Annotated in this window: 39 protein-coding genes and 2 pseudogenes (2 of these 41 cut by a window edge); 20 read left to right on the forward strand and 21 right to left on the reverse strand. The window is 57.7% G+C overall.

The window, feature by feature from the left end:
- From ACIOMR_RS03700 to ACIOMR_RS03715, 4 genes and pseudogenes are all read left to right on the forward strand, one after another.
- Positions 1-390, forward strand: partial view of a microcin C ABC transporter permease YejB gene (locus tag ACIOMR_RS03700; RefSeq protein WP_401192281.1) — the end only. The gene continues 675 nt to the left of window position 1, outside the view; the window shows 390 of its 1,065 coding nt (coding positions 676-1,065); its start codon lies beyond the left edge, outside the window; its stop codon occupies positions 388-390.
- Positions 390-1,412: an ABC transporter permease gene (locus ACIOMR_RS03705; RefSeq protein ID WP_173883025.1), complete on the forward strand. Its 1,023-nt coding sequence runs from the start codon at positions 390-392 to the stop codon at positions 1,410-1,412. The genes ACIOMR_RS03700 and ACIOMR_RS03705 overlap by 1 nt, the downstream gene beginning before the upstream one ends.
- Before the next feature lie 15 nt (positions 1,413-1,427).
- On the forward strand, positions 1,428-3,008 hold the full coding sequence (locus ACIOMR_RS03710; RefSeq protein ID WP_401192284.1) for an ABC transporter ATP-binding protein: 1,581 nt from the start codon (positions 1,428-1,430) through the stop codon (positions 3,006-3,008).
- A gap of 626 nt (positions 3,009-3,634) precedes the next feature.
- Positions 3,635-4,783 (forward strand): annotated as a pseudogene (locus ACIOMR_RS03715) (IS3 family transposase).
- A gap of 15 nt (positions 4,784-4,798) precedes the next feature.
- On the opposite strand, the gene ACIOMR_RS03720 reads toward ACIOMR_RS03715, so the two are convergent.
- From ACIOMR_RS03720 to ACIOMR_RS03735, 4 genes are all read right to left on the reverse strand, one after another.
- The gene (locus tag ACIOMR_RS03720) at positions 4,799-5,017 is read right to left on the reverse strand and encodes a hypothetical protein (protein WP_087693821.1); all 219 of its coding nucleotides are present in this window, start codon (positions 5,015-5,017) and stop codon (positions 4,799-4,801) included.
- Between the two features lie 109 nt (positions 5,018-5,126).
- Positions 5,127-7,544: an ATP-binding protein gene (locus tag ACIOMR_RS03725; RefSeq protein WP_401192287.1), complete on the reverse strand. Its 2,418-nt coding sequence runs from the start codon at positions 7,542-7,544 to the stop codon at positions 5,127-5,129.
- A gap of 2 nt (positions 7,545-7,546) precedes the next feature.
- Complete coding sequence (locus tag ACIOMR_RS03730; protein WP_177044997.1) at positions 7,547-8,206, reverse strand: response regulator transcription factor; 660 nt, start codon at positions 8,204-8,206, stop codon at positions 7,547-7,549.
- Between the two features lie 159 nt (positions 8,207-8,365).
- Positions 8,366-9,670, reverse strand: coding sequence for an EAL domain-containing protein (locus tag ACIOMR_RS03735; protein ID WP_401192290.1), 1,305 nt, complete (start codon positions 9,668-9,670; stop codon positions 8,366-8,368).
- Positions 9,671-10,140: 470 nt separating this feature from the next.
- On the opposite strand from ACIOMR_RS03735, the gene ACIOMR_RS03740 reads away from it, so the two are divergent.
- Both ACIOMR_RS03740 and ACIOMR_RS03745 read left to right on the forward strand, forming a co-directional pair.
- On the forward strand, positions 10,141-15,126 hold the full coding sequence (locus ACIOMR_RS03740; RefSeq protein ID WP_401192293.1) for a YadA-like family protein: 4,986 nt from the start codon (positions 10,141-10,143) through the stop codon (positions 15,124-15,126).
- A 211-nt stretch (positions 15,127-15,337) separates the two neighbouring features.
- Entirely contained in the window at positions 15,338-20,482 is a 5,145-nt protein-coding gene (locus ACIOMR_RS03745; RefSeq protein ID WP_401192296.1) for a YadA-like family protein, read from the forward strand.
- A 95-nt stretch (positions 20,483-20,577) separates the two neighbouring features.
- On the opposite strand, the gene ACIOMR_RS03750 is transcribed toward ACIOMR_RS03745, so the two are convergent.
- The 3 genes from ACIOMR_RS03750 to ACIOMR_RS03760 all read right to left on the reverse strand — a co-directional run bounded on the left by ACIOMR_RS03750 (position 20,578) and on the right by ACIOMR_RS03760 (position 23,015).
- Positions 20,578-21,057, reverse strand: coding sequence for a hypothetical protein (locus ACIOMR_RS03750; protein ID WP_023659022.1), 480 nt, complete (start codon positions 21,055-21,057; stop codon positions 20,578-20,580).
- Between the two features lie 290 nt (positions 21,058-21,347).
- On the reverse strand, positions 21,348-22,232 hold the full coding sequence (locus ACIOMR_RS03755; RefSeq protein WP_401192300.1) for an SDR family oxidoreductase: 885 nt from the start codon (positions 22,230-22,232) through the stop codon (positions 21,348-21,350).
- A gap of 30 nt (positions 22,233-22,262) precedes the next feature.
- Positions 22,263-23,015 (reverse strand): SDR family NAD(P)-dependent oxidoreductase, encoded by a 753-nt coding sequence (locus tag ACIOMR_RS03760; RefSeq protein ID WP_401192303.1) that lies wholly within the window; start codon positions 23,013-23,015, stop codon positions 22,263-22,265.
- A gap of 102 nt (positions 23,016-23,117) precedes the next feature.
- Here ACIOMR_RS03760 and ACIOMR_RS03765 point away from each other — a divergent pair, with 102 nt between their 5' ends.
- Complete coding sequence (locus tag ACIOMR_RS03765; RefSeq protein WP_158213533.1) at positions 23,118-23,699, forward strand: TetR/AcrR family transcriptional regulator; 582 nt, start codon at positions 23,118-23,120, stop codon at positions 23,697-23,699.
- A 98-nt stretch (positions 23,700-23,797) separates the two neighbouring features.
- On the opposite strand, the gene ACIOMR_RS03770 is transcribed toward ACIOMR_RS03765, so the two are convergent.
- The 6 genes from ACIOMR_RS03770 to ACIOMR_RS03795 form a co-directional block, all read right to left on the reverse strand.
- The gene (locus ACIOMR_RS03770) at positions 23,798-25,159 is read right to left on the reverse strand and encodes a DUF1329 domain-containing protein (protein WP_087692969.1); all 1,362 of its coding nucleotides are present in this window, start codon (positions 25,157-25,159) and stop codon (positions 23,798-23,800) included.
- Positions 25,160-25,173: 14 nt separating this feature from the next.
- Positions 25,174-27,036 (reverse strand): DUF1302 domain-containing protein, encoded by a 1,863-nt coding sequence (locus ACIOMR_RS03775; RefSeq protein ID WP_087692970.1) that lies wholly within the window; start codon positions 27,034-27,036, stop codon positions 25,174-25,176.
- A 190-nt stretch (positions 27,037-27,226) separates the two neighbouring features.
- Positions 27,227-29,128 carry an acyl-CoA synthetase gene (locus tag ACIOMR_RS03780; RefSeq protein ID WP_087692971.1) on the reverse strand — a complete coding sequence of 634 codons (1,902 nt, stop codon included), beginning with the start codon at positions 29,126-29,128 and terminating at the stop codon, positions 27,227-27,229.
- The gene (locus ACIOMR_RS03785; protein ID WP_401192308.1) at positions 29,128-30,081 is read right to left on the reverse strand and encodes a fumarylacetoacetate hydrolase family protein; all 954 of its coding nucleotides are present in this window, start codon (positions 30,079-30,081) and stop codon (positions 29,128-29,130) included. The genes ACIOMR_RS03780 and ACIOMR_RS03785 overlap by 1 nt, the downstream gene beginning before the upstream one ends.
- 86 nt (positions 30,082-30,167) lie before the next feature.
- Positions 30,168-31,256: a VOC family protein gene (locus tag ACIOMR_RS03790; protein ID WP_401192311.1), complete on the reverse strand. Its 1,089-nt coding sequence runs from the start codon at positions 31,254-31,256 to the stop codon at positions 30,168-30,170.
- Between the two features lie 83 nt (positions 31,257-31,339).
- Positions 31,340-31,954 (reverse strand): TetR/AcrR family transcriptional regulator, encoded by a 615-nt coding sequence (locus ACIOMR_RS03795; RefSeq protein WP_087692974.1) that lies wholly within the window; start codon positions 31,952-31,954, stop codon positions 31,340-31,342.
- A gap of 274 nt (positions 31,955-32,228) precedes the next feature.
- On the opposite strand from ACIOMR_RS03795, the gene ACIOMR_RS03800 reads away from it, so the two are divergent.
- The 3 genes from ACIOMR_RS03800 to ACIOMR_RS03810 are packed head-to-tail and all read left to right on the forward strand — an operon-like array spanning position 32,229 to position 35,812.
- A complete protein-coding gene (locus ACIOMR_RS03800; protein ID WP_177123442.1) occupies positions 32,229-33,302 on the forward strand; it encodes an amidohydrolase family protein in 1,074 nt (357 codons plus the stop codon).
- Positions 33,303-33,357: 55 nt separating this feature from the next.
- Positions 33,358-34,566, forward strand: coding sequence for an amidohydrolase family protein (locus ACIOMR_RS03805; protein WP_401192315.1), 1,209 nt, complete (start codon positions 33,358-33,360; stop codon positions 34,564-34,566).
- A 1-nt stretch (position 34,567) separates the two neighbouring features.
- Positions 34,568-35,812, forward strand: coding sequence for an NADH:flavin oxidoreductase/NADH oxidase family protein (locus ACIOMR_RS03810; RefSeq protein WP_401192318.1), 1,245 nt, complete (start codon positions 34,568-34,570; stop codon positions 35,810-35,812).
- Positions 35,813-35,822: 10 nt separating this feature from the next.
- Here the strand turns inward: ACIOMR_RS03810 and ACIOMR_RS03815 are convergent, their stop codons facing one another.
- The 3 genes from ACIOMR_RS03815 to ACIOMR_RS03825 form a co-directional block, all read right to left on the reverse strand.
- Positions 35,823-36,482: a TetR/AcrR family transcriptional regulator gene (locus ACIOMR_RS03815; protein WP_401192321.1), complete on the reverse strand. Its 660-nt coding sequence runs from the start codon at positions 36,480-36,482 to the stop codon at positions 35,823-35,825.
- Positions 36,483-36,562: 80 nt separating this feature from the next.
- Positions 36,563-38,158 carry a bifunctional 3-(3-hydroxy-phenyl)propionate/3-hydroxycinnamic acid hydroxylase gene (locus tag ACIOMR_RS03820; RefSeq protein WP_401192324.1) on the reverse strand — a complete coding sequence of 532 codons (1,596 nt, stop codon included), beginning with the start codon at positions 38,156-38,158 and terminating at the stop codon, positions 36,563-36,565.
- Positions 38,159-38,948: 790 nt separating this feature from the next.
- On the reverse strand, positions 38,949-39,815 hold the full coding sequence (locus ACIOMR_RS03825; RefSeq protein ID WP_087692979.1) for a patatin-like phospholipase family protein: 867 nt from the start codon (positions 39,813-39,815) through the stop codon (positions 38,949-38,951).
- Positions 39,816-40,098: 283 nt separating this feature from the next.
- On the opposite strand from ACIOMR_RS03825, the gene ACIOMR_RS03830 reads away from it, so the two are divergent.
- Positions 40,099-41,244: an epoxide hydrolase family protein gene (locus ACIOMR_RS03830; protein WP_218231828.1), complete on the forward strand. Its 1,146-nt coding sequence runs from the start codon at positions 40,099-40,101 to the stop codon at positions 41,242-41,244.
- A 165-nt stretch (positions 41,245-41,409) separates the two neighbouring features.
- On the opposite strand, the gene ACIOMR_RS03835 is transcribed toward ACIOMR_RS03830, so the two are convergent.
- Positions 41,410-42,030 (reverse strand): glutathione binding-like protein, encoded by a 621-nt coding sequence (locus ACIOMR_RS03835; protein ID WP_401192328.1) that lies wholly within the window; start codon positions 42,028-42,030, stop codon positions 41,410-41,412.
- Positions 42,031-42,303: 273 nt separating this feature from the next.
- Between ACIOMR_RS03835 and ACIOMR_RS03840 the strand changes: the two genes are divergently transcribed.
- The 6 genes from ACIOMR_RS03840 to ACIOMR_RS03865 all read left to right on the forward strand — a co-directional run bounded on the left by ACIOMR_RS03840 (position 42,304) and on the right by ACIOMR_RS03865 (position 51,788).
- A complete protein-coding gene (locus ACIOMR_RS03840) occupies positions 42,304-42,621 on the forward strand; it encodes an antibiotic biosynthesis monooxygenase (RefSeq protein WP_401192331.1) in 318 nt (105 codons plus the stop codon).
- 514 nt (positions 42,622-43,135) lie between these two features.
- On the forward strand, positions 43,136-43,783 hold the full coding sequence (locus ACIOMR_RS03845; protein WP_087692983.1) for a gamma-glutamylcyclotransferase: 648 nt from the start codon (positions 43,136-43,138) through the stop codon (positions 43,781-43,783).
- Between the two features lie 169 nt (positions 43,784-43,952).
- A complete protein-coding gene (locus tag ACIOMR_RS03850) occupies positions 43,953-45,137 on the forward strand; it encodes an efflux RND transporter periplasmic adaptor subunit (RefSeq protein WP_087692984.1) in 1,185 nt (394 codons plus the stop codon).
- A 15-nt stretch (positions 45,138-45,152) separates the two neighbouring features.
- Entirely contained in the window at positions 45,153-48,422 is a 3,270-nt protein-coding gene (locus ACIOMR_RS03855) for an efflux RND transporter permease subunit (RefSeq protein WP_087692985.1), read from the forward strand.
- Between the two features lie 10 nt (positions 48,423-48,432).
- Complete coding sequence (locus ACIOMR_RS03860) at positions 48,433-49,941, forward strand: efflux transporter outer membrane subunit (protein ID WP_214498810.1); 1,509 nt, start codon at positions 48,433-48,435, stop codon at positions 49,939-49,941.
- 299 nt (positions 49,942-50,240) lie between these two features.
- Positions 50,241-51,788, forward strand: a complete 1,548-nt coding sequence (locus tag ACIOMR_RS03865) for an MFS transporter (RefSeq protein ID WP_087693021.1) — start codon at positions 50,241-50,243, stop codon at positions 51,786-51,788.
- Between the two features lie 137 nt (positions 51,789-51,925).
- On the opposite strand, the gene ACIOMR_RS03870 is transcribed toward ACIOMR_RS03865, so the two are convergent.
- Positions 51,926-52,822 carry a LysR family transcriptional regulator gene (locus ACIOMR_RS03870; RefSeq protein WP_025854739.1) on the reverse strand — a complete coding sequence of 299 codons (897 nt, stop codon included), beginning with the start codon at positions 52,820-52,822 and terminating at the stop codon, positions 51,926-51,928.
- Between the two features lie 908 nt (positions 52,823-53,730).
- On the opposite strand from ACIOMR_RS03870, the gene ACIOMR_RS03875 reads away from it, so the two are divergent.
- Both ACIOMR_RS03875 and ACIOMR_RS03880 read left to right on the forward strand, forming a co-directional pair.
- A complete protein-coding gene (locus tag ACIOMR_RS03875) occupies positions 53,731-54,375 on the forward strand; it encodes a glutathione S-transferase family protein (protein ID WP_025854740.1) in 645 nt (214 codons plus the stop codon).
- Positions 54,376-55,421: 1,046 nt separating this feature from the next.
- Entirely contained in the window at positions 55,422-55,760 is a 339-nt protein-coding gene (locus ACIOMR_RS03880; protein WP_401192338.1) for a LysR family transcriptional regulator, read from the forward strand.
- 35 nt (positions 55,761-55,795) lie between these two features.
- On the opposite strand, the gene ACIOMR_RS03885 is transcribed toward ACIOMR_RS03880, so the two are convergent.
- The 3 genes and pseudogenes from ACIOMR_RS03885 to ACIOMR_RS03895 all read right to left on the reverse strand — a co-directional run bounded on the left by ACIOMR_RS03885 (position 55,796) and on the right by ACIOMR_RS03895 (position 57,272).
- A complete protein-coding gene (locus tag ACIOMR_RS03885) occupies positions 55,796-55,924 on the reverse strand; it encodes a hypothetical protein (RefSeq protein ID WP_256349627.1) in 129 nt (42 codons plus the stop codon).
- Positions 55,925-56,038: 114 nt separating this feature from the next.
- Positions 56,039-56,260: pseudogene (locus ACIOMR_RS03890) on the reverse strand (hypothetical protein); the annotation flags it as partial.
- 262 nt (positions 56,261-56,522) lie between these two features.
- Positions 56,523-57,272 (reverse strand): SDR family NAD(P)-dependent oxidoreductase, encoded by a 750-nt coding sequence (locus tag ACIOMR_RS03895; RefSeq protein WP_087692989.1) that lies wholly within the window; start codon positions 57,270-57,272, stop codon positions 56,523-56,525.
- Between the two features lie 98 nt (positions 57,273-57,370).
- On the opposite strand from ACIOMR_RS03895, the gene ACIOMR_RS03900 reads away from it, so the two are divergent.
- Positions 57,371-57,671 carry the 5' portion of a helix-turn-helix domain-containing protein gene (locus ACIOMR_RS03900; protein ID WP_008433396.1) on the forward strand. It continues 59 nt past the right edge of the window, so only the first 301 of its 360 coding nucleotides appear in the window; its start codon is at positions 57,371-57,373; its stop codon lies off the right edge, out of view.

Consider the following 57,671-nt stretch of genomic DNA (forward strand, 5'->3'; position numbering starts at 1 on the left):
GGCGGCTTTGCCACACTGACCATCCTCACCAAAAACAGCTTCCTCGACGAGATCAGCCGCCAGTACGTAGTGACCGCGCGGGCCAAGGGTTTCAGCGAAAAACAGGTGCTGTACAAACACGTGTTTCGCAACGCCATGCTGCTGATCGTGGTTGGCCTGCCCCAGGCGCTCACCGCGATGTTGTTCGGCGGCTCGTTGCTGATTGAAGTGATTTTCTCCCTCGACGGCCTCGGTCGCCTGAGCTACGAAGCGGCAGTGGCACGGGACTATCCCGTGGTCTTCGGCACGCTGTTTATCTTTACCCTGGTCGGGTTGGTCATCAAGTTGCTGGGCGACCTGTGCTACCGCCTGCTGGACCCCCGGCTGGATTTTTCCGCGAGGTCGCATTGATGCCGGTTTTTACTCCGATTACTCGTCGCCGCTGGCTGCACTTCAAGCGCAATCGCCGCGGCTGGTGGTCGCTGTGGATGTTCCTGGCGCTGTTCGCCGTATGTCTGGGTGCCGAACTGCTGGCCAACGACAAGCCATTGGTGATGGCGTACCAGGGCTCGCTGTATTTCCCGGCCTTCGAGCGCTACACCGAGCAGGATTTCGGCGGCACGTTGCCGTTTCAGCCGGATTACCGTGACCCTTACGTGCATGAACTGATTGAAGGGCAGGGCGGCTGGATGCTGTTTGCGCCTATTCCGTTCAGCTACGACACGGTCAACTACGACCTCACGACCCCTTCGCCGGCGCCGCCCAGCGCGAGCAACTGGCTGGGCACCGATGATCAAGCCCGGGATGTATTGGCGCGGGTGATTTTCGGCACCCGGGTATCGCTGTTATTTGCCTTGGCGCTGACCGTGGTGAGCACTTTGATCGGGGTCGCCGCCGGCGCGCTGCAAGGCTATTACGCCGGTTGGGTCGACCTGTTGGGGCAGCGCCTGATCGAGATCTGGTCGGGGCTACCGGTCCTGTACTTGCTGATCATCTTGTCCGGATTTGTCGAACCGGGTTTCTGGTGGCTGCTGGGGATCATGGCGCTGTTTTCCTGGCTGACCCTGGTGGATGTGGTGCGCGCCGAGTTCCTGCGCGGGCGCAACCTGGAGTACGTGAAGGCCGCGCGGGCCCTGGGTGTGGGCGATGTTCAGGTGATGTTGCGGCACATTCTGCCCAACGCGCTGACTGCCACCTTGACCTACTTGCCGTTCATTTTGACCGGGGCCATTTCGACCCTCACCGCCCTGGATTTTCTTGGCTTCGGCATGCCCACGGGCAGTGCGTCCCTGGGTGAGTTGATCGGCCAGGGAAAAAACAACCTGCAAGCCCCGTGGCTGGCGCTGACCGCGTTTTTTGCGTTGGCGTTGATCCTGTCCCTGTTGGTGTTTATCGGCGAAGCCTGCCGCGACGCCTTCGACCCCCGATCCTGATAAGCGAGCTGTGCCGTGACTGACGCGTTGATTGAAATTCGTAACCTGAAAGTGGCGTTCGACGGGCACAAAGCGGTGCGTGGCATCGACCTGGATATTCACCCGGGCGAGTGCCTGGCGCTGGTGGGCGAGTCGGGCTCCGGCAAATCGGTGACCGCCCACTCGATCCTGCAATTGCTGCCGCCCCACACCACGCGTACCCAGGGCAGTATTCGCTACCAGGGCGAAGAGCTGCTCGGCGCGCGGCCGGAGCGTTTAAGGCAGATTCGCGGCGATCGCATCGCGATGATCTTTCAGGAGCCGATGACCTCGCTCAACCCGCTGTACAGCGTGGAACGGCAGCTGTCCGAAACCCTGCTGCTGCACAAAGGCCTGGGCGGTGCGGCGGCGCGTGAGCGTGTGTTGGAGTTGCTCGAACTGGTGGGCATCCAACAGCCGCGCCAGCGCCTTGCGGCGTACCCGCATCAGCTCTCCGGGGGGCAGCGCCAGCGGGTGATGATCGCCATGGCCCTGGCTTGCGAACCGCTGCTGTTGATCGCCGACGAGCCCACCACGGCCCTGGACGTGACCGTGCAGCGACGCATTCTTGCGCTGCTCAAAGACCTGCAGCAACGCCTGGGCATGGCGCTGCTGTTGATCAGCCACGACCTCAACGTGGTGCGCAGCATCGCCCAGCGCGTGGCGGTGATGCGCGCCGGCCAGATCGTCGAACAGGCCGACTGCCAGGCACTGTTTGCCGCGCCGCAGCACGCCTACAGCCGGCAGTTGCTCGAGGCCGAGCCCGAGGGCAGGGCGGTGGTGCGTGAGACGGCGGACAACCTGCTGGAAGTGGACAACCTCAAGGTCTGGTTCCCGCAAGGCGGCCTGCTGCGGCGCAAACCGCCGATCAAGGCGGTGGACGGCATCGACCTGCGCCTGCAACGTGGCAAAACCTTGGGCATCGTCGGCGAATCCGGCTCGGGCAAATCCACCCTTGGCCAGGCGATCCTGCGGTTGATCGACGCCCAAGGCAGCATTCGCTTCGATGGCCAGGCCCTCGACGCACTCAAAGGCAAGGCCCTGCGTCCCTGGCGGCGCAAACTACAGGTGGTGTTTCAAGACCCGTTCGGCAGCCTCAGTCCGCGCATGAGCGTGCAGCAAATCATCGAAGAAGGCCTGCGCGTACACACGGACCTCAATGCTTGCGCGCGCGAAGCTCAAGTGATTGCCGTGTTGCGCGACGTCGGACTCGACCCCGATACGCGCCATCGCTTCCCCCACGAATTCTCCGGCGGCCAGCGCCAACGCATCGCAATCGCCCGCGCACTGGTGATTAAGCCGGATTTGATATTGCTCGACGAGCCCACCTCAGCCCTCGACCGCACCGTGCAAAAGCAGGTGGTGAGCTTGCTGCGCAGGTTGCAGGAGGAACATGGGCTGACGTACTTGTTCATCAGCCACGACCTGGCGGTGGTAAGGGCGTTGGCTCACGACTTGATCGTGGTGAAGGATGGCGTGGTGGTGGAGGCGGGGAGTACCGAGCAGTTGTTCGACGCGCCGGAGCATGCCTATACGCGGGATTTGCTGGTAGCGTCGTCGTTGAGGAATCGCGAGTAGTACAGCCTAGTGGGCGCTGATCTCACGCTTTACCGTCTGCAGTGCTTCTGCCAACAACCAGTCCCGGAACGTCGTCAGTTTGGGCAGGCTGGCGCACTCAGGCCGATAAATGACGTAGTAGGCCAGATCCGAGTGTTCGGCGTAATGGCGGTCGGGTCTTTTTCGTCGGGTGGGCTGCTGTCGGCTTATGGCTGGAATACAGTGCTGTGGGTTTCGCTTTTACCGCTGGTGTTGGCTGTCGTCGCGCTGGCACTGACTGTCCCCAAGTACATGGCCGGTCGGTTTGATCTGAAAGGGCAAGGTGCGTTAGCCACTCGAGCGCATTTCCTGCTCAAGCAAATCCCGGGCGCTATACGTCATTTAACAAGTGGGCGATGCCAGATGTTCACAAGCTGCTCGTAAGCCCACTCCGCTGGGCTCAATGCGCTCAAAATGAATGTGCTTGTTCATCGATTAATGTTCATGGACGAGGTTTTCCGCTCGTCTGGTCGATCCGACCTTTGGCAGCTACTTAAGCGGTGGCTGGCGGCGAGGGCCTGAACGGCGGCCCTTTTGTCTAACGTGTGAATCGCCCCGGGTTTCATAGACACCTCTTTGCCTTAAACTGAGGCCAATTAGGAGGTGCCATGAGCAACCCGCGTTACTCCGAAGAATTCAAAATCCAAGCAGTCAATCAAGTGACCGAAAAGAAGCTGCCTGTCGCTGAGGTAGCCGCCCGTCTCGGCGTGTCGACGCATAGCCTCTATGCCTGGATAAAGCGCTACAGCAAACCCCAAGAAGAACGGCAGCAGGATGATGATCAGCACGCTGAACTGCGTCGCCTGAGAGCGGAACTTAAGCGCGTCACTGAAGAGCGAGACATATTAAAAAGGCCGCCGCGTACTTTGCCAAGGAGTGCGGTTGAAGTACGCCTTTATCAAGCAGCGAGCGGGCGACTATTCGATTCGACGGCTTTGCCTGACGCTGAAAGTCCATCCCAGTGGTTATTACGCTTGGTTGTCTGAACCGCAATCTGCACGTGCTAAAGACGATCAACGATCACTGGGTTTAATCAAGCATTCGTGGCTGGAAAGCGGTGGCGTTTATGGCTATCGAAAAATCCATGACGATCTGCGCGAGGTCGGTGAGGATTGTGGTCGGCATCGTGTGGCGAGGCTGATGCGTCTTGAAGGTCTGCGCTCTCAGACAGGGTACCGACTCCGCCCTGGCAAGTACGGCGATAAGCCAGCGGTCGCTTCACCCAATTTACTGAAGCGCCAGTTCGATGTCGTAGAATCCAACAAAGTTTGGGTCACCGATATCACCTACATTCGCACGTATGAAGGCTGGCTGTATTTGGCGGTGGTGCTGGATCTGTTTTCTCGTCAGGTCGTCGGCTGGTCAATGAAGTCGCAGATGACCAGTGATTTGGCCATTGATGCGTTATTGATGGCGGTTTGGAGGCGTAAACCGAACCAGGAGGTGATGGTTCACTACGACCAAGGTAGCCAGTACAGCAGCTATGATTGGCGCAGCTTTTTGAAGGCAAACAATTTGGTTGCCAGCATGAGTCGCCGAGGCAACTGTCATGACAACGCCGTGGCCGAGAGCTTTTTCCAGCTTCTGAAACGGAACGGATCAAGCGGAGAATCTACACCACGCAGGAAGACGCTCGTAGTGATGTGTTCGATTACATCGAGATGTTCTACAACGTAAAACGCCGCCATGGTTTCAACAATCAGCTGTCACCGGTAGAGTTTAAAAAGCGTTACGCAATGAGCTTGCAAGGTGTCTAGAGAATCCGGGGCGATTCACAGTGCCTCATATTCTCGCGTGGCCATTTCCTTTGAAAGTTCGCGCAAAAATTCCGCCTCGCTTTGCAGCAGCGTGACGATATTTAGGACATTACTGGCTTCGGCCGCGGTCAACTTGCGCAATAGACTCAGCAAGTCAACGGCGCAGGCTTCGTTAACGGAGGCTGACTCTATCAGCCTTAGTTGCCGTTTTTGAATCTCGTGCAAAGGATCCATCATTCAAACCTTGGGAGCGGTTGAGTTAGTCTTTAGCTGACAAGACCGATTTTCAGGGGGGCAGGGCGGTGAATCACATCAGACTGCTCTTAATTCACAGACCCGAATCTCAATCTGCCGCGGGAGGGACGGGCGGGTCGAAAACGGGATGGCTGAAGCTCGTGGAGCGAAACCCATGAAGCAGTGCCTGTAAGGTCGTGGCGCAGGTTGGGTCGCTCCATGGCGTGGCAGTCCTGAGAAGGGCCTCCAGCTGTCCCGCTTGGCGGGCCACATCTGGCCATTCGATACTGAGTGCTGCGCCGTGTAGACGGTGGGCTGCGTGGAGGGCCGGTTCCAGGTTGCGCAGAACCATCCCTTCAAGTAGCGCCAGTAGGTCCCGTTCCAATGCTTCAAGGATCTGCTGGTGACCCACAGGTTGCCGTGGGGCGAAGGGGTGTGGCAGTAAAGTCAGGGTCACGCCGCACCATAACTCGATTGCATCCTGCAACTTGCCAAGGCTGATCGGCTTGCTGAGGATGCCATCCATGCCGGCATCAAAGCATCGGGCGACATGCTGGTTGCCCGTAGAGGCGGAGATCGCAATGATGGGGCAGCGCGTTTGCGCGGCATCCTGTTCGATCATGCGGAACAGGCGCGTCAGCGAATAGCCGTCCTGGTCCGGTAGGTCACAGTCCATCAAGATCAGGTCATATGTGCCTTGTTCGAAGCAATCCACGGCCTGGGCGCCGTCCCTGGCGATCACCGGTGTGCAGCCGAACCCCTCGATCTGTGCCTGCAATACCGCTTGGTTGGCGACGGTGTCCTCCACAACCAGAATGCGCAATGCCTTTGGTGCGGATGTCGCTGACCAGTTCGTGGCGGGGAGCACGGTTTCGGCCTCTGTCGAGTCGGGCGGTGCCAACTCCGCGGTCAATGACAATTCAACACGCGTTCCCTTGCCCGGCGAACTGTCCAGTGTGAGGGTGCCGCCCATTAGTTTGAGCAGGTCGCGACAGATGACTAGCCCCAGGCCGGTGCCACCTGAGCGCTTATAGGATTGTGCTGCTTGGCTGTAAGGCTGGAAAAGGCGCGCCTGGCTTTCCTGGCTCAGGCCGATCCCGGTATCGGTGACGGTCAATCGCAGCTCCTTGTTGCGCGACGAAGCCAGGTCACTGATCGCATAGGTAACTTCCACTCCGCCGATTTCGGTGAACTTGATGGCATTGGACAGCAGGTTGTGCAGCACCTGCCCAATACGTGTGCTGTCGAGCATCAACAGTGGCAGGTGGGATTCGCCATTGACGCAGATCGATAAATGCTTCTCCCGGGCCCGCAAGCGATGCAGATCAACGACGTTATGCACCAGGGTGCTGATGCTCACCGGCTCGTATTCGAGCTTGACCTGCCCCGCATCGAGCTTGGATATATCCAGCACGTCATTGAGCAGCCTCAACAATGATTGCGCGCCGTGATTGGCCAGGTCGGCAAAGTGCTGTTGCTGCTTGTCCAGCGGCGTATTGCGCAACAGTTCGACTGCAGCCACCACTGCGTTCATCGGCGAGCGGATTTCATGGCTCATGACTGCCAGGAACATCGCCTTTTCCCGCTCGTTGCGCTCGGCGCGCTGGCGCATGCGCTGGGTTTGGTAAATCGTGATGAGCAATAGCACTACCACTAGGACAATTAACGCGATCTCATGAGGGTAGTGGGACACAACTTCCCTGAGTGGCAGGTCCGGGGTGGCATGCTCGCGCAGCCAATTGGCGTGCAGGACGCGAACTTCGTCAGGGGTGACCGAGTCGAGCGTCTTCTGGATGATTGAGTGCAGTAAAGGCTCGGTTTTCCGAGTGCCCATGGCAATTTGCGACGCCATGCCGGTGAGCACCCCGGAAATCTGCAATTGGCCCTGGAACTGTCGATAGAGGAACGGCAGCAGATAGGCTTCGGTGGCCACTGCAGCATCAGCGGTCCCTTCGGCAACTTGCTGCAGCATCGTCAGGGCGCTGCCACCTATGATCAGTTTCGCCCCGGGTGCCTTCGTTGCAAGGAAATCACTGTAGCGGTCGAAGTAGGGCAAGGTCACGGTCAACCGGTCCAGCTGTTCGGCCTCGAAAAGAGGCGCGCGCCCGATGCGGGTGATGATGACCGTGGTGGTATTCAAATAGGCTGAAGTCAGCAGCAACCGGGGATTTTTACCTCCGGGCCCATTAAGCCTGACAGTGGAGATAAGGTCTGCCTTACCGGTCATCAGCAGCTCTATGCGATCCTGGATCGAGTGAGCGGAAACGTAGTCGATCTTCATGCCGGTCTTGTGGGCAATCAGCTGCAAATATTCAGCTGACAGCCCCTTGAGGCGGCCGTTCTCCACGTATTCGATTGGAGAAAGACTGCCCACTACGGCGACACGCAATACCGGATGATGTTCGATCCAGACTCTTTCCTCGACGCTTAAATCAGGTCCGGGAGGCCGCGCGCCGGCGTTAGCCCATGTTGCGGCCATCAACAGGCACAGGCTGGTGCCCCAACGAACGCGGTTCATCGTCATCATGTCTAGTCCAGGGTTTTCATGATCTTGAACAAGCCGTTGTTAGAGGTGACCCCAAGCTTGCGAAAAGCGGTGGCCTTCTGCGTACTGATGGTCTTGATGCTGCGATTGAATTTCTCGGCGATCTCCGTCACGGTCATGCCTTCCAGATAGCAGCGGATCACTTCCTGCTCCCGCGCCGACAAGGCCGCGCGCTGCAAGGCGTTATCACTGATCGATATTTGTGTCGATTCGTCTGGCCTGGCCGCATCGGCCACTTGGTAAGACATATCGGCACTCAAGTAAATGGCGCCCGAAGCAACGGTACGGATCGCCTTCACCAGGCTTCCCAGCCCCTCATCTTTGCCTACAAAACCGCGCGCTCCTACACGCAAGGCAAGCGAGACGGTAGCCGACTCATGATGGCTTGATAGCACCAGAATACGACAGTCAGGGAAGCGGCTTCGCAAGGCGCGAATCAGGGAGACGCCATCGAGTTCATCCCGTCCCAGAGCAAAGTCCAGCAGCAAGACGTTGGCGGGCATCGTCGCCATGCCGCGTATCAGTTCGCGACTGGTTTCATAGACGCCAACAATCTCGATGGATGACTCTTCAGCGAGGTGGCTGACAAGGCCGTGGCGTACCACTGCATGATCATCAAGGATCGCTATGCGTATGGTTTTCATGGATGCCAATGGACACTCGAAAGTAGCCGGATAACTAATTGATTAAAGACCATCTCTCAATTCGGCTCCAGCAGGGGTGAAGATACCGTTTAACCACGCCGTGATTGTTTCAGCACACGCGAGGCAATGTTTGCAGGAACAATGGACGTAAGCGCATCCCTAGGCGGTGATCATGCTCAGGAATACATCGCTCTCCATGGGCCGGGCCAGAGCGAAACCCTGCCCGGTGTTGCAGCCCAGCCTGCTCAGCAACTCGATGCTCTCGGTATCTTCAATACCTTCGGTGATCAAGTTGATATTGAACAACTGCGCCAGAGCGACGATCCCCGAGATGATTTCTGAAGAGTGGGCAAACTGGCCCACCGCACGCACCAGGGCTCCGTCAATCTTCATCTCGTCGAATGGCATGCGTGACAGCAAGGACAACGTCGCGGCGCCGGCACCGAAGTCGTCCAGGGACACCGGAAAGCCTTTGGCGCGCAACGCAGTGATCGAGGCTGAAAGGGCCAGCTCGCTGTCGGGCGCCAAGTCTTCGGTCAGCTCTATCTTGAGGCGTTTGCAAGGCAACCCCGCCCGATGCATCTTTTGCGCAAGTCTCGTGGCCAGGCCATGGGCGCAGAGCGTGCGTGCCGAAGCGTTGATGGCGATGGGGATATCAATGCCTGCACGGTTTAACTTGCCCAGGGTGTCGATCACGGTCTTCTCGATAAAGCTGAACAACAACAGATCCAGCCCGAGCTGGTTGATCATCGGGATCAGGACCGAGGGTGGCACATCCCCGTGCCGTGGATGGTGCCAGCGGATTAGGGCTTCCGCGCCGACAATCGCTCGTGTCGCCAGGTCATATTGGGGCTGGTAGACCACTCTTAATCCTTCGCCGGTGGCGAGGGCTGCCACAACCTCATCGTCATTGAGCAGTTGCTCCAGTTTTTCCTCATGTGGACTGCGCGGTGCCGGATGGGCGGTATGCGCCAATTGACTGATCACTGCCAAGAGTTTCTCGGGTTGTTGCTCCACCGCGATCTCTACCCGGATACCTGAAGCCCTGGCCAGGCGTGCATGGGAAGCCAGCGCTGCCGTCGAGACGCCATTGAGAGTGTGCGTCCAGCCCTGCTCAATGCCTGCGGTCAGTAAGCCGGGGGGGAGCGCATGCTCGGATTGTGGCTGTGCGGTCCAGACGATATGCGGAATGCTGTGTAGCAGCCCGGAAGCATTCAGGTCGCTGACACAGCACGGCAACATCAAGCTGTCGACATGGTCGGCATGAACCTGCGCGACGATGATGTCGACAGGTTGCTTGCGCAGGCGCGTCATCAACTCGCTCAACGAATCGATGTGTTCGATAAGAAAAAGGGGGCTCCCGTTGAGCAGCGTGGCTACGCGGTGGGCGTACTGCTCGTCACTGGCCAGGATGACCAGACTTTGCAGGGCGCGCTCGGAGGGAACGATGACTTGGGCTGCCATCAGCTGATGCTCAGTGGTTGTGGTGAGGTCACATTTGAGCAAAGGCGATGTGAGAGAAATATAAGACTGGGACTAAATCGCGGCTGGACCCCTTTCTGGGGGCCCGGCTTGTGCTGATCCGAAATTTAAGAGCAGTCCGATATCGGCATTGGCGAGCGCTCGACAGAATTCACCCCGATTCATGGCGGCTCGCAGCATGTGCGGGCATTACAGAACGAGTGCACGCACGCTGTCGCCAACAGCTGTTGCTTCTGCGCTTCAATGCCACTTCGTGAGGCCTCATACCTGACGATGTGTGTGCTACAGGGTGAGTTATTGTGAAAGTCACGTCGCGTTCAGTCTTGCCGTTTGCGTTCCTGCGATCAGCCCCGCTTAATCCAATTCGCCACGGGGTTCGCATGCGTTATTGTCATGCGCCTGATGCTTGTCAGTCCCGACACCGTCAACTGGATTGGGCGATATGGGGGGTGATGACCCTGACCGGCATAACGGCATTGCTGAGTGCAACTGCCCATGCCGGCAATGGTGTGCACATCAACGCGAATGCGGACGGCCAGTGCGTAAGTTTGAATGACCCGCAGAACAACGATGGCAATGCCGCGACGTATCTTGCGCAAAACCTGATCTTCAAGGATCAGGCCGCGGGCAAGTGCAATTCCGCGACTAAAGGTTCGCAGACCGATTCGGTACTGTTTTACCGTCCAGGGGGCGTTTCTGGCGTAGGGGCGACCTCTCTGACCCTGGGTGGCGAACTGTTCGTCAACAGCGGCCGGGTTATCCTCGGGCAGCCCGGCGGCAATATGGCGATTGGTAACGAGAGCACTCAAGCCAACGCCGACGGGGCTGCCATTGGTCATGGGGCCCAAGGCCTCGGCCGCTGGGGCATGGCGGCGGGGTTCCAGGCCAAGTCCCTGGCTGACTATGCCCACGCATTTGGTTATAACGCCCAGGCCTCGAATCAGTACGCCACGGCTATCGGCGCAAATACGACGGCGGCGGGAGAACGGGCCACGGCTGTGGGCGCCGGTGCATCGGCCAGTGGCGGCGGGGCTTTTGCCGCGAGTCGCGACGCCAGGGCTGACGGCACCCACAGCGTTGCGGTTGGATCTGAGGCCAGCGTGACGGCCAGCAGTAATGAAGGGGTTGCCTTGGGCAACAAGGCCAGCGCGCAACACAATTACGGCGTTGCACTGGGCAGTGGCTCAATGACGCAAAACTTGAAGGCGGTTGCGCCGGTGACGATCAATGGCACTGCATACAGTGTCGATAGTACGTCGGCCATGGGCGTGGTCAGCCTGGGTAATGCCAGCCAGACTCGCCAGTTGATCAACATGGCCCCCGGGGCGGTAAGCAACACCAGCACCGATGGCGTCAATGGCGCCCAGTTATTCGTTGCCTACGATGCGATCCAGAAGCTCGGGGATCGGGAGTTGGCGGCCACTCAGTCGGTGGCGGATGCCCTCGGTGAGGGTACTGCGGTCAAGGACGGCAAGGTGGTGCTGCCGGCCTTTTCCCTGACCAGCCTGGGTACTGGCGTGGCACAGCCCACATCGGTGGTGGGGGCGATCAAGGCCCTGGATCAGGCCCATAAAGGTACGCAGGAAGCCTTGAATGATGTTGATCAACTGGCCAACGCAACGGCAGGGCAAGTTCGTTTGGCGATGGCTGAGAAATACCTGCGATGGAGCGAGGACCAGCAGGCCTACACGGCCAGCGAAGGCGCCCGCCCTGAGAGCCGAATTGCCAATGTAGCCGCAGGTGTGGCTGCTACCGACGCGGTGAACAAGGGCCAGTTGAACGCAGTGGAAAGTATGGCCAATAACGCGAACAGCCTTGCTGCCAGCGCGCTGTCCGGTGCCAACGCAGCGATGGCCACCGCTGACGATGCCCGCAAAACGGCAAGCGCGGCGCAAGAGGGTGCCGACGCAGCCCTCCAAACGGCGGCGGGAGCACGGGCAACGGCAGATAGTGCGCAGAGCACCGCCAAGGACGCCTCTAGCTCGGCCGAAACCGCACAGAAAGCTGCAGAAGCCGCGCAAGGTTCTGCCACTGCCGCGATGGGGGTGGCATCAACCGCGCAGGCGACAGCTGATGCTGCCCAAGGCACCGCCAGCTCGGCACTGGGGTCGGCAAGCGGCGCGCAGCAACTGGCTCAGGCCGCACAGGCGGCTGCGGACGTGGCGGCGAATTCTGCAACGACGGCGCAGCGAACTGCAGAGACCGCAGAAGGCAAGGCGAGCTCGGCGTTGGCCGGGGCAGATGATGCCCGTAAGACTGCGGACGATGTGCGAGCTGCTGCCGATGCCGCTTTGGCCAAGGCCGACAGCGCCGAAAAGAGCGCAGGTGTGGCGCAAGGGACGGCCAGTACCGCGCTGGACTCCGCAGCTGACGCCCAAAAAACTGCCGAATCCGCCCGGGGAATCGCCGAACGGGCGCAAGGGGCCGTTGCGACTGCACAACAGACGGCCGAAACCGCACAGGGTGTCGCCAACACGGCCCTGGGCTCGGCAGCCACTGCCCAGAAGACGGCCGAAGCCGCACAAGGGGCAGCCACCACAGCACTGAGTACGGCGTCTGAAGCGCAAAAAAGCGCCGCGACAGCCCAAGGCACTGCCGATACCGCGCTGACCACGGCCTCCAGCGCCCAACAAGCCGCGAATGCTGCGCAGGGCTCTGCCGATAAGGCGTTGGACACGGCTGTTCGGGCCGGCGAAACCGCTACGGCCGCCCAGGGCTCCGCCGATGCCGCCTTGGCTGCAGCCGCCAGCTCTCACAAGGCTGCCGACGTGGCCCAAGGCACCGCTAATACGGCGCTGGACAAGGCCGCCGTGGTGCAGAAAAGCGCCGATGCCGCGCAGCTTACAGCCAATCAGGCGCTCAGCGCCTCCGAGGGTGCCGGGCAATCCGCCAACGCGGCCCAAAGCGTGGCGGATTCGGCATTGGCAACGGCGACAGGGGCGCAGACTGCCGCTCAATCGGCTCAGGATCGCGCGGATGCCGCCGTCAGTTCGGCGGCTGGTGCACAACAGGCCGCAAATGCCGCGCAAGGCACGGCGGATACCGCCCTTGGTGCTGCCTCCACGGCACAGCGCACGGCCGACGCCGCCAATTCCACCGCAGACCAGGCACTGAGCACGGCCTCCACGGCGCATCAGGCGGTCGAGAAGGCCCAAGGCACGGCCGATGCAGCGCTGATCGCTGCAGCCAGCGCTCAAAGCGCGGCCGGTAACGCCCAGGGTACCGCTGACGGCGCATTGGCTTCAGCGGCCCGGGCACAGCACGCCGCAGATGCTGCCCAAGGCACGGCTGACACGGCATTGAGCTCGGCTTCCGGCGCGCAGAAAACCGCTGAAACCGCGCAGAGCTCCGCCGATACCGCCCTGGCTTCGGCCACGTCTGCACGCAATGTGGCGGACAAGGCCCAGAGCACGGCGGACGCCGCTGGTCGCTCGGCAAACGATGCTCTGCAGGCCGCGACAACGTCACAGGCCAGCGCCGACAACGCTTTGGACGCTGCAAGCAATGCCCAGAAAGGGGCGGTCGCCGCCCAACACACCGCTGATGCGGCCAAGGCCACCGCCGATATCGCCACCGGCCAGCTCAAGGGCCTAGACGACGGCCAGACGGTTGTCCAGCGCATTGACGCGGCTATCCGAAGCGCCGCAGGTGTAGCCAGTGAGTTCGTTGCGAAGGCTCTGGGAGGAGGTTCCATCGTGGGTAGCGATGGCCAGCCGACGGCGCCGGCCTATGCCATCAGTCAGATCAATGCCGATGGCAGCATCCAGCCCGCTCCTCAACTCCATGACAACGTGGGCGCTGCCCTAACGGCTTTGGACCACAATGTCGGCACGGTCAACGCCGCCGTGAACCGCCAGGGCGCAGCACTCGGCGCCTTGGGTGAGGGCGTCCGGGCCCTGCGTGACGATAGCGTTGTGTGGGACGAGGCCAGCGGCGCTTATACCGCGGGTCGTGGCGCGGATCGCAATGAGCCGGCACGCATCGGTAACCTGGCGGCCGGTGTTGCACCAAGCGATGCCGTCAACAAGGGGCAACTCGATACCGTCGCGACCACCGCATCGCAGGCCGGCAGCGCCGCTGACGCAGCCCGGGCGGCAGCGGTTCGGGCCCAGGGGACGGCGGATGGCGCGATGGATGCTGCCGCCTTCGCCCAGACCGCCGCTGATGCCGCGCAATATGCGGCCGATACCGCTGGCGGCACTGCTGCTGACGCACGTGAGGCCGCAAACGCTGCTCACACATTCGCTAGTCAGGTTGGCCAGGTGGCGGAGCGCGCCGCAGCACAATTGCAGGGGCTGGAGGATGGTGAAACCGTGCTTGATCGCATACAGTCAGCGAACCACGCAGGCCGACAGGCATTGGCTGATGCGCTGGGCGGTGGCGCTGCCGTCAACGCGGATGGTTCGTTGAAAGCACCGGCCTACGCTGTGACCCGGATCGACTCTGAGGGTGGCCCCGTTGGCCAGGTCCAGGCCGGCAACGTCGGGCAGGCTATCGAAACACTCGACGCGTCGCTGAATGCAGTCAACGGCAAGGCCGACAAGGCCACAGCGAACATGGCCAGCTTGCGCGAGCAGGTGAACAACGGACAGGTCGGCCTGGTTCGCCAGGACTCCCTCAACCGGAACATCCAGGTGGCGCGGGACACTGACGGCGTTCGTGTCGATCTCACGGGTACGCAGGGACCTCGTGTTCTGACGGGTGTGAAGGAGGGTGCCTTGAGCGTCGACAGCACCGATGTCGTCAATGGCCGACAACTCCACGCCGTCGACCGGCAGGTCAAGCAGTTGATGCAACGAGCCTCCGGCATCGCCGTTGACACCCAAGGCAATGAAAAGGCAACGGTGTCGCCGGGTAGCAAGGCCGTGGCTATCGGGGCCAACGCCCAGGCCGGCAGTGAGCGCAGCGTTGCGGTGGGGGCTGGTGCTGTGGCCCAAGCGCCTCGCAGCACTGCACTGGGGGCTGGTGCCAAGGCCGATGCGCCGAGCAGCGTCGCGCTTGGCGCCGGCTCCCAGGCCCAGCGGGCGAATACCGTCTCAGTGGGTGCGCCGGGTGCGGAGCGGCAAATCACCAACGTAGCAGCCGCCAGCGAGGCGACCGATGTCGTCAATCTCGGCCAGGCCACGCAGATCTCCAACCAGGCCGCTGACCGTACCCTACGACAGGCCAATGCCTATACCGACAGCCAGATCAGTGCAGTGCGTCAGGATGCCTACGCCGGCATCGCGTCAGCGATGGCCATGGCTGCCTTACCTGTGGCGTCGACACCGGGCAGGAGCATGGTGGCCATGGGAACGTCGGTCTACGAGGGGCAATCAGCCTTGGCCGTCGGCCTCTCGGGGCGCACCGAGGATGGTCGTTGGGCGTACAAGGCCAATGGTTCGGGCAGTGCCCAAGGAAGTGTCGGGCTGGCGGTTGGCGTGGGTTACGAATGGTAGGTCCTGATATCGGCAGGTCGAGGGTCTGACCCTCCCTGCCGATTTAGGAGCAGTCCGATGTTCTCCACCAGCCTCACTGTCCACAATAACCCTCAGTAATCATTGCCCGCTGTCGTAGCGGCTACCACTCGTGGAACCCGTCTCAGCCATCGGATTGCCGTGGTGCCTTGTTTCGGTTCGACGCATCCGTCAATGTCTCAGGTAAGTCATCGTGAAAGTCACATTGCGTTTCGATTCGCAGGTCGCTTGTCCGCATGCTGTTCCTCTCAACTCACTTCGCTCCCTCATTCGCGGCTTCTACTGCCCCGAGTTTGCGGTCACATCACCCGGTTGGCCGACTCTCGGCCTGCTGACCCTTACCGGAGTTTCGGCGCTGCTGGGCGTGTCTGATGCCCGTGCAGGCAACGGTGTACACATCAATGCGAATGACAGCGGCGAATGCGTCAGTCTCAATGACCCCCAAAATACTTATACTGCAGGCACCGGGGCCGACAGAGCCTATTTGAACGAAAACTTGAATTTCAAGGATGGTCAGTCGGGGCAGTGTGACTCGAACGCCAAGGATGGCCAAACCGAGAGCGTGATGTTCTATCGGCCGTTAGGAACACCGGGTGTTGGTGCAACCTCGCTTTCCTTGGGCGGGGAGCTGTATATCAACGGTGGGCGGCTGATGTTGGGAGGTGTCAACGGCAGCATCGCGATTGGCCATTCCGGCATTGAGGTTGGCGCCCCGCTTGCCACTGATAACGGCTTTGCCTTCGGCCGCGGTGCCCAGAGTACAGCCGCCTGGACCATGGCCTTAGGTCTTACCGCCAGGGCCCGGAACCCCTATGCACTGTCGTTCGGGAATACCGCTACGGCCTCCAATACATTCAGTACTGCATTCGGTTCGGCATCCACTGCTTCAGGTGAGTATGCCACTACACTCGGCGCGAGCGCGCAGGCGGGCGGTGCGAGTTCGTTCGCCGGCGGGCGATTCGCAGTATCACGAGGGGACAACTCGGTAGCGATCGGCAGGAACGCGAGCGCATCGAACTTGGAAAGCCTGGCACTTGGTTACAGCGCCCAGGCCCCCCAGAGGGCGAGTGTCGCGCTCGGCAGCTTCTCGGCCACTGACGATCTGCGCGAAGTTACGCCCGTGACCCTCAATGGACGCGTCTACTCCTTCGAGCGCAACAGCGCGGTCGGCACGGTCAGCGGCGGCAGTGCGGCGCGATTGCGCCAATGGATTTTTGTAGCTCCAGGGGCGGTGAACGCCACAAGTACCGATGCCATTAACGGTGCCCAGTTGTTCTCGGGATATGAGGCGATTCGCCGTCTTGGAACACGTGAGACCACGGCCGGTGAATCGATGGCACAGGCCTTGGGAACCGGCCCGCTCGCCCAGGGCAATCGGATAGTACCGATACCACTTGTACTGACCAGCCTTGCCCCGGAAACACCGTCGCCCACCACGCTGCTGGGGGCTCTGTCGGCCTTGGACAAAGCGCACAACGTCACTGATGACCGCATGGGTGAGGTGTTCGATTCCGTCATGGATATCTCGGAAAAATCCCAGGTGTTGAGGGCGACCAGGAGGTTCTACTGGAACCCCCAGACGGGTGCGTATGACGCCGACAGGGACGCTGGCGTGCCCACGTCGATTATCAATATGGCTGCCGGCGTGGCGGTAACGGATGCTGTAAACAAAGGTCAGTTGGACAGCGTTGAAAGCAGCGCCTTGCGTGCACAGCAGGCGGCCGGCACCGCCACTGCTGCTGTGGACAAGGCTCATCAGGTGTCGTTGGCGGCAAAGGATGCCGCCGACTCATCGTTGGCACAGGCCAACAATGCCTCCCAGGAGGCAGCGGGTGCCCTTGCCGCCGCCAATCAAGCCCAGGGCAGCGCCAGCGCGGCGGCAAGCGCCGCCAGCAAGGCCGGTACGACCGCCGCCAACGCGCAAGCGGTAGCTGAGCGTGCCGACGTTGCTGCCGCAAGCGCTCAGCATTCGGCCCAGACCGCCCAAGGCGCCGCCACGCAGGCACACGCCAGCGCTACGACGGCGCAGGCTCTGGCCAGCGCGGCGCAAACCCGTGTCAAGGAAGTGGGAGATGTCGTGGACAAGGCTGCAGCTGCCGCGACAGCTGCCCTGCGCTCGGCTGATGCCGTCTCGGATGCGGTCACTTCGGCGCAGGCTGCTGTAGCGAATGCACAAGACCGGACGGACCAGGCTGCCACTGCGGCTTCAAGTGCAGAGGAGAGGGCCGATGGTGCACAGCGCGCTGCGGATGCGGCCTTGCTTGTGGGCAGGGAGGCCGACGTGGCCGCTGAAACCGCGCAAGCCACTGCCGGCCAGACCCTGAACGCGGCGAACGCGGTACAGGATGCAGCGGCTACCGCTCGTGAAATCGCCGATCGGGCTGCGGGGCTCGCGTCGACCGCCCAGGGTGCCGGTAAGGTCGCCAAGGACATGGCTGACAGAGCTCAGGACACGGCTGCGGGCGCACTCAGTGCGGTCGACTCGGCGCAGGTTTCAGCCAACGCCGCACTGAACGCGGCGACCGCCGCCCAGACAACGGCAGCCACCGCCCGGCAAACAGCTGACACGGCAGGTGCAGCGGCCGTCACAGCGCAAACCGATGCGCAGAATGCCCAAGGGACCGCAAAAAACGCTCACGAAACCGCCGCTTCTGCTCAAGACCTGGCCGATGTCGCCCAGCGTGGTGCAGACAGCGCGTTGGGTGCGCTGGAAAACGCTCAGGCCATCACCGACGGGGCCCAAGGCACTGCCGACCTCGCGTTGTCTTCAGCCTTGCAGGCGCAGCGGTCTGCGGATGCCGCGCAAAACACTGCAGGCGCTGCGCAGGGCTCGGCTGCCAGTGCGAATATCACTGCCATGGCCGCACGCAACAGCGCCGATACCGCATTGGGCGTCGCGTCGACAGCACGAGAAGCAGCCAGCGCTGCCGACACTACCGCCAGCCGGGCGCTGAGCCTCGCCACCGTCGCGCATGCTTCTGCGCAGGCGGCTCAAAGCCGTGCCGACACCGCTTCCGACGCGGCGTCCGGCACACAGCATGCCGTGCTGGAGACTCAAGCCAACGCTGAAGCTGCGTTGGGTGCGGCATCCACCGCTCAGACGGCTGCGCAGACCGCGCAGAGCGCCGCCGACCATGCGTTGCTGAGCGCCTCGCAGGTCAATCAGAAGGCCCTGGCTGCCCAGAGCCGCGCCAATGCGTCTCTGGATGCGGCAAACACGGCACAGCGTTCGGCCGACACGGCCCACACCACAGCACAGCAAGCGAACAGCGCCAGCATCGATGCGATGAGTGTCGCCGTCGTAGCGCAGTCCGACGCCGACCAGGCGCAAGGCGTAGCGACGCAGGCAAGTCATCGAGCCGCTGCAGCACAAACGACAGCCGGCACGGCGTTAAGCGTCGCGTCGGTCGCTCAGCGAACGGCCGATAATGCCCAGGGCACTGCCAACGCCGCCCGGTCCACCGCTGATGTGGCTGCGATTCAGCTCGGCGGCCTGGACGGCGGGCAAACGGTGGTAGAGCGCCTGGACTCGGCGGTAAAAGCCGCTGCGGGCGTGGGTCGCGAGACCATCACTCGGCTGCTCGGAGGTGGCGCTACCGTGGACGCTGAAGGCCAGCCTACGGCACCTGGCTATAACATCCCCCTGATCGCAGCCGCTGGCAGTGCTCAGCCTGCAACCAGCCACGACAATGCAGGTGAGGCGCTGCACGCGGTGGCGGGCAATCTCTCCACGCTCAACGATGCCGTGCGTACCCAGGCCACTGAGCTGGACGCGCTGGTGGATAACATCCAGGGCCTGCGCGATGACACGTTGCAGTGGAGTGGTATCGACGGGGTCTACAACGCAGGCCGCGGTTCAGCCAGCGAGCCGGCCCGCATCGCCCGGTTGGCTTCCGGTAGCGCACAGGCTGATGCGGTGAACAAGGGTCAGTTGGATGACGTTGATCGCGCGGCGGTGGCAGCTCAGGGTGTTGCCCTGGCTGGGAAAACCATGGCTGACCAGGCGCAAAGCGTAGCCGTCGGTGCGACAGGAGTCGCTGCCATTGCACAGAGCCGCGCGGAGGCGGCCAAGGGCAGTGCCGAGGCCGCACAATCCGCTGCTGCTACTGCCCGTGATGGCGCCAGCGCAGCGCACGCCAGTGCAACTCTTGCCGGCCAGGTCGCGGACCAGTCAGCCGCCAGGCTGCAAGGTATCGCCCAAGGCGAAACGGTTCTCGGGCACATCCAGGTCTCCGCTAAAGCACATGACCAGTTCCTGGCTACCGCCATGGGCGGCGGCGCGAACGTGAACGCCGACGGTTCGACGAGCCCTTCCACCTATGCAGTGACGCAGTCTGGCCAGAACGGTGCCGAGGCTCAGTTGATCAAGGTCGACTCCATCGGGCAGGCATTCGGTCTACTCGATGACCGTATGGTGGCTACCGACGACCAATCGAATGCCATCAATGCGCAAGCCGAGACACTGCGCAAACAGATGGACAACGGTGAGGTGGGGCATGTCCGCCAGGATCCGGTCAGTCGTGACATACAGTTGGCCGGCATTGCTGATGGGGCCCAGGTCGACATCAGTGGCAGCCAAGGCTCGCGCACGGTGGGTGGCGTTGAGGACGGCGAGGTCAGTTCTACCAGCCTCGATGCCGTCAACGGGCGCCAACTGGAGGCAGTGAATCAGCAGGCCAGGCAATTGGGCCAGCAGTCTTCCGGTATTGCCGTGGATGCGAGCGAAGCCGGCGACAACGTATCCACGCGTCCGGATAGCCAATCGGTTGCGCTCGGGGCACAGACTCAGGCCGAAGGCGAGCGCAGTGTCGCCACCGGTGCTGGTGCCACTGCTCAGGCGAAACAGAGTACTGCGCTGGGTTCGCAAGCAGGCGCCAACGCGAAAAATAGCGTGGCGCTGGGGGCGGGGTCCCAAGCCACACGTGCCAGTAGCGTGGCAGTCGGTGCGTATGGCGCCGAGCGTCAGATCAGCCATGCAGCCGAGGCTGTGCAAGGCACGGACGCTGTCAATTTCCGCCAGGCAACTCGGCTTTCGAACCAAGCCGCCAATCGGTCGCTAACGGAGGCCAACGACTATACCGACCGCCGCGTCGGCAGCCTGCGGCAGGACGTGTACGCCGGTATTGCGGCGGTGATGGCCACCGCCGGGTTACCGGTTGCGTCCTCGCCGGGCAAGTCGATGGTGGCAATGGCAACGGCTGTGTACGAGGGTGAGCCCGCTTTGGCCATCGGGTTGACGGCGCGCTCCAGGGGTGGGAAGTGGACCTATCGCGCGACAGGTGCGGGCACCGCGCAGGGAGATTTCGGACTTACGTTGGGGCTTGGTTATCATTGGTAGTGCACTAGCTGCCGATAGGGCACAGCGGTAGCTTCCAGTCAGTAGCTACCCGTCACGACGGGTGCTATCGACCCAACGCAGCCATCCGCTCCTGACTATTGGGTTAATGCACCCACGTCATTCACCAGTGTGCGCCAGCCATCCTTTGCCTCCTGCTCCGAGGTAAAGACTTGCACTTTGGGATGCCAGAACGCCCCCTCGATTACGATGCATTCCAAGGTAGAGTCCTGAAACGTAAAGACATAGTGGATAGCATCTTTCATGAACCGCTGTTTGTCGTGTCGAGGATGAATGGCGTTCCTTTGCTCAAGCTCTGCTAACCAAGGCGAATTATCTATTCGATGAATTTGGTAATGCTTTAGGCCAAGTCCAATGAGCGGATGGCCGCCCAAAGCTTCGTCGTTTGGCGAACCGAATTGGATTTTCTTTACTAGCGGAAAATGAACCACAGCTATTTCTTCTCCGGTGGTGTAATACCGTAAACATAGTTGCGTGTCCGTGGCGAACACCACTGGTTCAGGCGACGTACTTGGCTGTGGCCAGGAGTCGAGCAGCACTACGGTCGCTAATGACATGCGGGAACCTGATGAATGAATGGGTTATAAACAGAGTGCGAGAGCGACTCGTTGTCGTCAAACCTTTCTGATCGCGACCGACTGCTTCTGGCCGATTTCTGCCTTTCACATTGGGCAGAAAAAATCGGCCAAAAGCGGCCGTCAGGTGTTTACGAAACTAGGGATGATTCATTTACGTGCGCCGTGCGAGTTACCTAATGTGCTAATTCTGATATCGAAAACCGAGCATGACCTCACATCAGATTCTCGCTATTTGCTCCTTATCGATCTTGTTGAGCGAAGCTAAGGCATCATAGTGACTCATTTACAGCGCTATAATTTGAACCAATGAACTCCAGGCAACTGATGGGACGTCGGCCGATCAAGTGCTCCAGATCACCGGTAATCTCCTCGAATTCACCTGTATTCACCGCAGCGATCCACTCGTGCAAAAAGTCAGCAACAGGAGCGGGGATGCCATCACCGACTAGCCTTGCGGCGAGCACTTCCTTCGACACGGTCTGATAAAGGACTTTCCTACCAACGACCTCTGATAATGCCGCTGCTATTTCTCGGAATGAAATCGCTTCACTGGCACCAAGGGTATAGGTCTTGCCCTCGTGGCCTGTTTGGGTAAGGATCAATGCGTTGGCGTACGCTAGATCTGCTCGTGAAACTAGCGTTGCACGGCCATCACCTGCGGTAACTTGAACACCATTGGAGGCCCAGTGTGCTCCCAAAAAGTATGGCACTGAGTCCTGGTACACACTATTGCGTACAACGGTGTAAGCCAGCCCGCTGTCTACCAACGCCTGCTCAGTGGCAAGGTCCGATTCGGTCACCATCGAGATCAGGTTGACTGACCCGGTTTTGCGCTGGATCGACGTATAGACTAGGTGGCTGACACCGGCATATTTTGCCGCCTGGATGATGTTAAGGTGCTGTGGCAAGCGGTCCGTGAACGCAACTGCCGAAACCATCAGCACCTTCTCGATGCCCTCAAATGCTGCAATCAGGGACGATTGATCCAGATAGTCGCCGCGCCGAACTTCCACACCTTGCGCCGACAGTGCCTGAACCTTGCTAGGATCTCGGACCATCGCAACCAATTGGTTCGCTTCCGTGATTTGCAGCAGTGCTTTCAGGGTTTGAGAGCCCAATTCGCCAGAGGCGCCTGTCACCAATATCTTGCCCATGATTGACCTTCTGTTAGTGAGTAAAAGGGATCACACCTGTGCCCAGCCGCCATCAACTGGGATTTCAGCGCCGTTGATGTAGCTGGCACCGTCGGATGCCAGGAAAACGGCTACTTTGGCAATCTCATCGGGTTGTCCGACGCGCCCAACCGGGATCAGTTCGGCGAAGAGGCCAAGCATGGCCTCTGCAGCTTCCTTGTCCGGCGCCGCACCCTTGAGGCCGGGGGTTTCAATGGCTCCCGGGCTGATAACGTTCACTCGAATGTTGCGATGCTTAAGGTCGAGCATCCAGCCGCGGGCGAAACTGCGGATAGCTGCCTTGGTGGCGGCATAGATGCTGTTGCCGGGCATGCCTTTGCTGCCGACCAGTGAAGAGACCAATACAATGCTGGCCCCATCACTTAGTAGTGGCAGCAGCTTCTGAACGGTAAACACCATCCCTTTTACATTCACTGCGAACAGACGGTCGAAGGACTCTCCGGTGATCTCGCCAAGAGGTGCGCGCTCAAGAATTCCAGCATTGGCAAACAGGATGTCCAGTCGCCCCGCCTGCTTGCCGACAACCTGCGATACGCGCTCCAAATCAGTATCGTTGGAGACATCCCCCTGAATCGCCACAGCCTGTTCGCCGATCAAGGCAACGGCATCATCAAGAGCAGCCTGGTTTCTACCGGTAATGAATACCCGAGCACCTTCGCGTGCGAAGCGCTTTGCCGTGGCCAGGCCCAGGCCGGAGCTACCTCCGGTAACCAACGCTATTTTTCCAACAAGTGTCTGCGCCATGTTTTCACCTCACTAGTAATTTAGTGATCACTACATTACGAGTGCTAGCGAGGCAGGTCAAGCTCATAATAGAATGATCGCTAAATTATTAGGAGGTAGGCGATGGCACGTCCAAGAAAGTTTAACGAGGACGCCGTTCTGGACAAGGCCACAGATATTTTCTGGAGCAAAGGCTACGACGGCACCTCTGTGGCGGAATTAACCAAGGCGATGGGTATCAGCGCCCCTAGCCTTTACTTCGCCTTTGGCAGCAAGCGCGGGTTGTTTGATGCCGTGCTTGAACGCTACGACCAACGCAGGCTCGCCCACCGTGACTGGATCCTGGCTGCACCTACAGGCCGCGAGGCCGCCAGGCGAATGCTGATAGGTGCCGTTGAGTGGCTCACCACTGCAGACGAGCCTTTGGGTTGCCTACTGGTTCAGTCGGGGCTTGCGAACGGCTTGGCTGAATGTGATGTGGCTACAGAACTCAGTCGTCGACGTAACCGTATAAGAGCAATGCTGCGCGAGCGTTTCGAGCTGGCGCAGCAGCAGGGTGACCTGGCCAGCACACAAGATGCCGACGCACTAGCACTTTACATTCAGACTGTGTTCGACGGTCTGTGCCTGCAAGCCGCTGCGGGAACTGTGCGACAGCAACTGGAGACTGTTGTGGCTCGCGCATTGATGAGCTGGCCTGTGTAAGTAACCTGGTGCGCCTTGAAGCAGAGTGGCAGGTATGAAGCCGCCAGCTGTGCTGGCGGCCAACCCTCTTACTCTGTCTCGACCATACTGACGATGCGTTAACGAATGCCGTCGTTGCGCAAGGCGGTTGGTGTGTATTCTGCCGCGACGGCCTTGAAGCCGATGTCCATGCTGTCCTTCTCTTCGTTACGCATCCCGGAGACTAGGTAGCGGCCGTTGATGAGGTCATACAGGGCTTCGACACCCATCCACGGAATCTTCTTGTCGTACAGCGGCGTCATGAAGCCCTCGGCAGTGCGCCACAAGGTATTGCGTGCATCGTAGTGGTCGGCAAGGGCGATTTGCCAGCTGTCCTCATCAAAGTACAAGACGCGTTTTGCATAGACATGACGCTGGTCAGCCTTGAGGTCGGCCTCAACCACCCATACTCGGTGCAGCTCATAGCGGGTGATATCGGAGTTAATGTGCCCCGGCTTGATCACGTCGGTGTACTTCAGTGCGGGCGACTCCAACTGAAAACTGTTGTAGGGGATGTAGATTTCCTTTTTGCCGAGCAGCTTCCAGTCGTAGCGATCCGGTGCGCCGTTGAACATGTCCAAGTTATCTGCCACCCGTTGGCCGTCCGAGGCTGGGTACGGGCCGTCGTAGGCGATCTGTGGTGCACGTCGTACGCGACGTTGCCCGGCGCTGTAGATCCAGGCCATGCGCGGTTCCTTCACCTGGTCTAGGGTTTCATGGACCAGAACCACATCGCCGGCCAAACGGGCGGGCGCAGTGACCAATTGCTTGTAGTAGAACAACACATTGCCCGGATTCTGCGGATCGAAGTCTTTCAACTGGTCGCGATAAGTAAACTGCTGCTTGAAGTACACCGGGTTGAAGGTGCCGTCTGCCAGTGGTGTGGCCTGGACGTGGGTACGCCGCACGCTGCCGCCGCGATAGCGGGTGATATGATTCCACACCACCTCTAGCCCATTTTGGGGAATAGGAAAGGGCGTGGCGATTTCAAAGTCCGACAGGCCGTTGCCGCCAGATATAAGTGTCGACTTTACTGCGTTCCTAGCGATGGCCTGGTTTACGTTCTCGGGCAGGGCCGCGCTTCGATGGCTGGGGAACACCCGCATGTGGAAGCTGTCGGGGTAGCGCTTGAACAGGGCCAACTGACCCGGCGTCAGTTTGTCTTGGTACTGGGCGACATTTTGCGGAGTGATGGTGAACAGCGGTTTTTCGGCCGCGAAGGGGTCACTGAGCGCACCATTGGGCCCTGCGCTGCCCGCGTTCTCGGGCAGCCCGCCGGTCCATGGGGGAATGCTCCCGTCGGCGTTGCCGGCTTTTTCTGCACCGACGGGCGTCAGGCTGTTGCCCAGCTTCGCCGCTTCACTTGCTGGTACTGCAGCGTGGGTCAGCGTGGCTGTAGCAAGTAGGGTGAGTGTAGTGGCAAATAAGGTCAGAGTTTTCATTGTGTTGGCTCCACTCAAAAGGACACGCCAAAGCTCAGGGCGATGAAGTCGCGGTCGATGTTTACGTTGTAGGCGCCGCCGAAAAAGTCGGTATAGGACAGGCTTGCGGTGTAGGTATTCAGGTAATTGGCATCGATGCCCAGGCTCAATGCCTTGGAGCCTTCGTTGAAGCCAGGCTCGGGGCCGTAGCCTTTCACGTCATGGGACCAGGCAATATTCGGGTGCAATTCAACGCCCGGAATCACCCCGTTGTAGTCCCAGATAGCGCGCACGCGATAACCCCAAGAGGTGCTGGTGGCGAAACCATCGTTGTTGCAGTTGGAAGGCGTCTGTACATTGGTGGTGTTGGTGCATAGGCTGTTGTTGGGGTACAACTCTCCTTGACCGTAGGCGGTACTGCGGCCATAGCGCAGCCCCCCTTTGCCCTCCAGGCCGCCGATATGGGTGAGCCCCACTTCACCGATCAGGGTCAGGCGTTCGGCATTCATGACCTGGTCGAAGAAGTGCGTGGCGGTGACCTGTGCCTGCGTTACTTCCTTGCGTCGATAACCGGAGACGTCCTGGCCATTGGCCAATGGCGCCGCCCCGGATGACAGCACCGGCGTCAGGGCCGGTACGCCGATACCGGCGCTGATCAAGTCCACGGGGCTGATCTGCAGCGGCATGTTGGGCCGGTAGCTGATCTCGCCTGCCAGAGTGGTGCCAGTGGGGAGACTGGTACTGAAGCTCAGGCCGTACAGGCGGATGTCTTCCGGGTAATCGACATAATACTGCGAGGTGCCTAGGCGGTAGGCCTGTGCCAGGCTCTGGCCAGTGGGGCTGGCGAGGAAACCGCCACAGGCACCTGCCGGTACCCCGACGTTGCCACACAGTTGCGGGGCAAAACCCAGGTCGGCGGCATGCGCACTGCTGATGGCGCTGACGTAGGGTTGGCGGCTGTGATAGTTGATGAAGTACCCGGCGAACTCACTGTTCAGTTCCGGTGCGAACCAGCGCAGTGCAGCGCCCCACTGGCCGCCGTCGCGAGCATCACGGTCGCGGCCGCGGGGAATCACGATGCCTTCGTTCGACAGCTGCACGCCAAACGGCGAAAGGGCCGCTCGTGCCGCCGGATTCTGGTCGAGTATCGGCCCCACCGGCAGCCCATTGCAGCCGTCGGCGATCACGTCGGTCTGCGAGAAGAAAGTGCCACAGTTATCGATCGCGGTTTTTTGCCATTCCAACTGGTAGAAACCCTCCGCCGATATGTTGTCGGTGAGATTCTGCGACAGGTAGAACATGTTGACCGGAATCAAGCCCTCCTTGATCTCCGAGCCGGGGCGGCGAAAAGAGGTCACGTCCACCGGATTGATGGTGTTGATGCCGCCCTGGATAAAAGTGCTTTCGCCCCAGCTCACCACCTGCTTGCCAAGACGCACGGTGCCGGGCAAGTCTCGGATCAGGTAGTTGTGGTAAATGAAGGCGTCGAGAATCTCGGCGCCGGAAGCTTTCGCACCTTCCTGTCGGCCGTGGTCATCGATGTCCTTGAAGCGCTGATGTTCATCCTTGAGTACGAAGTCATACCAGTACTTGCCGCGTACAAATACGCCACTGTCCCCGTATTTTAGTTCAAGGTCGTGGACGCCTTTGAATACCCTGCTGAAGGCGTCGCCTTTCTTGAAGTTGAGTCGGCCGTCGTCGGCACTATGGCTACTTAGCAGCTCCTGCTTCGGGTTCTCTAGGGACCAACTGGAGCCTACCGAGAGGCTGGAGTCGAACTGTCCCTGGATCTCGCCGATATCGAAGTTGATTGCCGATGCGGGCGCACTGGCCAATGCGGCCATGCCGAAAGCGAGCGGCAGGCGAGCCTGTTGCCATGGGGGTTGTTTACGAGTCATTGCGTTCACTACCTCTTGTTGTTTTTGTTGTGCGTTACGCGTCCCTGCATGGTTTTCGAGGCGCAGCAGGTCTCGCAGACCATGGCAAACGCCATAGCTGGTTCTCGGTGCTTAGTTGATGAAGCTCAATGGTCAGGTTGCGGGTGGCAGTGGTTGCCTCCTCAACTCAGCGGGCAGCGCTAAGCGCTGTTTAGCCGAGCCATTCAATTTGGAAGCTGTAGCGCCCGAGCAGGGGAACGAGTTGCTCACGATGGGCGCCGGCGCCAATGTGGGCGACCAGCCCGCGACGCGGGTCTTGCAACACGTTTACGCTGATATCCTGCGCGCCCGCGTTGGCTGCCTCCTGGCGTACGACGTTGGCGATTTCCAGTTGCTGCAGGGCCGGCTTGAAGATCTTGCCGACCGGTGTCACCGGCAGGGCGTCGAGGATCTCGATGCGCTTGGGCACGGCCGAGCGTTCGGAAATGGCCTGGCTGGCAAATGCCAGTAATGTTGACGCTGCGCACTTGTGCCCGGGCTTGAGCTGGACATACGCCACGGGCACCTCACCGGCGTGGGCGTCGGGACAACCGATGGCGGCAACCAGCGCGACGGCCGGATGCGCCTGCAACGCTTCTTCGATCTGTTTGGGGTCGATGTTATGGCCGCCGCGAATAATCAGCTCCTTCTTGCGCCCGGTGAGCCAAAAATAACCATCGGCATCCTGGCGTCCCAAGTCGCCGGTATTCAGCCAGCGATGGCCGTCAATATCGATCCATAGACCTTGATTGTGTTCGGATTGCAGGTAGCCAATAAATACGTTAGGGCCGTGAATACCTATCACCCCTACCTCGTCGATCATCGCATCGCGCAGGTAACTGCCGTGTTCATCCAGAATCACCGCACGCATTTCCTGATAAGGAAGACGCAGGCCAATGGAACCGATTTTGCGTTCGCCACCCGCAGGGTTGCATGACGAAACGCAGGCACCTTCAGTGAGGCCGTACCCTTCGAGAATAGGAACGCCGATTTGCGCTTCGAAGTCCTTGAACAGCTCTATCGGCATGGGTGCAGCACCACAAAGAGCGCTTTGGAGACTGCTAAGGTCGTGCTCCTTTATCGATTGTTGCAGCAGCGCGGAATATACGGTGGGCACACCAGAGAAAAAATTGATCTTGAAATGCTCGACCATCGCCCAGAAATTCTGTATGACCCCGGCCCCGCGGTACCCCTGAGGCGTGCCGATCACCACTTGGTCGCCCTTGGTCCACGGCATCAGGCCGGTGACCAATTGGCCGTTCACATGGAATAGCGGCAAGCCGCAGAAGATCACCAGGCCGGGTTCCCTAGGCTCCATGTTGCGAGCCATGGCCCACGCATTGAAAACCTCGGAGCCATGGCTGCGCACGGCAATCTTCGGCAACCCCGTGGTGCCGCCTGTGCAGAAGTAGGAAGACGGATCTTCGGCGCGAATATGCCTGGCGCTGTTCAGGTACTGATGACGCTGCTTCTTCATCAGGTCCCGCAGGTCGGCAATTGCCAGATGCCGGTAGCGTGCTTTTTCCCGTTTGGCCATCCAGCGCAATATCAACCCTTTAAACGTGCTGACATAGGGCGCCATGCTCACCCAGATCACGTGCTTGACGCTAGGTAACTGGTCCAGTTGAGTAGCGAGTTGTGGCCACAGATCGCTACCAGGCGTCGGGGCCAGGGTGACCACGACTTTGGCGTTGGCGGCCCGCAGCAGGTCGGCCATCTGAGGCGCCTCCAACAACGGATTGACCGCCATTACGATTCCTGTCGCCTCGCCGCCCCAGATGGTGAAATGGGTTTCCGGCAAATTCGGCAAAATAAACGCGATGACGTCGTCAGCGCCCAGGCCGAGTTCGTGGAACGCGTTAGCAGCGCGGGTGATGTCGATCAGCAGCTCGGAGTAGGTCCAATCGTGGGTCTTGCGAAAATTCTGCCCATCGAGAAAAAAGCGCAGGGCGGGCGCATTCGGGCGCTCTTTCGCACAATTTGCCAAGGCATCATAGGTGCTCACCGACAGCCCCTGACGACTGAGCGGGGTGCTTTCCAGCGTCTGAATATCGGCCAGGTTTGTGATCGCCATCAGGCTTGCTCCACCACAAGATTACGCTGGGTGCCAAGATCGATCTTGCCATCGGCGCTGCGAATACTGGCTTCGACAACATCGCCGGCTTTGAGGTACTGCGTGCGGCTCTCCTGTGTTTTCAGAAAGATCTTCCACTTCACCGCATCCGGCAGCAAGGCGCCGATTCGTTGCTTCGCGGGGGAAGGCACGGTGAGCGCGCAACCGGCTGGCGTGCCAGTGGCGATCAGGTCGCCGGAGTTGAAATCCTGTACACCGGACAGCTCGGTCAAGGTTTCTGCCGGGCCGTACACCAGGTTGGCGGTGCTATCGCTTTGTCGGACTTGCCCATTGACCGTCAGCCGCAGTTGCAGGTTCTTCAAGTAGTGGATGTCGGACGCTTCGAGCAGGCACAGGTAAGGGCCGACAGGGCCGAAGGTGCGATAGCTTTTACCCTTGTAGAACTGCATTTGCGGAATCTGGATATCGCGGGCTGAATAATCATTGACCACGACGATTCCAGCGATGAATTCGTGCAGGGTCTTGTCGGTGACAGTCACCTGGCCAGTGATGTTGCGTTTGAGCACCAGGCCCAACTCGATTTCATAATCGAGGAAGCGCACGTTACCGGGTTTGATCAGCTCACTGTCGGCGGCCACTATGCAACTGGTGGCTTTGGTGAAGATCATGTTGAAGTGCTTGGCGTCAGGGTCCATGCCCGACTCGATCATGTGCTGACGGTAGTTGGCGCCCTGGCAAACGAACTGTTGGTCACGGGTGACGGGCGAAAGCAACTTGACCGCAGTCAGGGGGAGATCACCGTCATTCATCCGGGCCAGCTCAGTGACGCTGGTGTTATTGATGAATTCGCCGGTGCTGGCATAGTCACCGGGAATCACCGTGATCCTGCCGGTGTTTATCACGCCCCATTGGGTACGATTCTGATATTCGAAGCGGACTACATGCACTGCCATGACAGGAGCTCCCGAGGAGTAGATCGGCTGATGCTGCGTGGCATCAGGTTGTTGTTGTACTGCATTTGCGAGCGTTGCCGACGGACTCAGCCGAACAGCCGCGCCAAGGTCACCAACTTGCGAAAGGTCAGGTCCGGGCTGTGTCTGAGGTTGTGGATCAAGGCTCGGATGGCGCGCACGCTGAGCTTCGGTTTGGTGAAGCTCCTGGGCATGCGCTCCCCCCACTGCGCCATGGCCTGAGCACTGACGCTATGCAGTTCGGTGGGCTGACCTTGGGTGAATAGATCGCCATCGCAATAGTGTTCATGTTTGTCGCCCCAAGGATCCTGCCAGTAGTCGAAGATCTGACTGCCGAGAATATGCCGACCTATGCCCCAGGCATGAACCCATCCACGCTCGCGCAAGACGCGCTGCCCCATGCCTACTGCATCCGCATCTACTACCTCAAAAGCACTGTGGCTGTAGGTGGGCATGAAGCCTTGCGCGAGGGCCAGGGTGTGGTGGTCTGCCGGGACGTCATCCAGGTCCAAGCGCATGAACGTCACGGCGGGTGAACCGTCAGGCAGTACTTGTACATCGCTAGGGATCAATCCGAAATGCTCGGTGTACCAAGCGCAGGTTGCCTGGTAGTCCGCCACTTCCAGAACCACATGCCCAAGCTTGAGGATCTCCGGGGCACTGGCTGGCGTACGTTGGGTGGCATTGATGCGCGGGATCTGCTCTGCCAGATTGAGGGGCAAAGGCGCGCGATGCTGCAACGGTTTGACCGCCGCTTGTCCGTAGATAGCCTCCACCACGAACCCCGACGGGTCGCGCAGGCGAACCCGCTCGCCACCACCCGGTTGGAATTGGTTTTCTACTGCTGACGCGCCCGGCAAACGCGCAAGCTTGAGAAGATCTTCGCGTGTAGCGACGGTGAGTGCGAAACCGACGAAGCGTGCCTCGTCTGCCTTCTCGATGCGGTAGCAATAGGCTGAACTGTCAGTGCCGCGCAGATACAGCGCATTTGTAGCACGATGGCAAACGGTGAGCCCGAAGTCGCGTAGAAACTGTTCCGCCTTGGCCAGGTCCGGACGCTGAAAAATCAGATATGCAAGCCGCTGGGCTTTCACCGTAGGGTGCGGGTGGCGAGCCGGCTGCGGCGTAGCCAGGGTCAAGATTTGGCATTTGCTCATTATTATTCTCCAACACTTTTTTCAGGCAAAAGCTGCCCGTCACCCCGAAAACCGGGGTTGGGCTATCAGTATTCAGTCGTGAATCAGTCGGAAGGCGGCAGCGGCGGCAACTCCACGGTGGCTAGCACACGAGCGTCTTCAATGCTCACTCCCAACGCCCGCAGTATCAGCTCGGCGGTATCGGTGCCGGCTTCACGCCAGGTCTTCAAGCCTTCCAATACCAAAAACATCGAGCCCAGTACGCTGCTGGCGATAAACGAAATCACCGTGACCATTTGTTCCTGGCGGAACTGGTAGCGGCCGAGACTCAACCCATGGATGAGGTCCGGTACGGCCTGGCTAGAGAACATCTCCCGCAGGGCTAGGTTGCTCAGCGCAAAGCGACTCATAAACGCGCCCCAGTGCGGTTCTTCGTGGGTGCGGCGGATAAACAGACGAATACCATTGGCCAAGCGCTGTGCGGGGTCTCCAAAGCTGTCGATGCTCTTTTTTACGCGCTGATGCATGTCCGCGCTGAGCTGACTGGCTACCTGTTCAAACAGTTTGTCCATCGTCTCGACGTTGTTGTAAATGGTGCCGCGGGCCACACCCGCTTCTTGGGCAAGGTCGCTGATGTTGACCTGGCTGACGCCTTTCTCGGCAAACAAGCGCAAAGCGGCCTGATGGATGCGTCGCTGCACCGGATTCATTGACTCCACAAATGTTCTCCACCGTTCGAATCTGACCTGATTGAACGCCACTGTTCAATTTTCGTCAATCAAGTATTTTCAGATTCAAGATTATTTTTTTGAGAGCTGTTCTGTAACACCATTTCTAGAGGGATTTTCGGTGTTATTTAATTTTGTTGAAGAGGCATTGGTGTCGAACGCAGTTGACTGATGTGAACACAGATGTTCAATATTGATCGCAGGTGTGTTTTTGTCGTGGGCTTCCACGGCCAGGTCGCGACTGTTCTCGCCAGGAATAACAACAATGACCCTCAAGCAAGGCCTTATTGACGTCCATCACCACATCGTTCCACCTGTATTCCGCGACGCAATTTACGAGCGGGGCATGGAGCGCCATGCGGGTGCACTCTTACCAAAATGGACGCCAGAGCAGTCGATTGATGTGATGGACATGAATGGCATTCAACGTGCCATTACCTCCATCTCCACGCCCGGCGTGCATTTGGGCGACGGTGTGGCGCAGGCACGGCAACTGGCGCGAGATTGCAACGAATACGCGGCGAAGATGCGTGATGATTTTCCGGGCCGTTTTGGCAACTTCGCGGTACTACCCATGCCGTTTACCGAAACTGCTTGTAGCGAAGCCATTTATGCCTTGGACGTGCTGAAGGCCGAGGGAATCGTGCTGTTTGGCAGCACCGATGGGGTATTTCTGGGCGACCCGCGTTTTGACGAACTGATGAACGAATTGGATCGTCGTGGCACAGTGGTGTTCGTTCACCCAAACCTGCACAAAAGCAGCGAACAGTTGGGCTTCAAGACTCCTGGCTTTTTGATCGAGTTTCTCTGCGACACCACTCGCGCTGCCGTCAATCTGATCCTGACCGGGACGATGGAGAAATACCCACGCATTCGCTGGATCCTTGCCCACGGCGGTGGTTTTCTTCCCTATGTGGCGTGGCGTGTTTCCCTGGCCAATGCGATGCCGCAATTCCAGCAGCTGGCGCCTCAAGGAATTCTCACTTACATCCGGCGTTTTTATTTCGACACAGCTCTCTCTCCCTCGCGCTATTCGATGGCAGCGCTCAAGGAGTTAGTTGACTCGGATCACATCCTTTTCGGCAGTGATTTTCCGTTCGCCCCGGCTCCCGCTACGAGCCTGCAATGTCAAACCCTAGAGCAAAATACTCTGTGGTCCAGCGATGAGCACTACGGGATCAATCGTGGCTACGCGCTACGTTTGTTTCCTCAATACCAGCAGCCGGGCGAGGTCGTGCAGCCAGCGCCAATCTATGAAGGCGAGTCTTTTTCCGGCCGCGTGAAGCGCAGCCTGACGAAGCCGCTTGGCGCACTAGCTGAACGTATGCGTAATCGTTGACACGACGCTCCTATTCAGTAACCCACTCTAATAACAAGATAAACACGGAGGTGTTATGAATCGCCGAGAATTTGTCGCCCGTACGAGCCTGCTGGCTGGGGCGACGGTGTTGGGCGCAGGCGTCGTCGGGGGCTCCTTGCCAAGGACTGCTGCGGCGCAGTCAGAAGTGCGAAGTGAGTCCGCTGCCACCAAGGAAGAGCTCAAGGCCGAATGCATTGATGTGCATCACAACATTCTGCCACCTGTATTTGTCGACGCCCTGCAGCGTCGAGGGCTGGGTGCTCTGACGGGCACGGCGCTTCCAAGCTGGTCTGTGCAACAGTCAGTGGCACTCATGGACGCACAAGGCATCCAGACAGCGATCACCTCATTACCAGCGCCTGGTGTTTGTTTTGGCGAGGGTCGGGCCGCAGCCGATCTGGCGCGTAGCTGCAATGAGTTTGCCGCCGATATGGCGGTCACATATCCAGGCCGCTTCGGCTCCTTCGCCATACTGCCGTTGCCAGCAACCGATCTTGCCTGCGCCGAGGCTATTTATGCCCTGGACACTTTGCAGGCTGATGGCGTGCTGTTGATGGGCAGCAGTAATGGTGTGTTTCTAGGTGACCCGCAATTCGAAGAGTTGATGAGCGAGTTAAATCAACGCCAGGCCACAGTTTTTTTACAGGCTAATCTGCACCCCAGCAGCGCGCAATTAGGGCTGGGTACACCACCATACGCATTGGAGATGGCCTGTGACATCACGCGCGCGGCGATCAATCTGATCTTCACTGGCACGATGGAGCGATACCCACGCATTCGGTGGATTCTGGCGGATGGTGGCGGTTTTCTACCTTATGCGGCATGGCGTATTTCCCTGGCCAACGCCTTGCCGGAATTCGCTGATGACGTTCCTCTCGGGGTGATGAGCTATTTGCGGCGCTTTTACTTCGATACAGCCGTGTCTACTTCACCTGCGTCCATGGCGGTGATCAAGGAACTAGTGGAGCCTGCTCAGGTGGTTTTCGGCAGTGGTTATCCGATCGCACCAGCCGCGTCAGTCGGTGCCGAAATCCAAACGCTACGCCAATCTCCTGTCTGGGGGGCAAAAGAACTCCGGGGTATCACCCGCGGTCATGCGTTGTCGCTATTTCCCCACTATGCGGAGAAAGGCGAGTGGCTGACTCTGGCGCCTGTGCATGAATCCGAATCGTCGCTGCAATGGTGGGGACGCACGTTGAAAAAACCCCTTGGCGCCTTGGCGCAACATTTGAAGGATCAGTGATATGTCGGGATTGCCCCTGTTTCAGCCATTGCTGTTGCCCAATGGAACACGCATCGTAAACCGCCTTGCAAAAGCCGCTATGGAGGAGAATTTGGCAGATGAAAATCACGCCCCTGGTCCTGAATTGCTTCGCTTGTATCAGACATGGGCAGACGGAGGGGCTGGGCTCATCATTACTGGTAATGTAATGCCCGACTGCCGTGCTCTGACCGGTCCGGCAGGGGTCATTCTGGAGAATGATCGTTATCTTGAGCAGTTTAAGAACTGGGCCGTCGTATGCCGTAGTCAAGGCGCCCAGGCTTGGTTACAGATCAATCATCCCGGCCGGCAACTGATGGCCAATCTCGGCCAGGAGGCGGTGGCACCCTCAGCCATTGCGGTGAACATTCCCGGTGTCGCCAAGCTGTTCGCTCAGCCTCGGTCACTGAGCGAGGTTGAAATTCATGGCTTGATTAATCGTTACGCACGAACAGCTGTTCTGGCCGAGCGCGCCGGTTTTACGGGCGTACAGATTCATGCTGCGCACGGTTATCTATTCAGCCAATTTCTTTCCCCACTGACCAATAAGCGGACTGACAAATGGGGCGGTAGCTTGGAAAACCGCGCGCGGATTCTCATTCGTACCATCGAGGCTGTTCGGGCGCATGTGGCACCGCAGTTCTGCGTGTCAGTGAAACTCAATTCCGCAGACTTTCAGCGTGGTGGTTTTGAGGAGGGGGACGCGATTGAGGTCGTTAAACGGCTCAATGAACTGCCCGTGGATTTGGTTGAGATTTCTGGCGGCAGCTATGAAAGTCCTGCTATGCAAGGCCACACACGCGACGGCCAAACACTCGCTCGAGAGGCGTACTTTTTTGAGTTCGCTGAGCGCATTGGTCGCGTGGCACGTATGCCTGTAATGGTCACAGGTGGGATCCGCCGTAGGGAAATTGCTGAAATAGTTATCAACAGCCCATCTGTGGCAATGGTAGGAATGGCCACCGCTTTGGCATTTGAACCCAATTTGCCAAGTCAATGGTTGACCGGGGACGGCGCCCAGATAAAGTCGGTACAGATATCTTGGAAGAATAAGGCCTTTGTTGCCGTTGCCATCACGGCGATCATCAAGAAGCAGCTCAGTTTGCTTAGTCTGGGCAAAGCCACCAAACCTGGCATCTCGCCGCTAATGACGCTGATTACCAGTCAGCTTAAAACCAAGCGCCAAGCTCGGCGCTATCGTAAATGGGTAGCTGAACAAGGCATTTAAAGTGGACCGGTTATTCGTTAGGTTGCGGCAACGGAAGGCTGGCGAGCTTTTTAGCCTTCACCGGGCTCGCACCCAAGCCTTTAAGCACCATCTCGGCGACTTTCTCATCATGTTGCTCAACCGTGCGGCCCTCAACCGCACTGCGCATGCCGGCTGTTGCACAGGCTATAACCAGGTCCAGCGCGATGCTTTCATCGATAAACGACAGATGCCCCTGCTCTGCGCCGGTGCGAAGGTCCGCCTGGACGTGCATGGCGAGCGTTGACCGCAGCCCCTTGTCAAAATGTACGATTCGCACCAGTGCGCTGGCCCAGTTCGGGTCGGCAATCGCGCGAAGGATAAATAGACGCACACCAATTGCAATGCGCTGGGCACCGTTCTCAACTCCTGCACTTAACCCGGAAATACTCTCAGAAAACTCGCTGGCCATAGCGATACCCACGGCCTCCACTACCTCCTCGCGGGTGCGAAAGTAGTTGTAGATGGTGCCGGTAGAGACCGCTGCCTCTTCCGCCAGCTCCAACAAACCCGTTTCAAATACATCCTTACGGGCGAACAGCCGCAGCGCGGCATCCAATAAGCCCTGACGCGTGCGCTGTTTTTTTTTGTGGCCGCGGGTCAGAGGTTCCAGAGTGTGAGTGGCCTGTTCTGTGTCGGTTTTTACGCTCATGGAAATGCCTGATGATGTAAGACGCGGCGGGATGAAAGACAAAGATAGTAATCAAATTACCGTCAATATCGCTGATCTATTCAATTATCCAGCAAGGCCATGCATGCATTTGCCAGCTCATTTGCATGATCGGCGCCACCGCTGTGCATCACAATGCGGTCAGGTCGAACGATCAGTAACGTATTTTTCGGCAGACATTTGAGCAGTTCACCACTCAGGTCTTCGACCCAATGGGTGCCTGGATTACCCCGTTGGCCTCGCTGGACGATCTGCAAATACCCACCACCATGGGCCTGCCATCGCTCCTGGGTTGCAGTTTCCAGCAGTTGGCGAGGGTCGTTACCAAACCCTATAAGGGTCATTTGATCACCCAGCACATCGTCACTCAAGACGATGCCATGAATAGGATCCCGCACCAGACATTGGTTCAGTAGGCCGCCAACAGGGAGGGACTTCGTTTTGCGTTGCGTGCTGAACAAGCCTTTCTTGAAGCGATTCTTTGGCTTGATGTCCAGCTCTTCAAACAGCCGGCGGGCGGGCGGGAACAGGGTCAGCGATTTCATTAGTCCGTGGATCAGCAAGGCAACGACGGCATTGCGCGGCATCACTGCGCGGCCCATCAGTTTGGCCAGGTCGATCATTTCTTTAGCGTGAGGGCGGCGTTCCTGGTCGTAGCTGCCGAGTATCCTGGGTGCGGCGCGGCCATCGAGTACCCAGGCCAGCTTCCAGCCTAAGTTGCATGCATCCCGAAGACCGGCAACCAGTCCCTGTCCGACGAAGGGTGGCGTAATGTGCGCCGCGTCGCCGATCAAAAATACCCGTCCCTTCTGAAAACTGTCGCAGCAACGTGCGTGGAAGCGATACACCGCCGTGCGCTCGATACTCAAGTCGGCAGCTTTTACCCACGGAGCCAGCAGTTGCGCAATGCGATGCGGCTGCTCCATTTCCTCTCGCGTTTCACCGGGATGCAGCATGAACTCCCAACGTTCCCGGCCACCGGGGGCCGGCATATGGGGGGTAGGCCGGCGGTGATCACACAGGAACTCAACATGGTCGATTGCCTGCCCCTGGCGTCCATTGGCATCCACGATCAACCAGTCTTCAGCATAGGTCTGGCCGGTGAAATCCTGGCCAATCAACGTACGCACCCGCGACCCTGCGCCGTCCGCGCCAATCAGGTATTTGGCATTGACGGTAAACGTCATGCCATCTTCGTCCAGCAGAAAAGCCTCCACGTGATCGCCATGTTGCTGAACATCCTGCAACTCGTAACCCGTGCAAGTGGTGATGCAAGGATATTGCAGTAACCGGCTGCGCAGGGCGTTCTCCAGATCGGGCTGGTAAAAAGTTACCAGTTTGGGGTGGCCGTCGATGCAGCCGCTGGTATTGGCGCGACTGAATTGGCCTACCAGTGGGCAGTGCATTTTGACTTCTGGGATCACCAGCTTATCGAATGCGTCCTCGGGCAGGCCGATCAACTGCAACATACGCAAGGCTTCGTTATCCAGGGCAATGGCACGTGGCATGCGCAGTATCTCGTGCTGCTTGTCGATCACCACGGCGTTTACGTGGTATCGACCGAGCAGGGCTGCCAATGCCGCGCCGACTGGGCCAAAGCCGACGATCAGTACGTCAACCGAAGGGGGCAGCGGGGTACTTTTATTATTGTTTTCCATGGGAGTTCCGGGTGGTTTCAGCGTCGAGGTGCGATCTGCCGCTTTGGCTCGTCGCTTTTTATGAGACATTATTCAATATTGCAAAATATATCAATATTGAAAATATTCCCATAAGTACCAGATCGCATGGATCGCACACAGCAGCAATGATCAGCGCCGTACCAAAGGAGTCATCATGAGCTTTCCTGTGTTTCCGACACGCGTATTGACGGATAAATGAAATTCGTAAGGCCGGTTTTGTGATTCAAACTGGATGGCATTGAATAAAGGCGGGATCGAGGCGCGAGCTAATAGCACTCTGGTGGGCAGGTTCATATCGCGTAAGGTTGAGGTATATGCGTTGCCGTATTTCCGCGCTCCCGCTCCTAAGAGGACCTGCTTAGGAGCGGGGGCGTGGTGTACGAATCGAAAGCGTTGCCGTACTCCCCATGCAGTGCTCGTTTGTTCATAACACTACGCAGCAGTGAGACGCTGCACTGCGATCGAGCGAAAGCTTGTATCAGAGCTTGGGGCCCCTGGACGATAACGCTGGCTAGATTTGCAGGCTGAACCCTACGACACCGGAACTGATGCGTTGAGCTGTCTTGTGCATCAACTCCAGCAACTTGGTGCGATCGCTGAGTTCGAAACGACCAGTCGAGGCCACTAGTGCGAGCGCAGCGCAGTTCTCTACCTCAACAGGCGAGCAAAGCTGTGGTGCAGAAAACCGATAGGCTATTTGGTTTTCTGAAGCAGCGATGCCCAAACATTAGCCTGTTGACTTGGGCAGTAACCGGCAGCTAGCGCGCATTCAGTTATCTTGGGCATGGGAGTGAATCGTCAGAGCGCCCGGTACTTTTGTACGCTCAAGCCCTCCACCGTCTAGCCACCATAGCGTCTGTTTATAAGCGCGCTGCAGCAAATCTTCTGTCTGGGCAAAATTGAATACCGAGACATCCACAGGGCACAAAGGTGGGACGATATGCAGGCTGGTGAGGGTACGGAAGTGTTCGATGTCGCTCACCAATTGGCGCATGCTCATCAGGTTGACGGTATGCAGCGCTAAAGCGACCAAGCCTCGCGGTGGTTGTGTTAGGGCGCAACTCACACCGGTAGGGATTACCACGACATTAGTGGCACCCAGGGCCACGGCAGTTGAAATGGGTGTATTGCTTGCTACACCGCCATCGACCAGAAATTGCTCGGCAATTTGTACGCACGGGAACACGAGCGGGATGGCCGCGCTTGCTAATAACGCCTGCTTAAGTTCCCCACTGGACAGAACTGTTTCGGCACCGCTGAGCAGATCAGTGGTGACGATGTGCAGGGGAAGTGCAGCGTCTTCAATGCGGTGAATGGGTAACGCTTGACCCAGTAGTCGATGCAAAGCCGCTGGTTGCAACAGGAAGCCACGCCGCTTGATCAATCCTCTACAGGTATCAAGCCAGGATAAAGGAAAGATGTCCTTTTTATTCAGACCACGCCAGAAACCGGCGAGTGCATCGACTCCTTCCGCATTGGGTCTTGCGGCAAAGTAGGCGCCATTGATTGCCCCTACCGAAGCTCCGACCACTACGTCAAAGCTTACATTCGCCTCCACCAAGGCTCGCAACATGCCCACCTGAACAGCCCCCAAGCTGCCACCGCCAGCAAATACGATTGCAGTTTTGGTATCCATGCTCGACGTCCCTCTGCAGTCTTGCGTCGATTGAGTGTAGCTGACGAGACACGCGTTACTTAGCGGGAGCACTAGCAAGCGCAAAATTTCAGGCGGTATTAAGGCAGAAGAAACTCACTGGAACGACGGGCAATGAGCGCTAAGTAGCTGCCTTTGTATCCTCTGGTGCGACAGAGCGTTGCTTTTCGACGGGCTTATTCTTTCCTTTGCTACGGGCATAGTGATCTCGACTGAATCGACACCAAACGGTTGTCGACAATCCGATGACATAGAGGAACTCATGATGTCCAACAGCACTCAACTGACGCCTTTTCGCATTGAGATCCCTCAGGCCGAACTGGATGATTTGCAGCGTCGTCTGAATAGCACCCGCTGGCCGGATCGTGAAACCGTTGGCGATCATTCCCAAGGCGCACAATTGGCCAAGGTGCAAGACCTGGTTGAGTACTGGCGTACCCAGTATGACTGGCGTCGATTCGAGGCACGCTTGAACAGCTATCCGCAGTTCAAAACTGAAATTGATGGCCTGGGCATTCACTTCCTTCACATCAAATCTCCTCACGAAAACGCTTTACCGTTGATCATGACCCACGGTTGGCCGGGTTCGATTGTCGAGTTCCTCAACAGCATCGATCCGTTGGTAAATCCAACGGCTCATGGTGGCGAAACGAAAGACGCTTTCCACGTGGTTCTGCCTTCTATTCCTGGTTATGGCTTTAGCGACAAACCGACCACTAAAGGTTGGAACCGCACCCGTATCGGTAATGCCTGGCACGAATTGATGCAGCGCCTTGGCTACACCCGTTATGTTGCGCAGGGTGGTGACTGGGGCAGTGTGGTGACCACTGAGATGGGACGCTTGAAACTGGAAGGCTTGGCGGCGATTCACGTGAATCTGCCTTTTGTTGTTCCGGCCGATCTGCCTGCAGAGCTGAGCGTAGAAGAGCAAGCAGCACTCGATCAGTGCGTACTGTTTGCTTCTGACGGCATCGCATATCACGACCTGCAAACCACTCGCCCAGAGACCATCGGCTTCTCGCTGGCGGACTCTCCTGTGGGTCAGGCTTCGTGGATCTATGAGAAGCTTGCGTCCTGGAGCGACAGTGATGGCACTGCCGAGAGCGTGTTCTCTTACGATCAGATTCTCGACAACATCATGCTGTACTGGGTGACAAACAGCGGTGCATCGTCGGCACGTATGTATGCCGAGCATCCAGGTCTTAACTTCGGTGCCATTCAGCTTGATCTGCCAGTGGCTGTCTCGGTGTTCCCAGGAGAGATCTACACGCCGCCGAAGGCATGGGCCGAGCGGGCGTACAGCAATTTGATCTACTGGAATAAAGCGGAAAAAGGCGGCCATTTTGCGGCCTTTGAACAGCCTAAGATTTTCGTCAATGAAGTGCGAGCGGCGTTCTCTACAGTTCGTTGATGGCGGCTGGAGTGCGCGCATCTCTGGGTACGCGTTTAACTGCGCTCAGCGTGTTTAGGCTTCAAACAGCCTGTCTACGTCGGGCCCTTTTTGTGTGCAAACGAGTCGCAAGAAGGGTTCACTCCGATTGATTTCTCAATTCCTAATGGCCAAGCAATGGTCGAATTAATGTGTGCGCGGACTCTTCCCGTTCAGTTCTGCGGCCAACGCTGCCTGAGCGCAAGGGCGAGCACCGATACGTTCTTGGTAAGCGGCCAAAGCAGGCCACCGTACCAGGTCAATCGAGAACCAGTTGAGCCATCTTAGTAACGTATAGAGGTAGGCATCTGCCACGGAAAATGCTTCGCCCAACAAATAGGGGTGCTGTGAAAGCGTTTGATTGAGTGAGTCCACACGACGGAACAGGCGGGTGAAGATTTGGTCGCGCACCTGCTGAGGGATATCTCGAAATAAGGGGCTCATTGCACAGTTGAGCTCGCACGACAGAAAACTCAGGTACTCACGCAGGCGTACTCGCTGCCAGCTATCTGGCGGAGGCGCCAAACCTGCCGCGGGTATGAGATCGGCAAGAAATTCTAGAATAGTTGAGCTTTCGGTAAGCACTTCTCCATTGTCGAGCATTAAGGCTGCGATGTACCCATGTGGGTTGATGCTCCAGTAATCCTCTCCTGCGGAAGTGGTTTTGGTGGCGTGGTCGACCTGGATTAGCTGAAAGGGAATGTTCAGCTCACGCAATACAATATGGGGTGCCATCGAACAGGCTTCAGGAGTGAAATAGAGCTTCATGGGAGGGGCTCGTCGTGCGGATTTGGAAAATAGAAGGATAGCTTGCTGAGGAAAATATAGCGTTTGGCGGTGCCTCGACAGATACGCCGTTCATCGGCAAAAGCGCACGATGACAGAGGCTCCCAAAAGGTGTCGTTTTTCTATATCTCCTTCACGCCATCAAGTCGTGACCAGGATTGTCGCTCCTGTGGCAACTGTGTAACAACTACAGCGTTATTTATGCGGTCTAGAGCGGAAGGCATAATTCGCTTAGATCATGCAGGAGGGTTGGAAATGTTAGTTTCAGCAATCAATACTGTCGAAGTGGATGCCGCGCCAGGACGAGTGGGAGAGGTGTTCACGAAGCTCCCTTGTATTGTGCGTGCACTCCTTGATAACACCGAGTGTGTAGGGTATGCGGTAACCGATAATCGGGCAGTGAGAAACGCCTGGATCGTCAGCGGCTACTGGGAATCAGAAAGCAAAATGCGCGCACATTTCGACCGCCCTGAGCTGGGTGGATTCATGGATATGTTAAACAGCGGTATGGCAAGCCGGGTCAAATTCAATAGTTTCGTTGTGACTCACGCGGATCAACAACCCAAGCACTGATAACGCCTTTCCCGTAGGTGGTGGGCGGACGCTTGAAAGCTTGAAAGATAGACAGGGAACTACGCCTGCTTTCGTTGTGGAAAAGTCTTGAGGGCAGTATGTCTGCGTGCTTAGATTTTTGGGTCGTCAATAGACTCCGCATACCGCGGTGGTAATCAGAAAGCTGTATCCATCGTGCATCCATTGGAACGAGACCAAGCTGACACCTTGCGAGACTTTGAAAGGGGCGCTTGGGTGTTTTGCTGCGCCGTAAAGAAAAGGGGTGCCTGCGACAAAGACCTGATTACTTAGAACTGGCACCCTCTGTTTATATCATTGTCTCTTTTGTGGCTACTAACAGTAGGCCCCTGCGTTATTTATCCGTCTCTCACGCTCCGGCAGTATTTGTCCATGGGCAGATTTATTACTTGGCTGCCAACGTTGGTTCATATCTTGGCTACCGCAAATTTTGCGTTCATGGGCCAGGCTGAGCCGGATCTATATTCAGTGTAGGTGCAGGATAGAGGCGGCGGCAATGTTGACGAGAGACCAGATTACCTCCGGTGCATACCTCGAAAATTTCGGTGAGATGCCAAAAGATTTGTTGTGGACGTTAGAGCAGATCGAGCAATCCATGCGCGAAACGTTGGCCAAACGCCATGAACGTGGCGACATCTGGGTCTTTGGTTACGGTTCGTTGTTATGGAATCCCTTGTTGAACTTTGCAGGACAAAAGCGCGCAACTTTACAAGGCTGGCACAGAAGCTTTTGCATGCGAATCATCGCTGGCCGGGCCACTGTCAGTACGCCGGGACGGATGCTGGCACTTGAACCAGGGGGCTCTACTCAGGGAGTCGCTTTCAAGTTGACCGAGCAGGTGGCACGAGAAGAGTTGATCTTGCTTTGGATTCGGGAGATGCCAACTGGCGCTTATCGACCGGTTTGGGCGCCGATCTCTATGGATGACGGGACACACGCTACGGCATTGGTATTCGTCGCTGAGCCTGACCATCCGCTGTATGAAAAGGATGCGAGTGTTGAATCCGTTACGCGGCACATTTCAGTAGCGTCTGGCCCTATGGGGAGTAACGCAGAGTATGTGCACAAGTTGACCAATGCGTTATGCGAAAGCGGATTTTTTGATGAATACATCGGCGCATTGTCAGCAGGAATAACGCCCTGAATTAAACCTGATGTTGTGTGTGTTGTGCTGTAAGTATCCGGTTTCGGGAAGGAGTCTCTCTGCGCCCGAAATTCATAAAAGTCAATTGCAAGACGTTTGGTAGTAGACCGGAGCTGGTATTCGATCGCTGCCTATCAAGACAGTAACTTAACTGAGTAGGAGAAAAGAAATGATCGCCCATCACAAACGACTTTCTGTTGCGTTGAGTGCGCTCTTAGTGGCCGGCACAGCCGGAATCGCCGTGAAGTATGGCGATCATTTTTCACCCATTGAGTCAGCTCATGCGGCAGAAGCAGCGGTCGCCCCTAAAACTGAAGTTGATGTTGCCACCGTGGTCTTTAAACAGATTAGCGAGTGGCAGAGTTATTCGGGTCGCCTTGAGGCGGTAGGTAAGGTCGATATCCGTCCATTGGTACCAGGAACTATCGTTGCCGTACATTTCAAAGACGGAGCAATGGTCAACAAAGGAGATCGCCTGTTCACTATTGATCAGCGTCCTTATCTGGCCGAAGTTGATCGTGCTGCCGGTCAATTAGCCGCTGCTGAGTCCCGCGCCGTCTATACGGCGACCGATGCCGCTCGCGCTGGGCGATTGATCGAATCCAATGCCATTTCCAAGCGCGATCTGGACGAGAAACAAAATGCTTCGCGCGAAGCGATCGCTAACGTGAAAGTGGCGAAGGCAGCACTCGACGCGGCCAAGGTCAATCTTTCCTACACTGAAATCAGCGCCCCCATCGCCGGACGTGTATCGCGTGCGGAACTGACCGTTGGCAACGTAGTGTCGGCAGGCCCGGCGGCACCGGTGCTGACCAGCCTGGTTTCGGTAACACCTATCTACGCATCCTTCGATGTCGATGAGCAAACCTACCTGCGCTACCTGAATCAGGCGTCAGGCAAACCTGCTCCCGTTTCCCTCGGTCTTGCTGACGAAACCGGTTACTCGCGCAACGGTGTGGTCGACTCCATCGACAACCAACTCGACACCCAATCGGGAACCATCCGTGTGCGGGCACGTATCGATAACGCAAATGGTGCACTGATGCCGGGTCTGTACGCACGTATCAAGGTGGGCGGCGGTAAGCCAACGGACGCCGTATTGGTTGATGACTCGGCCATCGGCACCGATCAGGCGAAGAAATTTGTCCTGTTGGTCGGCCAGGGCGATGTCGTCGAGTACCGCGAGGTCACCCTGGGCAACCTGCACGATGGACTGCGCATCATCACTTCGGGTCTGAAGGCCGGTGATCGGGTGGTGGTCAGCGGTGTGCAACGCGTACGTCCCAACGACACCGTGCACGCCAACGCCGTGGAAATGGCAAACATCGGTCGTGCTGCGAAGCCTTCGGCTTAACGAGAGAACATCATCATGAATATCTCTAAATTCTTTATTGACCGGCCGATCTTCGCCGGCGTGCTGTCGGTGGTGGTGGTCTTGGCGGGGTTGATTGCCCTCACCAAGCTGCCGACCGCCGAATACCCTGAAGTGGTACCTCCCTCGGTGGTGGTGCGCGCCGAGTACCCGGGCGCCAACCCGAAAGTAATCGCCGAAACCGTTGCTTCGCCGATTGAAGAACAGATCAACGGCGTGGAAAACATGCTCTACATGCAGTCGCTGGCCAACAGCGACGGCAAGTTGACGACCACCGTCACCTTCAAGCTCGGTACTGATCCGGACAAGGCTCAGCAGTTTGTGCAGAACCGCGTGGCGCAGGCTTTGCCGCGTCTGCCTGAAGACGTGCAGCGCCTGGGCGTGACCACGATCAAGTCCTCACCCACCCTGACCATGGGCGTGAGCATCACCTCGCCGAACCAGCGTTACGACCTGACCTACCTGCGCAACTATGCGTTGATCAACGTCAAGGATCGCCTGGCGCGGATTCCTGGTGTGGGTGAAGTGGTGATGTGGGGCGCCGGCGACTACTCAATGCGCATCTGGCTCGACCCGCAAAAGGTCTCCCGCCTGAACATGACCGCTCTCGATGTGGTGAAGGCCATTCGTGAGCAGAACGTGCAGGTGGCGGCCGGTATCGTTGGCGGTGCGCCAATGCTCACCGACGTACCGATGCAGTTGAGCGTCAACGCCCAAGGCCGTTTGAAAACCGAGCAGGAATTTCGCGACATCATCCTGAAATCTTCCGGTGGCGCGATCACGCGGCTGTCGGATGTCGCTCGTGTGGAAATGGCCGCGTCCGAGTACACCTTGCGTGCACTGCTCGACAACAAGCCTGCCGTACAGATGATTATCTTCCAGCAACCGGGTGCAAACTCGTTGCAGATTTCCGATGACGTACGCACCGTCATGGAAGAGATCAAGCAGGACATGCCGGATGGTGTCGATTACGGCATCAAGTACGACCCCACCCAGTTTGTGCGTGACAGTATTCATGCTGTGATCCAGACCCTGCTGGAGGCGATTGCCCTGGTAGTACTGGTGGTCATCGTGTTCCTGCAGACCTGGCGCGCCTCGCTGATTCCGTTGCTGGCGGTGCCGGTATCGATCATCGGTACTTTTGCATTGCTGCTGGGCTTTGGTTACACCATCAATGCCCTGTCGCTGTTCGGCATGGTGCTGGCAATCGGTATTGTGGTCGACGACGCCATCGTCGTGGTGGAAAACGTCGAACGAAACATCGCTGACGGTCTGTCGCCGCGTGATGCGACCTACAAGGCCATGCAGGAAGTAAGCGGGCCGATCATCGCCATCGCGCTGACCCTGGTGGCGGTGTTCGTGCCGCTGGCTTTCATGTCCGGCCTGACCGGTCAGTTCTATCAACAGTTCGCGATGACCATTGCGATCTCTACCGTGATCTCGGCGTTCAACTCCCTGACCCTGTCGCCAGCGTTGTCCGCCATCCTGCTCAAAGGGCATGACGAGCCGAAAGACCGTCTGACCCGGATCATGGACAAGCTATTCGGTCGTTTCTTCAACGTCTTCAACCGCGTTTTCAACCGGGGTTCGGAAAACTATGGCAACGGTGTACGCCGTGTCGTTAACCGCAAGCTGGTGATGCTGGTGATCTACGGCATTCTGCTCGGTGGCGCGGTGTGGATGGGCAAAATCGTGCCGGGTGGTTTTGTGCCAGCACAAGACAAGGACTACGTGGTTGCTATCGCACAATTGCCTAGCGGCGCGACGTTGGATCGCACCGAGAACGTCGTGCGTGACATGGGTGATATCGCCTTGGCCATTCCAGGCGTGAAGAACCTGCCGCAGTTTCCGGGGTTGTCGGTCAGCCTGACCAACTCGCCAAGCAGTGCCCTGGTATTCCCTGTACTTGAGCCGTCGAAGTATCGCTCCAAAGAAGAGTCCGCCTCGGCCATCGTTGCGCAGTTGAATGCCAGATATGCCGGGATCAAGGACGCGGCCATCGCCGTATTCCCCCCACCGCCAGTGGCGGGCCTGGGGACGGTCGGTGGTTTCAAACTGATGATCGAAGACCGTGGCGCACTGGGCTTGGAGGCGCTGAACAAGGCGACTCAGGATTTCTTGGCTGCGGCTGCGAAGGCGCCGGAACTGGGCCCGGCATTCTCGATGTTCCAGATCAACATGCCTCAACTCAACGTTGACCTGGATCGGGTTAAGGCCAAGCAGTTGGGTGTGTCGGTCACTGATGTATTTGACACCCTGCAGATCTACCTGGGTTCGATGTACGTCAATGACTTCAACGCGTTCGGTCGTGTGTATCAAGTGCGGGCTCAGGCGGATGCGCCGTTCCGTGCTACCGCTGAAAACATTGGCTTGCTGAAAACCCGCAACGACAAAGGTGAGATGGTGCCGCTGTCGTCGCTGATCAAAGTGACCACTACCTATGGCCCGGAAATGGTCGTGCGCTACAACGGCTACACCGCTGCCGACATCAACGGGGGCCCGGCTCCCGGCTATTCGTCTGGCCAGGCTCAGGCGGCGGTCGATCGTATCGCCAAGGAAGTATTTCCACGCGGGATCAAGTACGAGTGGACTGACCTGACCTATCAACAGGTACTCGCTGGCAACGCGGCAATGTGGGTGTTCCCGATCAGCGTGTTGTTGGTGTTCCTGGTGTTGGCTGCCTTGTATGAAAGTCTGACCTTGCCATTGGCGATCATCCTGATCGTACCAATGAGTATTCTGTCGGCACTGGTGGGTGTGTGGCTGACCAATGGTGACAACAACATCTTCACCCAGATTGGTTTGATGGTGTTGGTGGGGCTGTCGGCGAAGAACGCCATTCTGATTGTCGAGTTCGCCCGTGAACTGGAAATGCAGGGCCGTTCCATTGTGCAGGCCGCGATCGAGGCCAGCCGCCTGCGTCTGCGTCCGATCCTGATGACGTCCATCGCCTTCATCATGGGGGTAGTGCCGTTGGTGTTCTCCACCGGCGCGGGTTCTGAAATGCGTCAGGCCATGGGTATCGCAGTGTTCTTCGGCATGCTGGGCGTGACTCTGTTCGGTTTGATGTTGACGCCGGTGTTCTACGTGTTGCTGCGCAAACTGTCGGGTGTGGAACACCTGGTGGATAAGCACGGTAAACACCCACACCTCGGTGCTGACCTCAACGACGACTTTAATATCAGTCCGGAACACACGCCCCACTCAAGTAGTGGCCATCACACTCAAGCATCAGCCCGCGTGCCTGAAGCCGCGTACCTGAAGTAAGGAGAACGACATGAAAGTGTTTGCAATGAATCGGATGCTTTTAGGATCGGTCTGGCTGGCGACGATGCTGGTGACGGCCGGCTGCTCCCTGGCGCCGACTTACGAGAAACCTGATGTTTCTGCACCACAGGCTTTCAAAGAGGAAAAGGTTTCGGCACCGCTGTCTTCTGCCGAAGCCGGCAACTGGAAAACCGCCGAGCCGTCGGAGGACTTCACCAGGGGCGAGTGGTGGCGGGTGTTCAATGACACCACTCTGAATCACCTCGAAAGTCAGGCGCAGGATGCCAACCAGAATTTGGTTGCAGCGGCCGCACGGTTGAATGAGGCGAGGGCGCTGAATCAGTCGGCTCGCTCGGCTCTGTTCCCAACCGTAGACGCGGGTTTCGGCCCGACCCGTCAGCGTGTGTCACCGGCGTCGCAGTTCCAGTCGGACAGCGGGCAGGGGGCAAGTCAAACCCTGTGGCGTGCCCAGACCGGTATCTCTTACGAGGTCGACATGTTTGGTCGCGTCGCCAACACGGTTGATGCGGCGGACGCGGAAACCCAGCGTAGCGAAGCCTTGTTCCATTCGGTGTTGTTGGCCTTGCAGGCGGATGTAGCACAGAACTATTTCGCGTTGCGTGAACTGGACGCGGAAATCGAGGTGTACAACCATGCCATCGAACTGCGTGAACAAGCCCTGAAACTGGTGCAGCAGCAATATGCGCTGGGCGATATCAGTGAGCTGGATGTTGCGCGTGCCGAGTCTGAGTTAGCGACAGCCCGGTCGGATGCAATGACGGTGCAGCGTCTGCGTGCGACGTCGGAGCACAGCCTCGCGGTGTTGCTGGGCAAAACACCGGCAGAGTTTTCGATGGCCGCCAATCCTTTACAGCCGGTGAATCTGCGTATCCCGGCGGGTTTGCCATCTTCACTGCTGGAGCGTCGTCCGGACATCGCCGCAGCCGAACGCTCGATGGCTGCGGCGAACGCACGGATCGGCGTGGCTAAAGCGGCGTTCTTCCCGTCATTGACGCTGACCGGCACTGCCGGTTTTGAGTCCGGTTCGCTGAGCAACTTGTTCAAATGGAGCAGCCGTACTTTCCTGCTTGGCCCGTTGGTGGGTACAGCGCTTGACTTGCCGATCTTCGACGGCGGCCTGCGCAAGGGAAACCTGGCCAAGGCCCGGGCCGAGTACGAAGAAGATGTCGCCAACTATCGGCAACAGGTGCTGGTGGCGTTCCGTGAAGTAGAGGACAACCTCTCTGACCTGCGAGTGCTGGAAGACCAGACCCGGACGCAGTCGCAAGCTGTGGAGGCGTCAGGCCGGGCGGCGAAAGTCGCTCGGGCGCAGTACACCGAAGGAGATGTCATCTATCTCTCTGTGATCGACGCGGAGCGGACGGCGCTGCAATCACGCAGGGCGGCGGTGCAGTTGCAGGGCGCTCAAGCGGCGGCCACCGTGAACCTGATTCGCGCATTGGGTGGTGGCTGGGGTAATGCCAAACCGGCCACGTCTCAAGCGATCACGCAGCGGTAAAGCTCGCTGACTATCACCGATGGAAAAACAGAGAAGCATGCCATCGAGCATGCTTTTTTGTTTTTGTGATGACGCATCGGTGCATCCGTCACGCAGGCCCGGAATCGGGGGTGTCGCATTGTCTCTTTGCAAGCGACGAAGCGTCTCACGCAGGTGCGTTTAAGGACTTCCTTGCTTACAGGACAATAGCTCCCAAGCACAGGCGATGCCTGGGTTTCCAAGTGGCAAACCCCTCGACGGTGATGCCGATTTTCAAAGACGGTGCATTCAGCTGCGCACATTCCACTTACGGTGAAATCATGAAATCAACAGACCGAGTTGCCAGGGAGAAAGACAAGCTGCTTATTCTTGCAGCGATTTGTCTTTCCGCTTTGGTACTTCCACTGAGTTTTACCGGAGGGGCAGTTGCCACGCCCGCGATTGGGCGGGATCTGGGTGGAAGTCCAGTGGCGCTTACCTGGATCACCAATGCCTTCATGCTGTCTTTCGGCAGTTTACTAATGGCTGCAGGTGCTTTGGCTGACGTATATGGGCGCAAGCGCCTGTTCACCATCGGCATGATGCTGTTTACCGCTGCGTCGTTGGCCCAAAGCATGGCACCTTCGGTGTTCTGGCTTGATATCCTGCGTGCCATTCAAGGGGTTGCCGGTGCGGCTGCACTGGCGAGTGGCTCCGCTGCGCTTGCACAAGAGTTTGAAGGTCATGCTCGCACCCGTGCGTACAGCATGCTGGGCACGACCTTCGGTATCGGTCTGGCATTCGGCCCATTGGTGGCCGGCGTGTTGATCGAAGCCTTTAGCTGGCGTGCGATTTTCCTGTTCACGGCTTTGATCGGTGTGATTGCCATGGTCTTTGGCCTGCCGCGCATGCGTGAGACACGTGACCCCGGCGCAACAGGTCTTGACTGGCCCGGCACCGTTACCTTCAGTTCGGTGCTGGCGTTGTTTACATTTGGCGTGATCCAAGCGCCTGACAGCGGTTGGGGTAGCCCTTTAGTGGTTGGCCTGTTGGGTGCATCGGCGGTATTGCTGGTGGTTTTCGTGATGATTGAAATGCGCGTCAAGCGCCCGATGCTGGATCTGACGCTGTTCCGCTTCCCGCGTTTTGTCGGCGTGCAAATGCTGCCGATCGGCACCTGCTACTGCTACATCGTGTTGGTCGTGATGCTGCCGTTGCGATTCATTGGTGTTGAAGGCCTGAGCGAAATCGACGCCGGTTTGCTGCTGCTGGCACTGTCTGCACCAATGTTGGTAGTACCGATGCTGGCCGCCTCGATGACGCGGTTTATCTCCGCCGGCGTTCTTTCGGGCGTGGGGTTCCTGATCGCTGCCGTGGGGCTGCACTGGTTGAGCCTGTATAACATTGGCGAGCCGAAGTTTGGTCTGGTTGGCCCCATGCTGTTGATCGGTATCGGGGCAGGTCTGCCTTGGGGCTTGATGGACGGCCTGTCGGTCAGCGTCGTACCAAAAGAGCGCGCGGGTATGGCGGCTGGCATTTTCAACACGGTGCGTGTCGCGGGTGAGGGCATCGCCCTGGCAAGCGTGGCTGCGATGCTGGCTTCGTTGCTGCATACCAACCTTTCAGAAGCGGTACAGGTGGTTGCAGGGAGCGCTGATGCATCGCTTATTGCAGAAGCCGCGCATCGCGTTACCACCGGTGATATGGCCCATGCCATCAACACCGTTCCAGGTCTGGCCAATGAGCGTCTGGTACAAGGGTATGCCTCTGCATTTCAGTACCTGCTGCATATCCTGACCATCATCACATTGGCTTCTGCGGCTGTGGTTCTTGGATTGTTGAGCAAGAATCGTGCGGTTGCAGGTGGCGCTGCCAGCGAAGCTGCCTAGGCATCAAAACAGTTGCCCGCCTTGAAGCGGCAATAACCCGATGTGCTCAGACCCCGAAGCAGAAGATCCCTTTCTGCTTCAGGGCTTTTTGCGTTTGGCGAGCCTGGATCAAGAGCAGGATGCGACAAGTCATCACGCTAACGCAGACGATCCGCCAGGTAGTTGAGCACCGCTCGGGTTTTTGCCGGCATACGACTGCCCAAGGGTATGAGGGCATGGACAGGAGGGCCCGGTGAGTCAACAGCAGTGAGTACGCGGACAAGCTTGCCGCAATCGACATAGGGTTGAGCAACCTTGTCATAAATTTGGGCAATGCCGAGCCCAATAACCGTGGAGTCAATAACGGCCTGCCCATCTGAAACAATCAAAACCGGCGTCGGCGAAAACTCTCGAACATGGCCATTATCGGTAATCGACCAGGGACGCAGCCGACCAGTAAACCCCCGAAAAATAACCGCCTCGTGGTTGACCAGATCGGCCGCTGACTCAATCGGCGGATGACGGGCCAGGTAGTCGGGAGAGGCGTACAGACTGAGTGTGATATTGCAGAGCTTGCGCACAGTCATTTCACTGTCCTGCGGCAACTCCCCCGCACGAACTACAATATCCCAGCCTTCACCCACTGCGTCCGACATGCGATCGGTCATGGACAACTCCAGCGTCACCTGTGGGTAGCGCTGACGAAGTTCGGAGATGGTTGGAAGAAACAACTGGCGAAACCCAGACGGGATGTCCAGGCGAACGCGGCCCATTGGCTCATCTTTTCTTGCGGCTAACTCGCGAGCCGCATCCCGAAGGCCATCCAGCGCCGCGATGGCCGCGTTCAGATAAGTTTCGCCATCTTCAGTTAGACGTACGGCACGGGTGGTACGCTGGAAGAGCTTGGTACCCAGCCTGATCTCCAGTCGTTGAACCGCCTTGCCTACGTTGGATTTGCTCGTTGAAAGATTTTCAGCAGCTCGGGTAAAGCTACCGGTCTGTGCGACGCCGACGAAGGCGGCTATGTCCGGAAAGGAGGTGTCGGCTCGTTCCATTACAGTCTCTCTATAATCTGTCTATTCATGTCGATACGTACACAACTATCGCTTGACTTACTATGGCTCATTTTTCAAAAGGCGGTTTGAGATTTTTTATCTCGATAGTGCGGTACCATCTCACAATGGCGGTGCTAAAGACGTTCGGTAAAAAAAGCTAGTGCGCTTGCTATATCTTAAAGTTTTTTCTTTGTGAAAAGTTTTAGGGTTTTATCTAATATTAATTGAAAGCATCATTGCTTACGATTTTTTGATACCGTAATTTTTATTAGAATAGTTTCAGACGAAATGCTTCGGGATCGGTTGCAGGTTCGGTCTCGTAGACGGCCCTCGGTTGCGCTATTTTGGTTTTCAGGTCCGCAAGCGCGCGGGACTTTTTTGAATGAGTAATAGTTTTGTTGAGTTGACTTTCTTTGTCTGGAGTGGGGCGCTATTTTTAATAGAAGCCCAAAGCCGTACCTAAGCTTTGCGCTGACAGAGGTCTCTGCGTGCTTGTGTTATTCGGCGTATCGAGCTCAAAGGCAGTGGGCCTATTTCGCGTGATTACCTGAGAATCGAGTTTCAGCACCGACTATATAGGTTATTTAAATCTGAATAAGCGCTTTTTTGGACACAGACTGTCTCCCATATGGATTCAATGATTGGTTTCAGACGTTCTGTGATCGACGCTTGGAAAGCTCACGTCCGTATTCATTTTTTCACGTTCTCCCATCATATAAGAAGACCCGCCGGTACAAGGCAGCGACGATCACCCGACGCTTTATCAAACGGTGGGCTGATTGTAGCTGTGCAAGCTACAGAGCGTATCGTTGCCGGCTGTTTATCATCCTCAGAGGGAAGCTCAGACTTTGTTCACCAGCCCGGATTCAGGGCGCGGAAAAACAACTGACTCCCCGAGGAATGCAATCATGACTAAGTTGTACATCGCCGATCAAACCTGCTCCCAAGCCGTTCAGATCATCGCCAACGAAATTGGTCTGAATCCTGAACTGGTTCACTTCAACGTTTTCGACCAAACCACTTCCAATGGTGAATCTTTCGCCGAGGCCAACCCACTCCTGTACGTTCCGGTTCTGGCCCTGGAAAATGATTCGCAGGACAAAATCACCGAAACGATCGTTATTACTTCCTACCTGGCTGACCAGCATCCTGAATTCGGTCTGATCCCAACGCGTGGCACCCTGGAACGCGTCAAGGTCGACCAATTGCTGACCTTCATCGCCACCGAGATTGCACAGAAGCATATCCCTCTGATGCGCAAACTAATGACCGATTTCGGCACGGAGTGGACTCGTGCAAAACTGGTCGCCGCATACACCACCTTGGACACCCGTCTGGCTGACGGACGTGCGTACCTGCTAGGCGATAATTTCTCGGTTGTTGACGCCTATGTTTGGGCCACCCTGTGGCACGAACGCTCGGGCACCGAGATCGGCCATCTGGAAAACCTGAACGCCTGGAAAGCGCGTGTAGACGCTCGTCCATCCGTTCAAAAGGCGCTGAAGGATGAAGCTGAAATCGTGGCTATCCATAAGGCACGAGCAACTGCCTGATCGCTGACACGCAAGTAGGCGATGGGTCGTGGTGATAACCACGGCCCATTTTTTTGATCGTATTTATGTTCTAAGCAAAGGCAGTCCCGCGGTTGCTGTCATGCCGCAGAGGAGAGGAGGCCGTGGCAGTGTCAGCTACAAATTGTCTCTCAGTTGCAGTGTGTCAAAAGGACGATTTCACCACCTGTTTCGATGATGGCCTTCATCTGCACTACCACCTGACCTTAAACGGCACACTCGAAATGTTGAGTGGCGATGGTTGCCGCAGCTTCCTTACGTTGATAACACTGACAATAACTTTGTATTCCTCGCTGGCGTTAAACCATGAACTGCCCTCGCTATCGATGCCTCCTGCCTACAAAGAAGAAAGAACTGAGCCAGCACTCTGCAGATTCAGCTCAGGCGCTCTTGCTCTAAAGCACTCATCATATTTTCCAGAACTGGCCTCTCAGGTTAAGGCCGCCAGGAAAAAGATTATCGAACGGCGATCGAGGAGGGGGGGGATGTTTGAGTCGTGTTATTAGCCCTGGAGATATCGTCGTATTGTTTGTTTTGGTATTTTTGCAAATCGCCAAAAATAAAATAAGTTGTTTTGATTTTTTATATTGACGGGATTTATGGTGCGCGGCGCAAGATGCGAGTAGGATTCTGCTTGGATCAACATCCCGATGTGCTTCTGTCAATTTTACTCTTGGTAGAGGCTTCATTCATCGTCCTTTGGTTTTTGCCGCCTATTCATAGACGGCTTTTTTTTGCCCTGAGTAAATATCATCAGTCCTGATATCGAAAACAAGTAAGCTTCAAGTAAATTGTCGCTTTTGCTACGACTAAGCGTCTCATTTTTCACGGTTTATCCATTTCATTATCCACCGCACAATTATTTTAGGTTGCGATGAATCTGGCGTGAAAGCTGATGACTGACCGACGCAGTTCGGTGGGGTAGTTGCTAGTACAAAAAAGGCAGTTGCTTTCAAGCCGCAAGCATCATCGTAATCATCTCCGTGCCAGAAAAAACAATAAACTGAATAGTAGAGGGAAAGAGGACTATGGCGATCAGTGAGAAAATTTTTCATAACGTCGACCTCAACCTGATGGTGACGTTTTTAGTGCTATATCGTGAGCGAAGTGTCTCGCGCGCCGCAGTTCTAATGAAGGTAGGGCAACCTGCCGTGAGTGGTTCTCTCGCTCGATTGAGATCGCACTTTGACGATCCATTATTTCTTCGGACAGGTAGAGGAGTGCGCCCAACAGGAAAAGCGGTAGAGATCGCAGAAAATTTGATGCCTGCGTTTAGCTGTATTGAAGCTGTAATAACGGGGCGTCATCCGCCTCTTCCAGATGAAGAGACGAGTTCACAGTCATCATGGAGTGATGATTTTTTGTAGTTCCTCAGCCTCCAACCGCAGGGGGATTTGGACGGTTACCAAGGCAGTTCGTTGCCGTGGCGGTCAGTGAAGCGCAGACCGGGCACACCGGCATTACGGGCCACGACGTCCACAACCAGAGGAATGCTTTCGGAGATGTCCAGCAAGGCATTGTCCGTGCCCATAGGGAGCTACGACATGCAGTCGATCTTATAGGCGCATTCGCCCGGATCGGGTAATCAGAAGCAGTTTGATCAAGTATGGCGCCGTACTCCGACATCTGGCGCACTCAACCAATAATAAAAACACGTGAGATCAACATCCAGATCTCGGCTCTTAGCATAGCTATAGAAAGCCTGGATCGCTCGCAGATGCGCTGCAGCCGTATTGTAAGCGCGGTGCCTGAGTTTGAGTTGGACGTAGATGAACGGAACGAGTTTGGGCAACGGAGCCGCATTACCAGCTTGCACGAGCATCGGTACACGCTGACCAGAAGAGAAACGGCACTGAATCAGCTTCATCGGCAGCCACCTCATTGAATAACTTGCCATGAACATGAAGGACATGGCCCGTTGAGAGAATGGACACCAGAAGTGGGTTTGTCGAATCAGCGCCTTAGGTAGCTCATGAACATCTATGACATGACCTGTCGTTTAACATAATATACATTATGCGTAATCATATGATCCGTTATCAGGGTCAGTGCCAGCCAGATTTCAACCAGTGCACCACGCTCCTCATCGACCAAACCCAGCCTGTCTCGATTTGGTCAATGAGCCTGGATCACACCTGAGCGAAACCGCCATCCACGAACATCTCGCTGCCCGTCATGAAGCTGCTCTCATCCGATGCCAGGAACAATGCCGCATTCGCCACTTCATCTGGCTGCCCCATACGACCTAGCGGTACACGCGTAACCATCGAATCGACAATCGCATCCTTCTGGCCGGTACCTGATAGCGCTCTGTCCAAACCTGGTGTCGTTGTCGGCCCAGGTGAAAGCACGTTCACGCGAATACCTGTGCCTTGCAGATCCAGCGCCCAGCTTCTTGCGAAGTTTCGCAGTGCGCCTTTCGACGCGCTGTAGACGCTGAACGCTGCGGTGCCCATCGAGGCCGTCGTCGAACCTGTCAGCACAATCGAGCCACCGGCGCTCATCAATGGCAACGCGTTCTGTACGGTGAACAACGTGCCTTTCACGTTCACGCCAAAGGTGCGATCAAACGATTCCTCCGTGATCGCACCAATGGGCTCCAGATCCCCAAGGCCCGCATTGGCGAACAACACATCTACACGACCTTTGTCAGCCTTGATCTGCGCGAATACCCGCTCAAGATCACGCAGGTTTGAAATGTCGCCCTGGATCGCGATCGCGTCATGCCCGATCAGGACCAAGGCTTTGTCCAGTTCATCCTGGCGGCGTCCCACGATAACGACCTGTGCACCTTCGGCCGCAAAGCGTATGGCGCTGGCCAAGCCGATCCCGCTGTTGCCACCGGTGACGACGGCGATTTTCCCGTTGAGCCTGTTCATGAGTGTTTCCCTCAAATGTTGAGGCCCAAGCGTAGATCTGCGCTATTGTTTTGAATAGTATGCACCTTTTGGTAAGTACCCAGCCTGAGGGCAAAAACATGTCAAACAGCACCTTTAACTGCGGGCTCGACGCCGCCCTGGCGGTGATTGGCGGGAAATGGAAACCGTTGGTCCTGTATCACCTGGCCCATGAAGTTCACCGTTATGGCGAACTGCGGCGCGCCGTTGGCGGCGTGACGGACAAGGTGCTGATCCAGCAATTGAAGGAGCTGGAACGCGATGAAATCATCGCGCGCATCGACTACAAGGAGATACCGCCAAAGGTCGAATACTCCCTGACTCCCTTCGGACGCTCGCTGGCCCAGGCATTGGGGCCGCTTTGCCAATGGGGCACCGACC

The sequence above is a fragment of the Pseudomonas sp. NPDC087814 genome (assembly GCF_044742865.1).
In the GTDB taxonomy this organism is placed as follows: domain Bacteria; phylum Pseudomonadota; class Gammaproteobacteria; order Pseudomonadales; family Pseudomonadaceae; genus Aquipseudomonas.

Bases quoted from the DNA above. Each gene is read 5' to 3' on its own strand.
- ACIOMR_RS03835 (WP_401192328.1), bottom strand. From the start codon at position 42,030: ATGAAGCTCTATTTCACTCCTGAAGCCTGTTCGATGGCACCCCATATT.
- ACIOMR_RS03815 (WP_401192321.1), bottom strand. From the start codon at position 36,482: ATGAGCGTAAAAACCGACACAGAACAGGCCACTCACACTCTGGAACCT.
- ACIOMR_RS03880 (WP_401192338.1), top strand. From the start codon at position 55,422: ATGGCGATCAGTGAGAAAATTTTTCATAACGTCGACCTCAACCTGATG.
- ACIOMR_RS03760 (WP_401192303.1), bottom strand. From the start codon at position 23,015: ATGGCGCAGACACTTGTTGGAAAAATAGCGTTGGTTACCGGAGGTAGC.
- ACIOMR_RS03810 (WP_401192318.1), top strand. From the start codon at position 34,568: ATGTCGGGATTGCCCCTGTTTCAGCCATTGCTGTTGCCCAATGGAACA.
- ACIOMR_RS03860 (WP_214498810.1), top strand. From the start codon at position 48,433: ATGAAAGTGTTTGCAATGAATCGGATGCTTTTAGGATCGGTCTGGCTG.
- ACIOMR_RS03785 (WP_401192308.1), bottom strand. From the start codon at position 30,081: ATGGCAGTGCATGTAGTCCGCTTCGAATATCAGAATCGTACCCAATGG.
- ACIOMR_RS03885 (WP_256349627.1), bottom strand. From the start codon at position 55,924: ATGGGCACGGACAATGCCTTGCTGGACATCTCCGAAAGCATTCCTCTG.
- ACIOMR_RS03755 (WP_401192300.1), bottom strand. From the start codon at position 22,232: ATGGGCAAGATATTGGTGACAGGCGCCTCTGGCGAATTGGGCTCTCAA.
- ACIOMR_RS03725 (WP_401192287.1), bottom strand. From the start codon at position 7,544: ATGATGACGATGAACCGCGTTCGTTGGGGCACCAGCCTGTGCCTGTTG.
- ACIOMR_RS03895 (WP_087692989.1), bottom strand. From the start codon at position 57,272: ATGAACAGGCTCAACGGGAAAATCGCCGTCGTCACCGGTGGCAACAGC.
- ACIOMR_RS03735 (WP_401192290.1), bottom strand. From the start codon at position 9,670: ATGGCAGCCCAAGTCATCGTTCCCTCCGAGCGCGCCCTGCAAAGTCTG.
- ACIOMR_RS03845 (WP_087692983.1), top strand. From the start codon at position 43,136: ATGTTGACGAGAGACCAGATTACCTCCGGTGCATACCTCGAAAATTTC.
- ACIOMR_RS03770 (WP_087692969.1), bottom strand. From the start codon at position 25,159: ATGAAAACTCTGACCTTATTTGCCACTACACTCACCCTACTTGCTACA.
- ACIOMR_RS03780 (WP_087692971.1), bottom strand. From the start codon at position 29,128: ATGGCGATCACAAACCTGGCCGATATTCAGACGCTGGAAAGCACCCCG.
- ACIOMR_RS03830 (WP_218231828.1), top strand. From the start codon at position 40,099: ATGTCCAACAGCACTCAACTGACGCCTTTTCGCATTGAGATCCCTCAG.
- ACIOMR_RS03820 (WP_401192324.1), bottom strand. From the start codon at position 38,158: ATGGAAAACAATAATAAAAGTACCCCGCTGCCCCCTTCGGTTGACGTA.
- ACIOMR_RS03775 (WP_087692970.1), bottom strand. From the start codon at position 27,036: ATGACTCGTAAACAACCCCCATGGCAACAGGCTCGCCTGCCGCTCGCT.
- ACIOMR_RS03850 (WP_087692984.1), top strand. From the start codon at position 43,953: ATGATCGCCCATCACAAACGACTTTCTGTTGCGTTGAGTGCGCTCTTA.
- ACIOMR_RS03805 (WP_401192315.1), top strand. From the start codon at position 33,358: ATGAATCGCCGAGAATTTGTCGCCCGTACGAGCCTGCTGGCTGGGGCG.
- ACIOMR_RS03840 (WP_401192331.1), top strand. From the start codon at position 42,304: ATGTTAGTTTCAGCAATCAATACTGTCGAAGTGGATGCCGCGCCAGGA.
- ACIOMR_RS03855 (WP_087692985.1), top strand. From the start codon at position 45,153: ATGAATATCTCTAAATTCTTTATTGACCGGCCGATCTTCGCCGGCGTG.
- ACIOMR_RS03865 (WP_087693021.1), top strand. From the start codon at position 50,241: ATGAAATCAACAGACCGAGTTGCCAGGGAGAAAGACAAGCTGCTTATT.
- ACIOMR_RS03720 (WP_087693821.1), bottom strand. From the start codon at position 5,017: ATGGATCCTTTGCACGAGATTCAAAAACGGCAACTAAGGCTGATAGAG.
- ACIOMR_RS03870 (WP_025854739.1), bottom strand. From the start codon at position 52,822: ATGGAACGAGCCGACACCTCCTTTCCGGACATAGCCGCCTTCGTCGGC.
- ACIOMR_RS03800 (WP_177123442.1), top strand. From the start codon at position 32,229: ATGACCCTCAAGCAAGGCCTTATTGACGTCCATCACCACATCGTTCCA.
- ACIOMR_RS03790 (WP_401192311.1), bottom strand. From the start codon at position 31,256: ATGAGCAAATGCCAAATCTTGACCCTGGCTACGCCGCAGCCGGCTCGC.
- ACIOMR_RS03730 (WP_177044997.1), bottom strand. From the start codon at position 8,206: ATGAAAACCATACGCATAGCGATCCTTGATGATCATGCAGTGGTACGC.
- ACIOMR_RS03705 (WP_173883025.1), top strand. From the start codon at position 390: ATGCCGGTTTTTACTCCGATTACTCGTCGCCGCTGGCTGCACTTCAAG.
- ACIOMR_RS03875 (WP_025854740.1), top strand. From the start codon at position 53,731: ATGACTAAGTTGTACATCGCCGATCAAACCTGCTCCCAAGCCGTTCAG.
- ACIOMR_RS03740 (WP_401192293.1), top strand. From the start codon at position 10,141: ATGACCCTGACCGGCATAACGGCATTGCTGAGTGCAACTGCCCATGCC.
- ACIOMR_RS03825 (WP_087692979.1), bottom strand. From the start codon at position 39,815: ATGGATACCAAAACTGCAATCGTATTTGCTGGCGGTGGCAGCTTGGGG.
- ACIOMR_RS03765 (WP_158213533.1), top strand. From the start codon at position 23,118: ATGGCACGTCCAAGAAAGTTTAACGAGGACGCCGTTCTGGACAAGGCC.
- ACIOMR_RS03750 (WP_023659022.1), bottom strand. From the start codon at position 21,057: ATGTCATTAGCGACCGTAGTGCTGCTCGACTCCTGGCCACAGCCAAGT.